At 63.4% G+C, this 55033-nt stretch carries 57 protein-coding genes and 2 pseudogenes (2 of these 59 cut by a window edge); 20 read left to right on the top strand and 39 right to left on the bottom strand.

Annotated elements, in window-relative coordinates; translation table 11 throughout:
- The 6 genes from K408_RS0103570 to K408_RS0103545 form a co-directional block, all read left to right on the top strand.
- Window positions 1-526 carry the 3' portion of a zinc-binding dehydrogenase gene (locus tag K408_RS0103570; RefSeq protein ID WP_024337188.1) on the top strand. Its footprint begins 518 nt before the window's first position, so the window shows 526 of its 1044 coding nt (coding positions 519-1044); the start codon falls outside the window, past its left edge; the stop codon is at window positions 524-526.
- 231 nt (window positions 527-757) lie between these two features.
- Window positions 758-2899 (top strand): GumC family protein, encoded by a 2142-nt coding sequence (locus K408_RS0103565; RefSeq protein WP_024337189.1) that lies wholly within the window; start codon window positions 758-760, stop codon window positions 2897-2899.
- A 2-nt stretch (window positions 2900-2901) separates the two neighbouring features.
- On the top strand, window positions 2902-4050 hold the full coding sequence (locus K408_RS0103560) for a glycoside hydrolase family 5 protein (RefSeq protein WP_024337190.1): 1149 nt from the start codon (window positions 2902-2904) through the stop codon (window positions 4048-4050).
- 56 nt (window positions 4051-4106) lie between these two features.
- Window positions 4107-5666, top strand: a complete 1560-nt coding sequence (locus K408_RS0103555) for a hypothetical protein (protein ID WP_024337191.1) — start codon at window positions 4107-4109, stop codon at window positions 5664-5666.
- An 88-nt stretch (window positions 5667-5754) separates the two neighbouring features.
- Window positions 5755-5973 carry a hypothetical protein gene (locus K408_RS0103550; RefSeq protein ID WP_024337192.1) on the top strand — a complete coding sequence of 73 codons (219 nt, stop codon included), beginning with the start codon at window positions 5755-5757 and terminating at the stop codon, window positions 5971-5973.
- An 11-nt stretch (window positions 5974-5984) separates the two neighbouring features.
- Window positions 5985-6443 (top strand): hypothetical protein, encoded by a 459-nt coding sequence (locus K408_RS0103545; RefSeq protein WP_024337193.1) that lies wholly within the window; start codon window positions 5985-5987, stop codon window positions 6441-6443.
- Window positions 6444-6497: 54 nt separating this feature from the next.
- Here the strand turns inward: K408_RS0103545 and K408_RS0103540 are convergent, their stop codons facing one another.
- From K408_RS0103540 to K408_RS0103505, 7 genes are all read right to left on the bottom strand, one after another.
- Entirely contained in the window at window positions 6498-6926 is a 429-nt protein-coding gene (locus tag K408_RS0103540) for a hypothetical protein (protein ID WP_024337194.1), read from the bottom strand.
- A 19-nt stretch (window positions 6927-6945) separates the two neighbouring features.
- Window positions 6946-7299: a hypothetical protein gene (locus K408_RS0103535; RefSeq protein ID WP_024337195.1), complete on the bottom strand. Its 354-nt coding sequence runs from the start codon at window positions 7297-7299 to the stop codon at window positions 6946-6948.
- Window positions 7300-7357: 58 nt separating this feature from the next.
- Window positions 7358-7891 (bottom strand): hypothetical protein, encoded by a 534-nt coding sequence (locus K408_RS0103530; protein ID WP_024337196.1) that lies wholly within the window; start codon window positions 7889-7891, stop codon window positions 7358-7360.
- A 42-nt stretch (window positions 7892-7933) separates the two neighbouring features.
- Entirely contained in the window at window positions 7934-8386 is a 453-nt protein-coding gene (locus K408_RS41885; protein ID WP_155248229.1) for a hypothetical protein, read from the bottom strand.
- On the bottom strand, window positions 8383-8727 hold the full coding sequence (locus K408_RS0103520; protein WP_024337197.1) for a DUF1236 domain-containing protein: 345 nt from the start codon (window positions 8725-8727) through the stop codon (window positions 8383-8385). The genes K408_RS41885 and K408_RS0103520 overlap by 4 nt, the downstream gene beginning before the upstream one ends.
- 333 nt (window positions 8728-9060) lie before the next feature.
- Window positions 9061-10083: an LLM class flavin-dependent oxidoreductase gene (locus tag K408_RS0103510; RefSeq protein ID WP_024337199.1), complete on the bottom strand. Its 1023-nt coding sequence runs from the start codon at window positions 10081-10083 to the stop codon at window positions 9061-9063.
- A 30-nt stretch (window positions 10084-10113) separates the two neighbouring features.
- Window positions 10114-11043 (bottom strand): LysR family transcriptional regulator, encoded by a 930-nt coding sequence (locus tag K408_RS0103505; RefSeq protein WP_024337200.1) that lies wholly within the window; start codon window positions 11041-11043, stop codon window positions 10114-10116.
- 119 nt (window positions 11044-11162) lie between these two features.
- Here K408_RS0103505 and styA point away from each other — a divergent pair, with 119 nt between their 5' ends.
- Together styA and styB are read left to right on the top strand one after the other, a co-directional pair.
- Window positions 11163-12413 carry a styrene monooxygenase subunit StyA gene (gene styA / locus K408_RS0103500; protein ID WP_024337201.1) on the top strand — a complete coding sequence of 417 codons (1251 nt, stop codon included), beginning with the start codon at window positions 11163-11165 and terminating at the stop codon, window positions 12411-12413.
- A gap of 24 nt (window positions 12414-12437) precedes the next feature.
- Complete coding sequence (gene styB / locus K408_RS0103495) at window positions 12438-12923, top strand: styrene monooxygenase NADH-dependent flavin reductase subunit StyB (protein ID WP_024337202.1); 486 nt, start codon at window positions 12438-12440, stop codon at window positions 12921-12923.
- 17 nt (window positions 12924-12940) lie between these two features.
- On the opposite strand, the gene K408_RS0103490 is transcribed toward styB, so the two are convergent.
- The gene (locus tag K408_RS0103490; protein WP_024337203.1) at window positions 12941-13399 is read right to left on the bottom strand and encodes a hypothetical protein; all 459 of its coding nucleotides are present in this window, start codon (window positions 13397-13399) and stop codon (window positions 12941-12943) included.
- 371 nt (window positions 13400-13770) lie between these two features.
- On the opposite strand from K408_RS0103490, the gene K408_RS40915 reads away from it, so the two are divergent.
- Entirely contained in the window at window positions 13771-14061 is a 291-nt protein-coding gene (locus tag K408_RS40915) for a DUF1330 domain-containing protein (RefSeq protein WP_080654830.1), read from the top strand.
- 45 nt (window positions 14062-14106) lie between these two features.
- On the opposite strand, the gene K408_RS0103480 is transcribed toward K408_RS40915, so the two are convergent.
- Window positions 14107-14769, bottom strand: a complete 663-nt coding sequence (locus K408_RS0103480; RefSeq protein ID WP_210163704.1) for a GrpB family protein — start codon at window positions 14767-14769, stop codon at window positions 14107-14109.
- Window positions 14770-14867: 98 nt separating this feature from the next.
- On the opposite strand from K408_RS0103480, the pseudogene K408_RS37555 reads away from it, so the two are divergent.
- Together K408_RS37555 and K408_RS0103470 are read left to right on the top strand one after the other, a co-directional pair.
- Window positions 14868-15153 (top strand): annotated as a pseudogene (locus tag K408_RS37555) (hypothetical protein); the annotation flags it as partial.
- A 137-nt stretch (window positions 15154-15290) separates the two neighbouring features.
- Window positions 15291-15878, top strand: a complete 588-nt coding sequence (locus K408_RS0103470; RefSeq protein WP_024337206.1) for a GNAT family N-acetyltransferase — start codon at window positions 15291-15293, stop codon at window positions 15876-15878.
- Between the two features lie 218 nt (window positions 15879-16096).
- Here the strand turns inward: K408_RS0103470 and K408_RS0103465 are convergent, their stop codons facing one another.
- From K408_RS0103465 to K408_RS0103455, 3 genes are all read right to left on the bottom strand, one after another.
- Entirely contained in the window at window positions 16097-16780 is a 684-nt protein-coding gene (locus K408_RS0103465) for a class I SAM-dependent methyltransferase (RefSeq protein WP_028145792.1), read from the bottom strand.
- 24 nt (window positions 16781-16804) lie between these two features.
- A complete protein-coding gene (locus tag K408_RS0103460) occupies window positions 16805-17263 on the bottom strand; it encodes an Rrf2 family transcriptional regulator (RefSeq protein WP_024337207.1) in 459 nt (152 codons plus the stop codon).
- A gap of 213 nt (window positions 17264-17476) precedes the next feature.
- Window positions 17477-18412, bottom strand: coding sequence for a LysR family transcriptional regulator (locus K408_RS0103455; protein WP_024337208.1), 936 nt, complete (start codon window positions 18410-18412; stop codon window positions 17477-17479).
- 107 nt (window positions 18413-18519) lie between these two features.
- Here K408_RS0103455 and K408_RS0103450 point away from each other — a divergent pair, with 107 nt between their 5' ends.
- Together K408_RS0103450 and K408_RS0103445 are read left to right on the top strand one after the other, a co-directional pair.
- Window positions 18520-18933 carry a hypothetical protein gene (locus tag K408_RS0103450; protein WP_024337209.1) on the top strand — a complete coding sequence of 138 codons (414 nt, stop codon included), beginning with the start codon at window positions 18520-18522 and terminating at the stop codon, window positions 18931-18933.
- A 520-nt stretch (window positions 18934-19453) separates the two neighbouring features.
- Complete coding sequence (locus tag K408_RS0103445) at window positions 19454-19747, top strand: hypothetical protein (protein WP_024337210.1); 294 nt, start codon at window positions 19454-19456, stop codon at window positions 19745-19747.
- Window positions 19748-19762: 15 nt separating this feature from the next.
- On the opposite strand, the gene K408_RS0103440 is transcribed toward K408_RS0103445, so the two are convergent.
- The 6 genes from K408_RS0103440 to K408_RS0103410 all read right to left on the bottom strand — a co-directional run bounded on the left by K408_RS0103440 (window position 19763) and on the right by K408_RS0103410 (window position 28718).
- Window positions 19763-21784, bottom strand: coding sequence for a YgiQ family radical SAM protein (locus tag K408_RS0103440; protein ID WP_024337211.1), 2022 nt, complete (start codon window positions 21782-21784; stop codon window positions 19763-19765).
- Window positions 21785-22253: 469 nt separating this feature from the next.
- Window positions 22254-23666 (bottom strand): FAD-binding oxidoreductase, encoded by a 1413-nt coding sequence (locus K408_RS0103430; RefSeq protein WP_024337212.1) that lies wholly within the window; start codon window positions 23664-23666, stop codon window positions 22254-22256.
- Window positions 23667-23831: 165 nt separating this feature from the next.
- The gene (locus K408_RS0103425) at window positions 23832-24893 is read right to left on the bottom strand and encodes an MBL fold metallo-hydrolase (protein ID WP_024337213.1); all 1062 of its coding nucleotides are present in this window, start codon (window positions 24891-24893) and stop codon (window positions 23832-23834) included.
- A gap of 235 nt (window positions 24894-25128) precedes the next feature.
- Window positions 25129-27285 carry a methyl-accepting chemotaxis protein gene (locus tag K408_RS0103420; protein ID WP_024337214.1) on the bottom strand — a complete coding sequence of 719 codons (2157 nt, stop codon included), beginning with the start codon at window positions 27283-27285 and terminating at the stop codon, window positions 25129-25131.
- 162 nt (window positions 27286-27447) lie between these two features.
- Complete coding sequence (locus K408_RS0103415) at window positions 27448-28173, bottom strand: outer membrane protein (protein ID WP_024337215.1); 726 nt, start codon at window positions 28171-28173, stop codon at window positions 27448-27450.
- 224 nt (window positions 28174-28397) lie between these two features.
- Window positions 28398-28718, bottom strand: a complete 321-nt coding sequence (locus K408_RS0103410; protein WP_024337216.1) for a helix-turn-helix domain-containing protein — start codon at window positions 28716-28718, stop codon at window positions 28398-28400.
- Between the two features lie 184 nt (window positions 28719-28902).
- Between K408_RS0103410 and K408_RS0103405 the strand changes: the two genes are divergently transcribed.
- Window positions 28903-29187 carry a hypothetical protein gene (locus K408_RS0103405; RefSeq protein WP_024337217.1) on the top strand — a complete coding sequence of 95 codons (285 nt, stop codon included), beginning with the start codon at window positions 28903-28905 and terminating at the stop codon, window positions 29185-29187.
- Window positions 29188-29352: 165 nt separating this feature from the next.
- Here the strand turns inward: K408_RS0103405 and K408_RS0103400 are convergent, their stop codons facing one another.
- From K408_RS0103400 to K408_RS0103380, 5 genes are all read right to left on the bottom strand, one after another.
- On the bottom strand, window positions 29353-30972 hold the full coding sequence (locus K408_RS0103400; protein ID WP_024337218.1) for an ABC transporter ATP-binding protein: 1620 nt from the start codon (window positions 30970-30972) through the stop codon (window positions 29353-29355).
- Window positions 30972-31811, bottom strand: coding sequence for an ABC transporter permease (locus K408_RS0103395; RefSeq protein WP_024337219.1), 840 nt, complete (start codon window positions 31809-31811; stop codon window positions 30972-30974). Before K408_RS0103395 ends, K408_RS0103400 begins: the two co-directional genes overlap by 1 nt.
- Entirely contained in the window at window positions 31808-32779 is a 972-nt protein-coding gene (locus K408_RS0103390; protein ID WP_024337220.1) for an ABC transporter permease, read from the bottom strand. Before K408_RS0103390 ends, K408_RS0103395 begins: the two co-directional genes overlap by 4 nt.
- A gap of 203 nt (window positions 32780-32982) precedes the next feature.
- A complete protein-coding gene (locus K408_RS0103385; protein WP_024337221.1) occupies window positions 32983-34533 on the bottom strand; it encodes an ABC transporter substrate-binding protein in 1551 nt (516 codons plus the stop codon).
- Between the two features lie 301 nt (window positions 34534-34834).
- Window positions 34835-35146 carry a hypothetical protein gene (locus K408_RS0103380; protein ID WP_024337222.1) on the bottom strand — a complete coding sequence of 104 codons (312 nt, stop codon included), beginning with the start codon at window positions 35144-35146 and terminating at the stop codon, window positions 34835-34837.
- 179 nt (window positions 35147-35325) lie between these two features.
- Here K408_RS0103380 and irr point away from each other — a divergent pair, with 179 nt between their 5' ends.
- Complete coding sequence (irr, locus tag K408_RS0103375; protein WP_024337223.1) at window positions 35326-35811, top strand: Fur family transcriptional regulator Irr; 486 nt, start codon at window positions 35326-35328, stop codon at window positions 35809-35811.
- A gap of 37 nt (window positions 35812-35848) precedes the next feature.
- Here irr and K408_RS0103370 read toward each other — a convergent pair whose 3' ends face one another.
- Entirely contained in the window at window positions 35849-37396 is a 1548-nt protein-coding gene (locus tag K408_RS0103370; RefSeq protein ID WP_024337224.1) for a winged helix-turn-helix domain-containing tetratricopeptide repeat protein, read from the bottom strand.
- 133 nt (window positions 37397-37529) lie between these two features.
- Between K408_RS0103370 and mddA the strand changes: the two genes are divergently transcribed.
- Both mddA and K408_RS0103360 read left to right on the top strand, forming a co-directional pair.
- Window positions 37530-38318: a methanethiol S-methyltransferase gene (gene mddA / locus K408_RS0103365; RefSeq protein WP_024337225.1), complete on the top strand. Its 789-nt coding sequence runs from the start codon at window positions 37530-37532 to the stop codon at window positions 38316-38318.
- A gap of 73 nt (window positions 38319-38391) precedes the next feature.
- Entirely contained in the window at window positions 38392-38814 is a 423-nt protein-coding gene (locus K408_RS0103360) for a GFA family protein (protein ID WP_024337226.1), read from the top strand.
- A gap of 151 nt (window positions 38815-38965) precedes the next feature.
- Here the strand turns inward: K408_RS0103360 and K408_RS0103355 are convergent, their stop codons facing one another.
- Window positions 38966-39190, bottom strand: a complete 225-nt coding sequence (locus K408_RS0103355; RefSeq protein ID WP_024337227.1) for a hypothetical protein — start codon at window positions 39188-39190, stop codon at window positions 38966-38968.
- Window positions 39191-39424: 234 nt separating this feature from the next.
- Between K408_RS0103355 and K408_RS0103350 the strand changes: the two genes are divergently transcribed.
- The gene (locus K408_RS0103350; RefSeq protein ID WP_024337228.1) at window positions 39425-39715 is read left to right on the top strand and encodes a hypothetical protein; all 291 of its coding nucleotides are present in this window, start codon (window positions 39425-39427) and stop codon (window positions 39713-39715) included.
- A 136-nt stretch (window positions 39716-39851) separates the two neighbouring features.
- Here the strand turns inward: K408_RS0103350 and K408_RS0103345 are convergent, their stop codons facing one another.
- From K408_RS0103345 to K408_RS0103330, 4 genes are all read right to left on the bottom strand, one after another.
- Entirely contained in the window at window positions 39852-41789 is a 1938-nt protein-coding gene (locus tag K408_RS0103345; RefSeq protein WP_024337229.1) for a sensor histidine kinase, read from the bottom strand.
- Window positions 41786-42469: a response regulator gene (locus K408_RS0103340; RefSeq protein ID WP_024337230.1), complete on the bottom strand. Its 684-nt coding sequence runs from the start codon at window positions 42467-42469 to the stop codon at window positions 41786-41788. The genes K408_RS0103345 and K408_RS0103340 overlap by 4 nt, the downstream gene beginning before the upstream one ends.
- A 168-nt stretch (window positions 42470-42637) precedes the next feature.
- Window positions 42638-42871 carry a hypothetical protein gene (locus K408_RS0103335; RefSeq protein ID WP_024337231.1) on the bottom strand — a complete coding sequence of 78 codons (234 nt, stop codon included), beginning with the start codon at window positions 42869-42871 and terminating at the stop codon, window positions 42638-42640.
- A gap of 234 nt (window positions 42872-43105) precedes the next feature.
- The gene (locus K408_RS0103330; protein WP_024337232.1) at window positions 43106-43957 is read right to left on the bottom strand and encodes an alpha/beta fold hydrolase; all 852 of its coding nucleotides are present in this window, start codon (window positions 43955-43957) and stop codon (window positions 43106-43108) included.
- On the opposite strand from K408_RS0103330, the gene K408_RS0103325 reads away from it, so the two are divergent.
- Together K408_RS0103325 and K408_RS0103320 are read left to right on the top strand one after the other, a co-directional pair.
- The gene (locus K408_RS0103325; RefSeq protein WP_024337233.1) at window positions 43956-44333 is read left to right on the top strand and encodes a VOC family protein; all 378 of its coding nucleotides are present in this window, start codon (window positions 43956-43958) and stop codon (window positions 44331-44333) included. The genes K408_RS0103330 and K408_RS0103325 overlap by 2 nt on opposite strands.
- 765 nt (window positions 44334-45098) lie before the next feature.
- Complete coding sequence (locus tag K408_RS0103320) at window positions 45099-45701, top strand: hypothetical protein (protein ID WP_006022661.1); 603 nt, start codon at window positions 45099-45101, stop codon at window positions 45699-45701.
- 50 nt (window positions 45702-45751) lie between these two features.
- Here K408_RS0103320 and K408_RS42620 read toward each other — a convergent pair whose 3' ends face one another.
- From K408_RS42620 to K408_RS0103270, 10 genes and pseudogenes are all read right to left on the bottom strand, one after another.
- Complete coding sequence (locus K408_RS42620; RefSeq protein WP_006022660.1) at window positions 45752-46585, bottom strand: DUF2971 domain-containing protein; 834 nt, start codon at window positions 46583-46585, stop codon at window positions 45752-45754.
- A 41-nt stretch (window positions 46586-46626) separates the two neighbouring features.
- A complete protein-coding gene (locus tag K408_RS43275; protein ID WP_237863170.1) occupies window positions 46627-46992 on the bottom strand; it encodes a hypothetical protein in 366 nt (121 codons plus the stop codon).
- Window positions 46993-47245: 253 nt separating this feature from the next.
- Window positions 47246-48520: a DUF4238 domain-containing protein gene (locus K408_RS0103300; RefSeq protein ID WP_006022658.1), complete on the bottom strand. Its 1275-nt coding sequence runs from the start codon at window positions 48518-48520 to the stop codon at window positions 47246-47248.
- 39 nt (window positions 48521-48559) lie between these two features.
- Window positions 48560-50425, bottom strand: coding sequence for a competence protein CoiA family protein (locus K408_RS0103295; protein ID WP_006022657.1), 1866 nt, complete (start codon window positions 50423-50425; stop codon window positions 48560-48562).
- 39 nt (window positions 50426-50464) lie between these two features.
- Window positions 50465-52255 carry an SIR2 family protein gene (locus tag K408_RS0103290; protein WP_006022656.1) on the bottom strand — a complete coding sequence of 597 codons (1791 nt, stop codon included), beginning with the start codon at window positions 52253-52255 and terminating at the stop codon, window positions 50465-50467.
- A gap of 56 nt (window positions 52256-52311) precedes the next feature.
- Window positions 52312-52582: pseudogene (locus tag K408_RS40905) on the bottom strand (ArdC-like ssDNA-binding domain-containing protein).
- A 316-nt stretch (window positions 52583-52898) separates the two neighbouring features.
- A complete protein-coding gene (locus K408_RS0103285; RefSeq protein ID WP_006022655.1) occupies window positions 52899-53402 on the bottom strand; it encodes a GIY-YIG nuclease family protein in 504 nt (167 codons plus the stop codon).
- An 18-nt stretch (window positions 53403-53420) separates the two neighbouring features.
- Window positions 53421-53678, bottom strand: coding sequence for a phage exclusion protein Lit family protein (locus tag K408_RS0103280; protein ID WP_006022654.1), 258 nt, complete (start codon window positions 53676-53678; stop codon window positions 53421-53423).
- The gene (locus K408_RS0103275) at window positions 53669-54388 is read right to left on the bottom strand and encodes a phage exclusion protein Lit family protein (protein ID WP_024337235.1); all 720 of its coding nucleotides are present in this window, start codon (window positions 54386-54388) and stop codon (window positions 53669-53671) included. The genes K408_RS0103280 and K408_RS0103275 overlap by 10 nt, the downstream gene beginning before the upstream one ends.
- A gap of 10 nt (window positions 54389-54398) precedes the next feature.
- Window positions 54399-55033, bottom strand: the final stretch of a protein-coding gene (locus K408_RS0103270) for a hypothetical protein (protein WP_006022652.1). The gene runs 760 nt beyond the window's last position; 635 of the gene's 1395 nt are visible here — the last part of the coding sequence; the start codon falls outside the window, past its right edge; its stop codon occupies window positions 54399-54401.

Genomic DNA, 55033 nt, shown 5'->3' with positions numbered 1-55033 from the left:
CGGCGTCGGCGGCGTCGGCTTGAACATCGTGCAATTCGCCGCGATGGTCGGCGCCCATCCGGTCATTGCGGTCGACCGCCTCGACAACAAGCTGGCGATGGCAAAGGATTTCGGCGCCACCCACACCATCAACTCCGAAGGGGCGAAGGATGTGGCCGCCGAGGTTCGGTCCATCACTGGTGCCGACGGACCCGACAAGGTCGTCGAGACCACCGGCGTCAAGAATCTGATCGAGCTCGCCTACGAGATCACGGCCAAGAAAGGCCGCTGCATCCTGGTCGGCGTTCCCCGCGAGAAGGCCGAAATCTACACCCTGCCATTGCACTTCGAGAAGGTGCTGAAGGGCTCCGAAGGCGGCCAGTGCCAGCCTGCACGCGATATCCCGCGCCTTGTTCGCCTGAGCGATGCCGGAAAGGTGAGCTACCGCGGCATCGTCACCCACGAGTTCGCGCTCGATGACATCAACGACGCGCTCGACTTGATGCGCAGCGGCACGTCGGGACGGATACTCCTGAACATCAGCTGAGTTGTCAGCTCTCCCTGCGGGAGAGGCTGGGTCGCACGCAAGATGCGATCCGCGCGAGGGCTTGCGCAAGCCGTCTCCTTCCGGTCCGCCGAACTGCCGCCGCCACCGGCATGGCCGGGCGGCGCTCCATGATAGCTTCCTGCTGCGGCCGTAACCGCCGGTTAACCATGGATATTTACGGTGTAACAAGCCTTTGAGCTATGACAGTCAGTTGATTTCGAGTCCAACCCCATGGCGTTCGGTAGCCGCGCATCTCCGCGAAGCATCGCCCCGACGGAGCAAGCGGCTTCGTGGGAAGCGCCGCGGGCTGTGACCCCGGCGCCGGGCGGCACCGGGCCGGCGCTGATCAAGGGATCGCTGACCGTCTCCGGCACACTCGTCTTTCTGCGCGAGAATGGCCGGCGCATTTTGACGCTGGCCGCGGCGCTGTTCGCCCTCGGCGTCGTCGTTCTGATGATTCTTCCGGTCCGCTACGCCGCGACGGCTCTGGTCGTGCTCGATCCCCGCGAGCTGCGCGTGACCTCGGATCAGGAGGTGCTGCCGGGCATCGGCCAGGATGCGGCGGCGCTTCAGAGCCAGATCGAGATCGCCAAATCCGACGGCTTCCTCCGCCCCCTGATCGAACGGCTCAAGATCGCTGACGATGAGGATATCGCGGGCGGTCATACCGACATGACGCGCCTGCTCGAAAGATTCCGCAACCGCCTCGAGATCACCCGGCGCGGGCTCACCTACGTCATTGCGATTTCCTTCACGTCGAATCGGCCGGACCGGGCCGCCTACTATGCCAACGCCATCGCCGAGGCGTTCGTTGCCAGCCAGGGCCGCGTTCGCACCGAGGCGACGGACGAGGCCGCCGACTGGCTGAAGGACCGGCTGAAGACGCTGAGCGAGCGCCTGCGGGCATCGGAAGATGCGGTCGCCGCCTTCCGGCTCGAGCACAACATCGTCAATGCCGGCAAGGAATCCACGACGCAGCAATTGCGCGTGACCGATCTGACCCAGCAGGTCTCGGCCGCTCGTGCGCGCACCGAGGAGGCCAAGGCGCGCTACGACCAGGTGCAACGCGACGTCAAGGCCAATGTCGAAGGGCCTGTGAAGCAGGATCTGCTCAGCATGCTGCGCGCGCAGCGCTCGGCCCTGAATGACCAGATCGCCCAGAAGAAGGCGGTGTATGGCGACCGCCATCCCGACCTCGCGATCTCCTACAGCCAGCTGGCGGACATCAACCGGCAGATCGAAATCGAGCGGAAGAAGAACATCGAGACGGCCAAGTCCGAATATGAGGCCCAGCGTGAGCAGCAGAACGCGCTGGAGAAGCAGCTCAAGGCGGTCGAGACCAAGATGCTGGTCGACGGCCAGGCGCTGGTGAAGCTGCAGGAGCTGCAGCGCGACGCCGATGCCAACAGGAACATCTACGAGCAGTTCCTGTCGCGCTTCAAGACCACCAACGAGCAGCGTCAGCTGCAGGCGTCCCAGACCAAGATCGCCTCGCCCGCCATTCCGCCGCTGCGTTCGACGCGCCCGCCGCTTGCCTTGTTGCTCGCAGCATTGGCGATCGGCTCGCTCCTGACGTCCACCGCTGCCGTTGCGGTGATGACGAGCGTGTCCGCCGACAAGCCCGCGACCGTGCAGGCTCCTGCTCCCGTGGAAGCGGAGGACGCAGGTCAGGAAGTTCATCCTCCGGCCGCAGCCGTGCGCCAGACCGAGGCGATGCCCAGCCTTCCGGTCTGGGTCCGGATTCCCGAGCTGGCGTCCGCAGCCGGGACCAACACGGTCTGGCAGCGACCTGTCGCCGCCGCGGGCGAGCCCGATCTCGCCCCGCATCTGCAGCCGCTGCTCGAACGCATCGACCGTTTGCCGGTACGCGGCTGCAAGGTCGCGCTGGTGCTGTCGGTTGGCAAGAGCGCCGGCGGCAATACCGTTGCCCGCTCTCTCAACCGCGCGGCGGTGAAGCGCGGCATGATGAGCGTGCTGATCCGGCTCCAGCCGGAATTCGCAGGCAGCCAGCCCCCGGTGACCGAATGGCACGACGGTTCGACCACGGCGGGACTTCAATCCATCGACGAGCTTCTGAGTGCCGGCCGAAAGCCGGATGCGGCGCCCGAGGACGACATCCGCTCGGAGTTCGACCTGATCGTCGTGCACGCCAGCGATCTCGCCTTGCAGCCCGACGCCATCGCCCTGGCCGCCCATGCGGACGTCATCGTCCTGGTCGCGCGCGCCGGCGAGCTCGGTTCGGCCGCGATGCGCAGGGTAACCGCGTCGCTGTCGAAATGTGCTGGCGTGCCGACCGGCATCGTCGTCAATCACGTCCCTGCGGGCTCAGCGGCGCCTCAGCCCGAGGGCGGCGCATTGGGTCTTGCGGTTTGACAATGACATCTTGCGGTCGCCTGCTGTTCGCGGCGGTGTTGCTGTCGATTTCATTGAGCCGGCCGGTCTCCGCCGACGATTGCGTGCCCTTGCCCTCGACGGTTGCGCCCGAGCGGCTTGCCGCGCTGTCTCGCGGCTTCAATGCCGACGGCTGGATCAACGGCGCGCCGCCCAGCCGCGCCTTGCTGCAGCAGCTGCGCAAGGCGGGAATGGGCCATGTCCGCTTGCCCGTGCCGGCCGAACGCGTGATGCCGCGTTTCGCGGCGAAGGCCGACCGCGACGAGACGCTGCGCGTGCTCGACAACGCGTTGAAGCAGCTCACATCGCTGGGCTATTCCACCTCCGTCGATCTTCATCCGGGAGAGCGCTTCAACCGCCTGCACAAGGATGATCCGGACGCGGCGGTGCACGAGCTGCAGGAGGCCTGGAGTGCTCTGGCGCAGGTCATCCGGTCTTTTCCGCCCGATCGCATCTTCGCCGAGCTGCTCAACGAGCCGGATATCGAGGCGGACAGGTGGCAAAGGGAGGTCGAGGCGCTTGCCGCGTTCGTCCGGCGATTGCTGCCGGCCACCACGCTCATCATCGGCCCGGTCAACTGGCAGCGTGCGGATTCGCTGCCCCGATTTCGTCCGCTGGCCGACCCGAACATCGTCTACGCCATCCATTTCTACGATCCGATGGTGTTCACCCATCAGGGCCATTGGGACGCGCACGATCCGCTGCACGACATCCGCGACCTGCCTTATCCGATCAGGGCCGACGATCCGGCCGTGCAGGCGCTTCGCCAGGACTTGCAGGACAGGAATGCGACCAAGGCGCTCGCCATGCTCGACACGGCGATTGCCGCCGCCAAGGACAAGCCGGGCGCCGATCGCTGGCTCGCGCCCGCCCTCGCCTGGCAGCAGCAATTCTCACGGCCGATCATCGTCAACGAGTTCGGCGTGTTGAAAGCCGGCGCGCCCAGGGAGAGCCGGCTTCGCTGGCTGGCGGAGGTCACAGCCTATGCCCGCGACCATTGCTGGGGCTGGGCGCATTGGGAGCTGGCGCAGGGCTTCGGCCTGGTCGACAGCCAAACGGGCAGGCCCGATCCCGACGTGATGCGGGCGCTGCTCGGCACGCCCCGCGCTCCCGCCGCACGGCGCTATCGTTAACGGATCCTTACGCTTCGCCCCGCTATCGTGCCCCGCGCGATGTCAAAGGATGATCGATGAGTGCCCGCAACTCACCGGATGGTCGGAGCGTGCAGGCCGCGACAGCGCCGCCGGCCTGGCGGGAGCTGGTTCCGACCTTCTGCATCGCCACGGCAACGATCGGCTTTGCTCCGGTTCTGCACCTGGCCAATCCGGCCCTCGCCATCACGGTCGAGGTCCTCGTCGGCATCGCGATTGTCGTCAGCGTGCCGACCTATGCGCCGGCCATCGCGATCTTCGTCCTGTTCTTCCAGAACATGTTCGTCTCGATCCTGTCGCCGCTGGTCCCGCTTCCGTCCGATCTCGACTTCATCAAGGGCTACAATTTTCTCGTCTGCTCCGTCATGTGGCTCGCCACGTTCGCCCTCTACCTGCTCGGCCAGAGGAATCAGTCGGCCGAAGTGAACCGGATCATGCGCTTCGGCGTCGTCACCCTGGCGGTGGTGTCGCTGTACTTCGCGATCGGCTTCGGCCAGACCGGACAGGCGGCCGCGGTCTATCTGCGCAACATCGTGCTTCCGCTGTTTCTGTTTCAATTGTCGCTCCTCACGGCTGCGACCTATGAGGTGCGGATCACGCCGTTCCTGGCGACGCTCGCCGTCATCCTCATGCTGTGCGGTTACGTGGAGCTCGCATTCCGCGATGTCTGGCTCGCCATCACCAATGGCTACACCTTCTGGGGCTTCGACGAGCTCAAGGCGACCCATTCGGGGGTTTGGGAAGCCCAGATGCGCGCCACCGGAAACGTGCCCGTCGACCTTAAGGACCGTTTCAGCTTCGACTTCCTGAACACGCCGCTGCTCGAAGGATTCGGCCTGTCGAAGATGCTGCGCATTCACGGCCCGAACATGCACCCGATCAGCTTCGCCTACGGGATCGGCTTTCTCGGCCTGTTCCTGTTCTCGGTGGGCCGGCCGCTCCTTGCCCTCGCTGCATTGCCCCTGCTGGTCTTCTGCAGCGTGAAGGGAGCGCTCATCGTCGTGGTCTTCGTAGTCGCGGGCTGGATATCGACCCGTCTGCTCGGCGCCGTGGTGACGCTGTTGCTCGGCCTCCTGGGCCTGATCGCATTCGCAGTCGTCGCGATCCGGATCGGCCTGCAGATCGGCGACTATCACGTCATCGGCCTGATGGGCGGCCTGAACGGATTCCTGGAGAATCCGCTCGGCCGGGGTCTCGGCGTCGGCGGCAATCTCTCGGAGAGCTATTTCTCGATCGACTGGAGTGCCGCGCAGGCGGCCGGGACGATCGATGGCGCGGTCGAGAGTGCGGTCGGCGTCCTGTTGTACCAGATGGGCATTGCCGCCTTCGTGCCGCTCGCGTTCTATTTCACGGTGGCCCTCAAGGCCTGGCGCCTCTACGCCTCGTCTGGATATCTGACGCAGGGGCTCGCCGGCTTCGGCGTCATGGTCGTTCTGCTCAACGGATTGTTTCAGGAAGAGGCCTTGTTTGCGCCGCTCGCGCTCGGGCTGATGCTCTCGCTCGCTGGCCTCGTCATCGGCAGCGATGTGAGGATGCGGACCGTTGCCGTCGAGGATGCCGCGCTTGCGCAGCTCACCGGCTACCAGCCCGTGACATAGCGTACCGGTGTGTCGCCGGGCCGCAGGAACGTCGAGTTTTTCCCGGCGTTGACCTTGCGGTCCCGCACAAGGCGACCGGTTTTGCGCGATGAAGAACTTTTCCAACGCCGAATTCTCTCCCGAGGTGATCGAGATCATGACGCGAGCCCTGGAAGCTGCCGTCGCGAGCCTGCCGGAACCCGTGCATTCGTCGCACGTCAACGCCCTCGCCGAATCCATCCTGCGCACCGCAAGTGCCGGCGAACGCAACGTCGCCGACCTGCAACGGATCGCCTTGATGGAGCTGCAACTGATGCCGCGCAACTGATGAGGCGGACCATGAAGACCACGGCTGCGGCGACCATCGTGCTGCTTGCCAGCCTGTCCGGAGCGCGGGCGGAAAGCTGGACAACCTACCGGATCGCCGAGACCGGAACATCGGTCGACATTCCCGCTTCGGTCTTCACCGACATCGTCGGCAAGCCCGACGGCTATGGCCTGCAGTTTCGCACGTCCGACGGCAGAGCCGATCTCACCGTACAGGCCATCTCCAACAGGTCCAGGCTTTCGCCGGCCACATTCCTCGCCGGCAAGAATCCGCCGTCCGGAATTATCTACAAGCGCATTACGCCGAGCTTCTTCGTGGTCTCCAGCGTCAAGCGCGACAAGATCTGGTACAACCGCTGCAACTTTTCTCGGGGCTATGTGCACTGCGTGCTGATCAATTATCCCGCGGCCGAGAAGCGGCGCTGGGACGCCGTCGTCACGCGGATCAGCCGCAGCCTGCGTGCCGACTAGAACGAATCGCGGAAAGGTGCTGCCCGAGCAGCTCGGGCAGCAGGTCGCGAGGTCCTAGCGCGCGGTCGTCGTCGTTCTCGACATGGTCGGCTTCGAGCCCGGTACGTGCGACATCGTCTTGGTGGTCGAGCCGACTTGTTCACCGGCCTTGACCTTGGTGCGCGTGTGCGAGCGGCTGAAGGTGCCGCCGTCATGAGCCTGTGCGCGGGCGTTGGAGTTGAGCACGGGGCCATTGCCCTTGTTCATGCTGACGCCGGTCTGGGTCTTGCCGCTCGCTGCAGCGGCGCTTCCGCCGGCCGCGATCGACGAGCCGGTACGGCCGGTGCCTGACGTGGACGTGCCGCCAGTACCAACCGTCGAGGCCGAAGTGCCGCCTGCTGCCGCCGATCCGCCGCTTCCGCCGGTGATGCTGGTCTGCGCCACCATGGGTGAAGCGGCAGCGAGCAGAACTGCGACCGCCGATGTCGTAAGCAGAGTTCTCATGTTTCAATCCTCTACGAAATTAAGGTGACGAGGTCGAGATCGTGCAGCCGTTGACGGTGATGGTGCTGGCGCTGGTGGAGCCAGGCCCGCCCGCCGTCGACGAGGAGCTCGATACGCTGCCGCCGCCGGCCTGCACATTCACCGACGATCCGCCGGCCGAGCTCGAGCTCGACAGCGAGCCGCTCGACGAGGTGGATCCGGTCGTGCCCGAACGCGACGAGCCGGCCGCGGTGATGCTGCCGTCGGCATGCTTCTCGACCGTGACCTTGCAGGTCTCGCCGGATGCCGTCTTGCCGGTCTTTTCCATGGTTTCTGCCGATGCGGCGCCGCTCATCAGAGCCAGCGCCGTGATCGCAACGATTGATCTGTTCATTGCGTCTCCTCCTCAACATGGACGAAGGGAGCGGCACGCAGCCGCTCCCGGGATCGGACTAGTTCTTGTCCTTCTTCCACTCGTCCTTGTTATGGCCCTTGCCCTTCTCCATGCCTTTGTCGCTGGCATGACCGGCAGAGGAGCCTGCGGCGCCGACTGTCGAGCCGCTCTTGCCGTCACCGGCTGACGAGCCGCCGGTACCAACCGTCGACGCGGAGTTCGACCCCGAGCCCGCCGCGGAGCCGCCGGTGCCGACGCTGGATGAGCTCTTGCCGCCGCCAGCCGAGGAGCCGCCGGTCCCGAGCGTCGAAGCCGAGCCGCTGCCCGAGCCGGTGCCCGCCGCCGAACCACCGGTACCGACCGTCGAGCTGCTGGTGCCGCCGCCGGCCGACGAGCCGCCGGTGCCGAGCGTCGAAGCAGAACCGGAGCCGCTGCCGCCGGCAGAGGAGCCGCCGGTGCCAACGGTCGAGTTGCTGGTGCCGCCGCCCGCGGACGAGCCGCCGGTGCCGACCGTCGAGCTCGATTGCGCAACGGCGAGCGCGGTGCCGGCCAACAGCGCGGCCGCAGCCGCAGATAGCTTCAGTATCCTCATATCCGTTCCTCCAGTGGGTTTCCAAAAAAACAAACGCGCCAATCAGGCTCGGGATAAAGTGGCAATCGAGTAATCGTTCCTCATGCCGGACGCGGTGACGCGTCGATATTGTCGAGACGCAGTTCCGCGAGGCGCGAACCGCACTGCTTCATTCATCCACGGTTCACCCGCAATGAATGAGCGTGCTGCGTTGCCGCGCAGCGGCACCGGCAGCTCGCGGATGTGCGCCCCATCATCTACGACAGGAGGCGCGAAGACGATCCTCTCAGGCAACGTCCGTGCGGAGTGGATGCGAATGCTGGTGCGATCGATCAACCGGCCGGCGGCATGACCGCCAAGCAACGGCAAGCAGCGATCCAGTGGGCACGGCAGCGCCACCGCGAAACTGCCTTCAAGCAGCACAATGTGAACGACGCGGAAATCGGCACGACCGTGACATGAAGCCGGGACGAATGCGCGGCGGGCTGCTCGAGGCCCGCCGCGCATTAGGATCATTCCACCTCCTGAACGACCATGCGGGTCTGGGGATCGACCAGCATCACGCGGCTGCCCGAGTAGACGTAGCGATACTTGGTGAGCGAGGGACCCCAATCGCTCGGAACGGCCGCGAGCTCGACGTCGCGCGGCACCGGCGAGCCGACCACGATCTTCTCGCGCGTCTCGACCGGGCGGATCTTGTGCTCGGTGACGTACGACCGGATCCGGGTGCGATACTCCGGCTCGATCTGCACGGTGGCGCCGTGTCCCGCGCCGGTCGTCGTCGTCACAGTGGTTTGTGCCATCGCGCTCGTCGACACGAGCAAAGCGGCGGCCGAAATCAGCATGAGCTTCTTCATCGCATTCTCCCTCGCCGCGGCATGCGGCGCTGCGATGAACTCGCCATCGGCTTCGCCGTTCCGAGCGAGAGGGGAACGTTTGCCATTTTTTCCCGTTTACTCGACGGGAGCTGCGCATTGGAGGAGAGGAAAATGCCCGTACTGATTCTTTGGGCCGTGCCGGCCGTCCTCGTCATCGGCGGTGGCATCTATCTCATCGGCCACATGCAATGATGTGAAGAGCCCCGGTTTCCCGACAACGTTGGAAACCGGGGCTCCGCTCAGCGGAAAGCACGCTTCGGTGAAGCCGTTTGACTGACGGTCATTTCTTGCAAGGACAGCGGCCGATCGCGGCTACCGCCATCCGAGCGCCGGCGCCACCTGCGTCAGGATCGCCTCGATCGCGTGCGCGCAGTAATCCACGCCGAGCTGGTTCGGTATCGTCAACAGCAGCGTGTCGGCCTCGGCGATCGCTTCGTCCTGCCGCAATTGCTCGATCAGCACGTCCGGCTCCGCCGCATAACTCCGGCCGAAGATCGCGCGTGTCCGCGGGTCGATGAAGCCGATCTGGTCCTCGCCTCCGCGCTCCGAGCCGAAATAGGCGCGGTCGCGATCGTCCATCAGCGCGAAGATGCTGCGGCTGACCGAGACGCGCGGCTCGCGGCTGTGTCCGGCTTCTTTCCACGCGGCACGATAGGCGCGGATCTGCGCGGCCTGCTGCACGTGAAAGGCCTCGCCGGTCTCGTCATTCTTCAACGTCGAGCTCTGCAGGTTCATGCCGAGCCTGGCCGCCCACACCGCGGTGGCGTTCGAGCCGGCGCCCCACCAGATGCGTTCGCGCAGGCCTTGCGAATGCGGCTCGAGTCGCAGCAGTCCCGGCGGATTCGGAAACATCGGCTGCGGATTGGGCTCCGCAAAGCCTTCGCCCCGCAAGAGGTCGAGGAAGACCTCCGCATGGCGCCGGCCCATGTCGGCATCGCTCTGGCCGTCGGCCGGCCGGTAGCCGAAATAGCGCCAGCCGTCGATCACCTGCTCGGGCGAGCCGCGGCTGATGCCGAGCTGCAGCCGTCCGCCGGCGATGAGGTCGGCGCTGCCTGCGTCCTCCACCATGTAGAGCGGGTTCTCGTAACGCATGTCGATCACGGCGGTGCCGATCTCGATCCTGCTGGTCCTGGCGCCGACCGCGGCGAGCAGCGGAAAGGGCGAGGCGAGCTGCCGCGCGAAATGATGCACCCGGAAATAGGCGCCGTCGGCGCCGAGCTGCTCGGCCGCGACTGCAAGCTCGATGGACTGCAGCAGCGTGTCGCTGGCAGAGCGGGTCTGCGATTGCGGCGAGGGCGTCCAGTGGCCGAAGGAGAGGAATCCGATTTTCTTCATTGGCGTCATTTAATGACGGCCAGGACGGCGTCAACCGCCGGAAACGGCGGCACGGCCATGATATGGAGCCGGCGTAAAATGTTCGGCGCGCTCGACCAGCAGGTCCAGGAAGCTTCGGGCCCGCAACGACATCCAGCTCGTCTCCGGATAGACTGCATGCAGGGGCAGTGCCGCGATCGTGTAGTCAGGAAGCACATGCTCGAGCTCGCCGCTGCGAAGGCCCTCTGCCGCATTCCAGTCGGGCAGGATGGCGATGCCGAGATGATGCATCGTCGCCGCCTGCATCGCATCGGCATCGTCGACATGGATGGGCCCGTTGATCGTCGCGACGTGACGGCCATGCTCGGATTCGAAGGCCCATTGCTGGGCCGGTGACAGCCGTGAATAGACGATGCATTGGTGCGAGCCGAGGTCATCCGGCGTCCGCGGCAGCGGGCGGCCGTGCAGATAGGTCGGCGTCGCGACCAGGTAGCGCTGCACGGTGCCGAGCCGGCGGGCGACCAGCGTGCTCGCCTCCAGCTTTCCAATCCGCAGCGCCAGTTCGATGCCTTCTTCCACCAGATTGACGAACCGCTCGCTGAAGCGGATGTCCACCCGCACTTCCGGATAGTGCCGCACATATTCGGCGATGACGGGCATCATGAAGCGGCGGCCGAACGAGGATGGCACGCCGATCCGGAGCGTGCCGCTGGGGCGAGGGGCTGCCGCTTCGACGCTCGACCGTGCCATGTCGAAATTGTCGAGGATCTGCCGCGCGAGATCGTAGATGCGATGTGCCTCGGCCGTCGGCTTGAGCGTGCGCGTGGTGCGCGAGAACAGCTGCGTACCGAACTCGCTCTCCAGCATCGCGATGCGCTTGCTGATGGCGGGTTGGCCGATGCCGAGCTCCTTCGCCGCGGCCGAGAAGCTGCCGGCCTCGAGGGTGCGAACGAAAGCGCGAAGGCAATCGATGCGGTCCATAACTCATTCCGATCTGGAATAAATCATATCCCATATATTCCGTAGTGCGCAACACGGGCGGCGAGTAGGCTTTTTCAAAACAAGCCGTCACAGGGCAAGGAAACAGGGGAGGAGACCACGTGGCACGTAACGTCGGAATCGTCGGCGCCGGGATCGCCGGCCTGCATCTCGCGCTTTACCTGCAAAAACATGGCGTGGACGCCACCATCATCACCGACCGGCCGCCCGAGGACTATCGCAACATCCGGCTGCTCAACACCGTCGCGCATCACCACGTGACGCTCGCGCGCGAGGATTATCTCGGCGTCAATCACTGGCCCGATCCGAAAGACCATTACTATTACCACGACCATGTCTTCAATTTTCCGCAGCCGTTGAGCTTTCGCGGCGATTTCTCGAAGCCGAGCCGTGCAGTCGACTATCGGATCTATCTTCCGGCCTTGATGCAGGACTTCACCAGTCGCGGCGGCAAGATCGAATATCGCCGCATCGAGGAGCGCGACATCCGTCCGCTGGTCGCCCGCTTCGACCTGCTGGTGGTCTCGACCGGCAAGGGCCCGCTGGGCCAGCTCTTCACCTACCGTCCGGAGCACACGCCCTATTCGCAGCCGCAGCGGCGGCTCTGCGTCGGGCTCTACACCGGCGTGCGGCAGCCCGACTCGATGAACGTCACGCTGTCGGTCTCTCCCGGCCACGGTGAAATGATCGTGATTCCGACCGTCACCTTCGGCGGCATTGCCAGCGCGCTGCTGATGGAGAACGTGCCGGGCGGCGACATGGAGGAGCTTGCGACGCTCAGCTACGACGACGACCCGAAGCACTTCCTGAAGGTGTTGCTGGGCAAGCTGGAGAAGCATCACCCGACGACCTATGACCGTATCGACACCGCCCGCTTCGATCTCGCGCAGCCGCAGGACCTCCTGCAAGGCGGCGTGGTCCCGACCGTGCGCAACACGGTGGTGGAATTCGACGGCGGCAAATGCGCGATCGCGCTCGGCGACGTCCATGCGGTCGTCGATCCCATGATGGGTCAGGGCGCCAATGTCGCCTCCTATGCGGCCTTCGTCCTCGGCGAGGAGATCGTCAATGCGGACGCGCTCGATGCGCGACTGTGCGAGAAGATCGATCTGAAGCGGCAGGACCGTGTGCTCGCGGCCTCGCGCTGGACCAACGTGATGCTGCAGCCGCCGAGCGAAGCGCTGGGCATGCTGATCGGCGCGATGAGCCAGAATCCGGCGCTGGCGAACGAGTTCACCGAGAATTTCAACTACCCCGACCGGCAGTGGGACCGCATCTCGACGCCGCAGCGCATCCAGGCCTGGATCGAACGCATGTCGGCGCCGCCGGAGCCGGTCAGGGCGATCGCGTGAGGATCGATGCGGGCGGAAACTGAGATGCAGCGCGCCAATCCTGCTTCGTTCCGCGAGGCCGCCTCGCGCTTTGCGACCGGCGTCGCGGTGCTGACCGCGCTGGACGAGCACGGCCGCATCTGCGGCATGACCGCCAACAGCTTCGTCACCGTCAGCCTGTCGCCGCCGACCGTGCTGGTCTCGGTCATGCCGGGGCGGATGCACCGGGCGATCTCGGCGACCGGGCGCTATTGCGTGAATGTTCTGCCCGACCATGGCCGCGACCTGTCGCGGCATTTCGCCAGCCAGCCGAACGCGGGCGCTGATCCCGACTACGAGATCGTGGATGGCCTGCCGCGCCTGTTCGGCTGCATCGCCTATTTCGCCTGCGAGGTCACACGCCACGTCGATGTCAGCGACCACACGCTGATCATCGCCGAAGTCTCGGCTTGCGATCATCGCGACACCACGCCGCTGGTGTTCTTTTCCAGCCGGTACCATCGCGGAGCGGGGGTGCCGGTGGATCGGTGAGGGCTTTCGCGGCGCCTTCAGATCTCACAGCCGTTCAAATTCAGTGCCTTGAGCAGGCCACCGAACGCCTTGAGTCGACAGGACTTGGTCTCGCTCGCAATCCTCGCACGCTGAGCGTTGGTGGTTCGCTTGACAACACTTGCCTTCGGTTTCGGCTTCGGACGCTCGTCGCTTGCGACCGGCTTCGGCTTACTTCTTTGACGCACGTTCGGCGCTGGCGGGAGTGAGCTGATAAGCACGTCCTGAGCAGCGGAATTCTCGACCGAAACGGCCTCTGTCGGCATCGCGCCGCTGACAGCGACCTCGAGACGATCGGCCTTCGGCAACGGACTATGGGAAGCCGGGATGGTCAGGCTCTGCTCGGCAGGCGGCTGAAGTATCGTGACCGCGCGACGCGGTGGAGCGGTCAGCTCCATGGCGGACAGCACGCCCACACTTAGCAGAATGACGAGGCCCAACAACGCCATTCTCAGCATCACGCGCCTCCACCAAATTAGCGCCGCCAGGAATTCTTCGCGCCAATGAGGCAACTTTGCCGGCGGCCGCCGGCCCGCCGGCAATCATTTGCCGGCAGGGTTAACGTCGGAGGGCGCTTCCTCGTGGATTCAAGACTGCTAGGGGCTCACGTTACGTCCGAGAGGAGATGTGATCAGGTCCGGCTCAGACGACCGTTGGCCCCCGATCTGCGAATGGAGTGAAGGCCATCGTCACGTCCACTGTTCGAGGGAAACCAGACATCGCCTGTCCAATGGGCCGACAGCTGCTTTTGACCCATTGCGGACCTGAGACGGCCAGCTAATTGATTGGGCATGACCAACTCAAGACGGGTGCTGCGGGAGCTTTACAGGTGAAGGCTTATTTCGTCCTCGACATCACTGTGCATAACTATGGGCGGTTCAAAACGTATATCGAGGAAATCCCTGCGGTCATCGCGAGACATCACGGTAAGTATATCGTTCAGGGCGTCGAGCCCACGCCGCTCGAAGGCGAATGGAGGCATGAGAGACTTGTAGTTATCGAGTTTCCTAGTCGCGCAGATGCCGAAGCGTTGTTGAACGATCCTGAGGCGCAGCAACTTTTCGCAATTCGTCATGCCTCGACGACCGGCCGTCTGCTTCTCGCTGATGGGTGCACCTAGTCGTGGCGTCCGCAAAGGCTTATCGCTGACATTCAGGATGAATACTTACCGCTCGCCATGCCTTGTTTCAACACGATACCAAGCCACAGCGGCTTGTTCTGTTTCGGCAATGAAAGATTCTTTAGCATCCATGTAATTATCCCAAGACGTGGCTTCACCGGAGGTGATGCTGGCCTTGAGGCTGGAATATGCGGCAGCTTTCTCTGGATTGCTCCGTAAGAAGTCCCGAAAAGCAAGGTGGCGTTCGACATGCGGCGAGCCTTGCGTGAATACGTGGAGGTGGTGTGTCCGACGACCAGTCGCGTCGAACTTTCGAAAGTAACGGCGTCCTTCGATACCAAATTTCCCCATAACCTCATACCCGAGGTCGCCCATGCTTGCCGAATGCAGATCCAGCTCCCCGACGTCATCCACGACGCCGAGTATATCGATGATAGGCTTAGCCAGAATTCCCGGAATAGCGGTGCTACCGATATGGTGCAAAACAATCCGCACGTCACTTAGGGCGCTGCCAATAGCCTTTGCCTCTCGCTCAAAGGCAATTTCCCAATCGGGATTGTACGGGATAACGATAACGCTCATGCCAACAGTATGACGGCGCAGCGAAAGGACGGCAATGTCAGCTATTGGCCCAAAGCGCGTGTCGGGAAACTGCTGCGATTCGGCGGCCATTGGAGGGTAAGCAGACATCCGGCGAATAAACTGCAAATGGCGCTCCTGCCCCATCTCGGGAGTAGGCCCTAGTCCAGCAGCGGCCCGATATGCTTTGATGCGTCGGACTAGACCTCAGACGCATGGGTGGACCGATGTACATGTTCATTCGAAAGTACACCAAGGTTCCTTCGGTTGCGGATGCTGCTCTCCGCGCTAAGAGCGGCGTCGGTCAGATCCTGAGGGAATCGCCTGGATTCAGATCCTTTGTGTCCTGGATGGGGCAACGGCGTCGGTGTCGCCGTGATGATATTTGAGGACCGCGAGAGCGCGAATGCGGCGAACGGCAAGGTGGTGGATTTCGTTCAGGCAAGCCTGCATGACCTTCATCTTGGCACCTCCGATATTATCGCCGGGGAAGCTTTGGTGGATATAGAAGCTGTAATTGTTCGTAGATGCTACTCATCCTCTATACGCGAGCCACGGCGTCGAGAGGCGGCCGTAGCGCCCGGCCACTATCCTGTGCTCCATCTTAGAATGAATGTGGCCGACACCATCGACGACTTGGAGACGATATCATGAGCGCAAACTCGGAAATCAAATCTGCGGGCGCCAACATTCAGGCAAGCACTATCAGCACCATTGTACTTGGCTTTGCAGCCGATCCGATGGCGCGTTGGGTTTGGCCCGATTCATCCGAATATCTCAGGATTATGCCTCAGTTCGTCAAGGCATTTGGCGGACGGGCATTCGAGCATGGCACAGCTTACATCACAGAAGGGGCTCGCGCGGCCGCCCTGTGGCTGCCGCCCGGCGTCGAGCCCGACGAAATGGCCATGGACGCACTCATGGCGCAATCCCTGCGTCCGGAGATCGCCGATGATATTGGACACATGCTCCAGGGAATGGCCGAACATCATCCCCGCGAGCCCCATTGGTATCTGCCCCTCATTGCCTCCGATCCGAACTGGATCGGCCAAGGTCTCGGCACATTGTTGATGAAGCACGCTCTTCGACGATGCGACGAGGAGGGCATCGCCGCCTACCTCGAAAGTTCGAATCCGCGAAACATCTCCCTTTATAAACGCCACGGCTTCAAGATCATCGGCGAGATACAACATGGTACTTCGCCGACGATGACGCCAATGTTGCGGACAGCTTCTTGAACGGAATCAAATCTGTCGAAGAGAAGGGCTCGCAGCCGCCAATGACTGTTGACTTCCGCTTGTGGCCCTTTGCCGGCATACAGCAGCGAGCCGACGATGTCCGGTTGTGAGGTCAGAACCGGTGCGCCTGGTGACGTGCGCTAACGAAACGATGCCTGCATGATCCGGCCCGTCCGGCTTTGCACGAATGGCCGGCCTTTCGGTCAAGCCCTGCCGCCTCAGGCGTAAGCCACCCAGCCGCGGAAGGCGAAGCCCGTATAGAACAGCGTCGGGTCGGAGAAACCGGCCTCGCGCAGGATCGCCTCGTCCTGCGCGGGCGCCAGGATCTGCAGATGGTTGCTGACGGCATCCTTCGCGGCCGCGGCCTGGTCCGGCTCGACGCCGGATGAGGCCAGGAATGCGGAGTACCGCGCCAGCCACAGCGGACGTTCCTTCTCTCCGTCGGGCGCGCTCAGATGGGCGATCACGAACGGTGCGCGCGGCTTGAGCCGGCGGCGGACTTCCGAGGCGATGCGACGTCGTTCGGCGACATCGACGAAGTGCAGGGTCAACAGGCAGGTGGCCCCGTCAAACGGTCCCGGCGGGGCATCGTCGATATAGCCTTGATGAAAGCGAGCGCGTGATGCAAGTCCTCCCAGGGTCTGCTCTGCGAGCGCCAGCATCGCCGCGGACGGGTCGACGCCGTCGAAGCTCCAACCGGGATGCGCCTGCGCAAAGGCCTTGAGCTCCAGGCCCCCGCCGGCGCCGAGGACGAGCACCCGCCCACCGCTGGGGACGCTTTCGGCCAGCAGAATCGCCGCCATGGACTGCATCGCTTCATAGCCGGGCACGAAGCGCCGCGGCCCTTCGGTGTAGCGAGCCACGAATTGCGGATCCGAGAATGCGGCTTGAATGTCGGTCATGATGTTGTCCCGTGATGGAGCCGTTCACGCGCGGTGCGCGCTGATGTCGTGGATCTTTCGAGACCCGAGCCGCTTGCGCAGGTCCTCGCCGAGCATCGCCAGCGTCACTTCGCCGAGGCGCGACAGCAGCAGCGCCTCCGCATCGTGAAAGGCCTGGTCGAGCGCGGCATTGACGGCCTGCTCGACGAGGCAGCCGGGCGACTCCGTCCGGTTGCCCATCGCCAGCAGCGAGGGACTGCCAAGCGCGGCATAGACGTCGCGCAGCGTCACCTTCGAGAGGTCGCACGCAAGCCGCCAGCCGCCGCCATGCCCCTTCTCGGAGCGCACGTAACCGAGCTCGCGCAGACCGGCCATGATGCGCCGGATCACCACGGGGTTGGTGTCCATCGCCTTGGCCAGGGTCTCGGACGTGAATGGCCCCGGCTGCTGCGCCATGTGCAGCAGCACGTGCAGCACGCCGGAGAGGCGGGAATCTCGTTTCATGTAACTTTGTATGTTACATGATGGGGCAAAGTCAACCGGGCCTGAGCTGTCGCTCGCCAGGATGGTGCGGTGGTCAAATGGCGCGGTGAAACTCTGCCCGATCGGCGGGCGCCGCCCGGACCTCGCATTCGGGCCAGGAGGGGTCTTCGCCTGCCAATCCCAGAACCTGGCGCCAAGCTTCTTGCCGCCTGAATTCTGGTGACGACCGATGCTTCACACCGCCTTTTCGGTGAACGCGGCGGGAAGCGTGGCGAGGAACGACATGACGCGCTGCGTGCGCGGGGGCGGGCGGCGGTTGGAGGTGCGCAGCATCCATAGGGGTTCGGCAGACCCGCGCCAGGGCGCGAGCACTTCGACCAGCCGGCCGGCGCGAAGGTCTTCGTTGACGAGCCACGCTGGCCCCCATCCGATCCCAAACCCATTCGCGATCAAAGCGAGCGAAGCGTGCGCATCGTCGCAAATGTGCTTTGGCTTGGGCGTGACTCGAATGGGGTCTTTGCCGCGCGGGTCGGCGAAGCGCCAGGTGAGGATCTGACCGCTCGCGGGATTCCGGAAGCCGACGTGGTCGTGAGCGGAAAGCTCGTATGGAGTCGCCGGCGCGCCGCGCGCGTTCAGATAGGCAGGCGACGCGCAAGCGATCCAGGAGAACGTGCAAAGCCGCCGCGCCTGATGGCCGGGCGCACGGTCGAGGGGCCCCGAGCGGATCGCGACGTCGACGCCTTCCGCCGCGAGATCGAGAATCTCGTTGCGGAATTTGACCTCGATCTCGATTTCCGGCCGTTCCCGCAGGAACGCGGGCAGTCGCGGCAGGATGCAGGCCCGCGCGAACGAGGCCGGAGCAGTCACACGCACCCGCCCGCCATCGTCGCGCGCGACTTCGCCGAGCACGGATTGGACACGGGCGAGACTTTCGACCAACGCACGTCCCGCCGCCATCAGCCTGTCGCCCTCTTCGGTCAGCGCCAACGAGTGGGTGGAGCGATGCAAGAGCCGCAACCCGCGAGACTTCTCGAAGCGGGCGACAGCCTTGGACATTGCCGAGGTGGTCGTCCCCGCCCGCCGCGCGGCCTCGGCGAACGAGCCTGCCTCGACGACGCGGACGAAGGCGAGGAGACGCGAGACGTCGGGAGGCAAGGTCGTTGTGGACATGCGGTCCACATAATCATGGCTGCACAGTCACTACAAGAGTCGGTCCCGAACGGCTAAACCGGGATCGTCAGCGCGCATACTGCGGCGCTGGAAACGCGGGAAGTCCCATGAACCTCGTCGAAATCACCCTGCAAGCCCTTGACGCTGCCGAGCGCGCGATCTCCCCGGGCCAGCCTGTCTATATGCTCAATCTGCTGCGCTACCGCGCGTATGCTCGATACGAGGAGGGATTTGACGCCGCGCCCTGCTCGGGCCGCGAAGCCTATCATGAACGCTATAGGCCGGCATTCCGGCGTCTCGCGGCCGGCAAGCCGCTCGTGCGGATGTTTTCCGGGCCGGTCCTCACGAGCCTCGTCGGCTCGCCGAGCGAACGCTGGGACGAAGCGGCGATCAATGAATACGGCGATTTCACCACCTTCCGCTCGATCGTCGACACCGAGACTTACCGGCGCGAAGCCGCCCCTCATCGGCATGCGGCGCTGGAGGATTTCCGGCTGTTCGCGCTCGCTAAGGCGATGTGAGCGCATTGCGGCGACGGGCCTCTGCATTCGCCTGATCTGGGCGCGGGACCGGCAAAGCAAACAGGCCGTGGCGAATCCCACCGCGCTGGTCTGGCGGACGAACGGGCGATCTGGCTCGCCATCTCCTGCAGCCCCAGAACTGGCGAGCAAACAACTTGCACCGGACGCGGTGTGGAGCGCGAGGGCTTACGGAAGAAGAGGCATGCCCTCTTCACGCGTCCTGCAACGATGGCATCATGCGCCTGTTTTGCCCGACGGAGCAACGCCATTTCTGCCCGACGGGCCGAACGTGTGAGCGATGGCGATAAGCCGTTGATTCCGCTAGAGCCGGCTACTGTGCATGGGGTTGTTTTCGAACTCCTGGCTTTTGCCGGCCCGAAAGACCTGCCTCGCCAAGCCGATTTGTCACGGTGACGTCGCCGCGCGCGGGGACGACAATCCGCCGGGGCGATCGGCGTGGACTTCTTGCCCCTGACCTCGCGCCACGCCCGTTTCATTCGTCCATTTTTCGGAGGCCACCATGCAGGTTTACAATGTGGTCAAGTTCAAGGTGAAGTCCGGCGCAGAAGCCACTTTCCTCGATGCGCACCGAGACGGGAAGGCGAAATGGCCGGGCCTGGAGCACGGCGTCATCATCAGGACCGGCGATCGAACCTTCTGTCTCGTCGGCACCTGGGCCAGTCAGGATGCGCTGGTCGCCGCCCGATCGGCGATGATCAGGACCCTGGACAGTTTCAGGTCGGTGCTCGAGGACCAGGGCAACGGACGCGGCGTGACTGATGCGGTGTCAGGCGAGGTCGTGCTCGCGCTGTAGCAGGCGCAGCGCCCGCTACTTCATCACCCGCAGACCCTTGGTGGTGAACTTCTGCGTCTTGCCGCCGGGGCGAATGGGACGCCTGGTGCCGGCGGCCTTGCCGGTGCCGGGCGGCTGATGCGCGGGGACGAGCTGGTGCGGCTGCGAGCCGATCAGATCGCGGCGGCCCATCTCGATCAAGGCCTCGCGCAGCACCGGCCAATTGTCGGGATCGTGATAGCGCAGGAAGGCCTTGTGCAGGCGGCGCTGGCGCAGGCCCTTGATCGCCGCGACCTTGTCGCTGCCGCCGTGGCGGACGCCGCGCAGCGGGTTGACGCCGGTGTGGTACATCGCCGTCGCGGTCGCCATCGGCGAGGGCAGGAAGGTCTGAACCTGGTCGGCGCGATAGCGGTTCTTCTTCAGCCACAGCGCGAGGTTCATCATGTCCTCGTCGGTCGTGCCCGGATGTGCCGCGATGAAATAGGGGATCAGGTAATACTTCTTGCCTGCCCGCTCGGCCGCTTCATCGAACATCCGCTTGAACTTGTTGTACGCGCCGATGCCCGGCTTCATCATCTTGTCGAGCGGACCGCGCTCGGTATGTTCGGGCGCGATCTTGAGGTAACCGCCGACGTGATGGGTGACGAGCTCCCTGATGTATTCGGGGCTCTCCACCGCGAGGTCGTAGCGCACGCCCGAGGCGACCATCACCTTCTTGATGCCCTTGGTCTCGCGCACCTTGCGATAGAGCCGGATCAGGTCGTCATGCGAGGTGTTGAGGTTCGGGCAGATCTCCGGGAAGACGCAGGACGGGCGCCGGCACGCCGCCTCGACCTTCGGATCCTTGCACGCCATCCGGTACATGTTGGCGGTGGGGCCGCCGATGTCGGAGATGACGCCGGTGAAGCCGGGCGTCTTGTCGCGGATCTTCTCGATCTCGCGCAGGATCGATCCTTCCGACCTGTTCTGGATGATGCGGCCCTCGTGCTCGGTGATCGAGCAGAAGGTGCAGCCGCCGAAGCAGCCGCGCATGATCGTCACCGAGAAGCGGATCATCTCCCAGGCGGGGATGCGTGCATCGCCGTAGGACGGATGCGGCCCGCGCGCGTACGGCAGATCGTAGACCGCATCCATCTCCTCGGTGGTGAGGGGGATCGGCGGCGGGTTGAGCCAGAGATCGCGGTCGCCATGGCGCTGCACCAGCGGCCGCGCATTGCCGGGATTGCTCTCCCGGTGCAGCACGCGTGACGCGCGCGCATAGGCCTCGCGGTCCTGCTCGACCTGCTCCAGTGACGGCAGGCGGATCACGGTCGGCCCGCGTTGGCGCGACGCGCCTTCGTCGGCGGAATCGAGATCGTCGGCGTGCAGCTCGGTGTAATCGGGCGGGACCTTGCGGAACAGCGCGACACCCCTGATGTCGTCGAGTTCGCGCGGTGCCTCGCCGGCAGCGAGCCGCTGCGCCACTTCGACGACGGCGCGCTCGGCATTGCCGTAGAGCAGGAGGTCCGCCTTGGCGTCGGCCAGCACCGAGCGGCGCACCTTGTCGGACCAGTAATCGTAATGCGCGATCCGGCGCAGCGAGGCCTCGATGCCGCCCAGCACGATCGGCACGTCCTTGAACGCCTCGCGGCAGCGCTGCGCGTAGACGATGGTGCAGCGGTCCGGCCGCTTGCCGCCTTCGCCGCCGGCCGTGTAGGCATCGTCGCTGCGGATGCGGCGGTCCGCCGTGTAGCGGTTCACCATCGAGTCCATGTTGCCGCCGGTGACGCCGAAGAACACTCTTGGCTTGCCGAGCGCCCTGAACGGCTCGGCCGAGTGCCAGTCCGGTTGCGCGATGATGCCGACCCGGAACCCCTGCGCTTCCAGCAGCCGGCCGATGATCGCCATGCCGAAGCTTGGATGATCGACATAGGCATCCCCGGTCACCAGCACGATGTCGCAAGCGTCCCAGCCGAGCGCATCCATCTCGGCGCGGCTCATGGGGAGGAACGGTGCCGGCTTGGGCGGGCGCGCGTGAGCCATCAGCGGCTTTGCGGCGGTGATCATCTGGGTGTCCATGACGCTACGCATAGGACTCCGGGCGGCCGAATTCAACCGATCGGTGTGCCGGCGTCGATTTCGGGGTTCCGTCCGCGCACCGGCGCAGATCGATATCGGCCACAGGAACCAACCGCGTCCGCGAACATTCTGGTCGAGGGTTCGAGGCGGGCCCGGGTTGCGCGCGCCTCCGTTTCGGCGTCCGTGATGTCGCCTCTGGCGATGGGGGGAGCTGTGAGCACGGTCATAGAGAACTTGCTGTTACGGAAGCAGAAGCTCGTGGAACAGCTCGAAAAGGCGCCATCGGTCGAGGATCGCGACAAGATCGAGCGCCAGCTCGAGCAGATCAACACCGCGCTGGACTTTCTGGACGGACCGGGAGCGAAGGATGAGCGGTGACGGCGCTCAATCCATCTTCAGCGCTCTCGCATAGACCACGCCTGAACCAGCGACTTCGGCGGATCGAGCCTGAGCGAGGGCATGTGCTTTCCTAGATCACCTTGCCTGGATTGAGCAGGTGGTCGGGATCGAGCGCCGCCTTCAGCGTCCGCATCAGCGCGATCTCGGCCTCGCTCCTGGCGTGGCCCAGCCACTGCTTCTTCAAGGTGCCGATGCCGTGCTCGGCGGAGACGCTGCCGCCCATGTCGCGGACGAGACCGTAGATGATCGCGTCCATCTCCTCCTTCGGCTGCTGCGCGACCGAGAGGCCGCCGACCCAGGAGACGAGATGCAGATTGCCGTCGCCGATGTGACCGTAATAGACGCTCTCGCAACCCTTGATGCCGGAGGCAAGCGCCGCCTTGCAGCGCGTGACGAACTCGTCCATGCGCGCCACTGCAAGGCCGATGTCGTAGGCGATGTGCGGCCCCAGCACCTGGCCAAATTCGGCGCAGATGTCGCGCACGCGCCAGAAGGCCTGCGTTTGCGCCAGCGATTGCGCGACGGCGGCATCCGCCAGCAGCCCGCGCTCCATCAGCTCTTCGAGCCAGGCCTGGAAGCGCGGCGCATCGACGCTCTCATCGGTGCCTTGCGCCTCGACCAGCACGTAGAGGCCGTGGCCCGCCGCGACCGGCGGCTTCACCCCCGCGCGATTCGTGATCACGTCCCAATAGTCCGGCCACATCACCTCGAAAGCCGAGAGCAGCGGGCCGAGCCCGCTGCGCGCGGCGTCGAGCAGCGCGATTACCGCCGCATAGTCCGTCAGTGCACAGAGCGCGGCCATGGTCGAGCGTGGCTTCGGAAACAGCCTGAGCACCACGCGGGTGATGATGCCGAGCGTGCCTTCCGAGCCGATGAACAGATGTTTCAGGTCATAGCCGGCATTGTTCTTCATCAGCTTGTTGAGGCCAGTGATGATGGTGCCGTCCGGCAGCACCACTTCGAGACCGAGCACCAGCTCGCGCGTCATGCCGTAGCGGATCACGCGGTTGCCGCCGGCATTGGTGGAGAGATTGCCGCCGATCGCGCAGGAGCCGCGCGAGCCCAGGTCGAGCGGAAAGAAGAAGCCGGCCTCGTCGGCAGCCTTCTGGATCGTCTCCAGCGGCGTGCCTGCCTTCACCGTCATCGTCATCGACGCGCGATCGATCTCCTCGATGCCGGTCATGCGCTCCAGCGAGATCGCAACCCAGCCCGCCTCGGGGGAAGCGCCGCGGCACAGCCCGGTCAGTCCGCCCTGGGGCACGAAGGGAAGGCGCGCCTGCCGGCAGGCCGCGATCGCATCCGCCACACCTTGCGCATCGAGCGGGCGGATCACCGCCAGCGGCGTCTGCGGCAGGCTCGCGCTCCAATCGTTGCAATTGCGGGCGGGCACTTCACTGCCCATCAGTACCGCGGCCGCACCAAGTCTGTCGCGCAGGGCGCCGAGCAATTGGTCGGCCTGCCCGGCCGGCGTCACCATGTCCATGCGAGACCTCCGTCAAGATCCGGCTGCGCTCGTCGCGCGAGGATTTGTACCGGGCTGTGTGTAAGGTACAAGAGAGAGTAAAGCAGACGGAGGGTCTCGCTCAAGGCGGAAGACCCTTAGCGGCTCAGGCCAGGCCGGCCCTCGGGTTGAACGGCGAAAGCAAGCTCACGTCGTCCGAAACCGCAGCACGCCGTCTTGCATCTCGGCCGTCAGCCGGCCCTCGACGATCATGTAGTTGACGTGGGCGACGAGCTCGCCGGCAGCAAAGCCCATCTGGTGCTCGTCCAGCACGTGCTTGTTGAACACCACAGGCACCAGCGCGCGCGAGGTCTGCGGCATCTCGCGGCAGGCTTCGGCGATCAGCCGGCAGCGCTCCTCGTGATGGTCGGCGAGCTGCTTGATGCGGGTCTTCAAGCCGTAGAACGGCACGCCGTGGCCGGGCAGCACCAGCACGTCGTAGGGAAGCGTCGTCGTGAGGCTGGCGAGCGAGGCCAGATACTCGCCGAGCGAGTTCTGCTCGGGCTCCACCGCCCAGACGCTGACATTCGGCGAGATCTTGCTCAGCACCTGGTCGGCAGAGAGGAACAGCTTGTCGTCGGCGCAATACAGCATCACCTGGTCGAGCGCGTGGCCGCCGCCGGTGATTACCCTGAAGCGGCGCGTGCCGATCACGACATCCTCGCCGTGGGAGATGCGTCGGTAGGATGGCGGCAGCACGGAGACCCGCTTGAGATAGTCCTGGCCGCGACCGAGCAGTTTTTCGGTGAGCGACTCGTCCATGCCATGGCGGCGGAAGAACAGCCGCTGGGCCTCGCGCCGCTCGTCGGTGCCGCGGTTCTGGTGATAGACCGACTGCAGATATTCGACCTGCGACATCACCAGCGGGCAGTTGAAACGCTCGACGATCCATCCCGCGAGGCCGACGTGGTCGGGGTGGGAGTGGGTGACAATCAACCGCGTGATGTCGACGCCCTTCAACGGACCATCGAACAGCTTCGTCCAGGCTTCGATCGTTTCCTCGTTGCCGAAGCCGGCGTCGATCATCGCATAGCCGTCGCCGTCGGCGAGCAGGTATATGTTCACGTGGTTGAGGCGGAACGGCAGCTTCAGCCGCGCCCACAACACGCCGGGCCTGATCTCCACGATCTGTTCGGGGCCGGGGTGCTGTTCCCAGGGGTAGCGCAGGGCCTCGGCCGAGGATTGTGCGGTGTCGGTTTTTGAACTCATCCTATTCGCTTAAACCCAGCGCGAGCGGGGCGCCAGCCGAAAAAGGATGGCTGGCGGGCGCCGCATGGCCGTCATACCGGCAGTGTTTTTCCGCGTCTCGGTTGAAGCGCCAAAAAGGCAGTCATTCCGGGACGCTCCAAAGCGCGAACCATGGTGGGCGGTTGCGCACCCGAGAATCCCGGGATTGTGGTCCGAGACTCCGGGTTCGCCTCTTCGAGGCGCCCCCGAATGACGATCAGGCCGCCCGGATGTCGTTGAGGAACGCGTCGATCTCCCCGCGCAGCATATCGGCCTCGCGCCGGAGCGCGTCCGAGGCGCTCAGCACTTCGCCAGCCGCGGCGCCCGCCTCGGCGGAGGCGGTGGATACGCCGACGATGTTGCTGGAGACCTCGCTGGTGCCGCCGGCCGCATGCTGGATGTTGCGGGCGATCTCGCGCGTGGCGGCGCCCTGCTCCTCGACCGCGGCCGCGATCGTCGTGGTGACGTCGTTGATCTCGCCGATGATCCGGCCGATACCCTGGATGGCGCCGACCGCGGAGGTGGTGACCTCCTGCATGCTGGCGATCTGCGTGCGGATCTCGTCCGTCGCCTTCGCAGTCTGGCTCGCCAGGCTCTTCACTTCGGAGGCGACCACGGCGAAGCCGCGGCCGGCCTCGCCTGCGCGCGCCGCCTCGATCGTAGCGTTGAGCGCCAGCAGGTTCGTCTGTGAGGCGATGGTCTGGATCAGGTCGACGACGACGCTGATGCGGCTCGCGCTGTCCGCGAGGCTCTGCACCGTGGCGTCGGTCGCTCCCGCTTCATCGACGGCCTTCTTGGCGATCTCGGCGGAGGTCACGACCTGGCGGCTGATCTCCTGGATCGAGGAGGACAGCTGCTCGGTGCCGGCCGACACGGTCTGCACGTTGACCGACGTTTCCTCCGCAGCGGAGGCGACCGCGTTGACCAGCGCATTGGACTGGTCGGCGGTGCTCGACATGCTCTGTGCGGTCGATTGCATCGAATTGGCCGACTGCGCCAGATTGTCGAGGGCGGAGCGCACCGTGCTTTCGAATTCCGCGATCTTCGCTTCCATGCGCGCGGCCCGCTCGGCCTTGGCGATCCGGTCCTTGTCCTGCTCGCTCGTCAGTGCACGAGCCTCGATCATGCTCTCCCGGAACACTTGCAGCGTGTTCGCCATCGCCGAGATTTCGTCATTGTGGTTCTTCGAGCTGTAGATCTCGGTTTCGAGATCGCCGTTCGCGAGCAGCTGCATCGAGTGCTGCAATGCGCCGATCCGGCGCAGGATGTTGCGGCCGACATAGAGCCAGACGAACAGCGCCGAGCCGACCAGCATCAGCGCGCCCAGCGCCAGCATGACTGACGTCGCGAGCGAGATCTCCTGCCGCGCCTGTGAGGTCGAGGTGTTGGTCTCCTTCTGCACGCCGTCGACGAGCTGCTGCACGCTGATGCCGAGGCCGACATTGAGCTTGCGCGTCTCGTCCAGGATGGTCTGGCCATAGTCGATGGAGTCGAGTTCCTTCTCGCGCAGATTGAACACGCCGGTCTTCCCGGTGCCGAGCGCGAGCAGCTTTTCCGCCGTCTCGCGCAGCATCTTGTTGCCCTGATTGTCGGGCAGCAGATCGAGGTTGGAGCGCAGGCGTCCCTGTGCCGTCTTGAATTCCTTCTGGATGTCGTCGAGCTTGTCGCTCGTGCTCGCCGACAGCGCGGCGCTCATGTTCGCGGCGGCAAGGTTGCCGCTGGCGACGACGTTGCCGAGCTGACCGACCGTCTGCGCGGCATCGGTTGCGTCGGCGGCGGACAGGTCCGCAGAGCCGAGAATGGCGTTGACCCGAGTCTGCGCGTCCAGCATCGCCGGGTTTGCCGCGCCGACGAACGCGCCCTGCGCGGAGCGAAGCGCGTCATATTGCTTCTCATGGAGGGCGGCGATGTCGAGGCGCTCGCGAGCGGCCTTCGCCAGGCTCTGGGCCGCATCGTTGATGCTCTTCATCGTTTCGCTGAGCCCGGAAACAACGCTCTTGTCTCCGCCGAGCTCGATGATCTCGTTGAGCTTCTGTTGCGTCTGCTCCTGCAATTCCCTGAGTTTCTTGGTGCGTTCATTCAGGGCCTCGTCGTTCTGCGCAGCAAGCAGCGCCGGTCCCTGCGCCGCAAGGCTCGCGCTCAGTGCCGACAATTGCAGGCTGGCGGCAAGACGCGGAATGTCCCGCCCGCTAAGTTCCGTCATGCGTCCGCCGAGATTCTGCAGCGCCAGGCCGGCGCCGGCTGCGATCACGAGACCCATGCCCGCGATTACCGCGAACGCCGCGAACAGGCTGCCACGCACGCCCCATCTCGGCATTTTGAAACGAGTACGGAAACGGCCAAGGAAGCGGCCAAGGCCCAGACGGATCGCCATCGAAAATTCCCCCAATGTTCTTCTGGTTGTGGCGGCAGTATCAGTACGACCGGTTAAAGAATCGGAATTGGCGCAACTGGCTGCCTTGTGTTCCGCATGGCGAAAAAAAGAAGGGCCGGCAACGGCGCCGGCCCTTCATCGCGGTAAGATCTTGGTAACCGATCAGTAGCGCGCGACCGCCGGGCTTGCCCAATTGAAGCGGTAGTTGACGCCCGCCTTGAAGGTATGGTCGTCGGTGGTGAAGCTGCCGGTGCCCGCGAGCGGACCGCCGGTGAAGCTCGCGTCGCCGAAATTGTAGTACTGGTACTCGGCCTTGGCCGACCAGTTCTGGGCGAACATGTATTCGAGGCCGGCGCCGACGGTATAGCCGTTGCGGTGATCGCCCGTGATGACGAAGGCGGTGGGCACGCCGCCGACGGTCACCTTCTCGTTGTTGTCCGAATAGGCGTAGCCGCCCTTCACGTAGAGCAGGCCCGGACCCCATGTGTAGCCGACGCGGCCGGTGATCGAGCCGAGGCCGCGCTGGTCGTTGGTATAGGCGACGCCGCCGGGGAACACTGCGCCGACGCTGCCGGACAGCCAGGAATACTGGCCTTCGAGGCCGACCACGAAGTACGGGTTGAGCTGCCAGTCCGCGCCCACCTGCACGCCGCCGAGGAAGCGGCCGTTGGCGTTGTTTCCAGTGGAGAGGCCGTTGAAATTGTTGTCGCTGGAGAACGCGCCGCCGAGATGCGCACCGATGTAGAAACCCGTCCAATTGTAGATCGGCGCAGCGTAGGCCGGCGCGGGCGTCTTGTAGTAGTTGCGGTTGCCGAGATCGGCGCCGACGGCAGGCGCAGCCGCGCCCACCGCGAGCAGCGCTACGGTCGCAAACAGAATCTTCTTCATGGTCTTGAACTCCAACACGTCAGGTCCCGGCAGGCGCGCTTTCCGCGCCGTCACTGGTTTTGCAGATAGCTCGCTTTTGACGAAAATGCTGTCACATGCGTGGCACAGCGGCACCCAACCTAACTTATTGGGCTGTAAATGAGTTTCGTGCTTAACGTCACCCTAAGAAGCGGTGAAGGAAGGCTTAACCTCGCGCACCTCAGGTAACTTGTGCGCGACTCTTGTTAACCAAGCCGCCGCCGCGCCTCATCGCGCATCTGCTCGCGGAACGCGGCGCGCTTCGCCGGCCGGTCTTCCTCGCGCACGTCATGACGATCGAAGACGTCGAACTTCTCCAGGATCGGATAGCGCTCGCTCGCCATCGCGAGGACGCGCAATATCTTTGTCGCCTCGGGTGTTGGGCCGCTGACCTCCCAGCGTCGGATCGTGTCGGCGCCGCCTCTCTCAGGCAATCCGCAAAGCTTGGCCATGTCGGCCGCAGTGAGCTTTCGCTCCAGGGCGTCGGAGAGATCGTTGCGAAGCTGCTTCAGTTCGGCGCCGGTCATGTTGCTTACGTCCAGGAGGTCACTGAACGCAATCCACTAGCGCTGATTCGGGTCCATCCGAAGGCGGCCGGCTATCCATGGGCACCTTCGTCCGGACACGGAGTTATGAATGGAGGCCTATGGAAATTTCCCCGTACCTAAACAGTTGTGATTGACGGATGCCAGCCGGGCGAAAGGATCAACAATGAAAGCCATCAACCTCGCCATTGCGGCGCTCGTTACGTCCGGGCTGCTTGTCGCGCCGTTCGCGGCTGAAGCGAAGAAGGCCCGGCCGAGCCGGACTTACACCACTGGCGTGGGGGCGCCGACCTATAGCGGTGCCGGAGCGCCGGTCGCGCAGCCGAGGTCGTCCTACGGGTCGTCCGGACAGACGGTCGGCACAGTCACGGCGCCCTCGATCGGATCATACAATTGGCCATCGGTCGGCGTGACCAACTCGGTCCCCACATGGAGCAACACCACGCGATAGTCCGGTGTCCTCCGTTCAGACGCCTCGGACGGTCTATTGACCGATCATGCAGCGCCATCCGGCCGGTCGTTCGGCCTCGCGCGCTGGGCTGCAAAGCTGCTCACCACCTCATGTCCGTAGCAGGCGTAACGCGGATGTGTTTGCTCCTTAGATGGCGAGCCGGGCTCAGGCGGCGGACGCTTGCTTCCGACCCGGTACCGCCGCAAGCAGCTCGCGCGTGTAGGCGTGCTCGGGCGCGGCGAACAACTGCGCGGTCGGCTTCAGCTCGACGATGGCGCCGCGTTGCATCACCGCGATGCGGTCGCAGATCTGGGCTGCGACGCGCAGATCGTGGGTGATGAACAGCATCGAGAGGCCGAGGCGCGCCTTGAGATCTTCGAGCAGCTTCAATACCTGCGCCTGCACTGACACGTCGAGCGCGGAGACGGCTTCGTCGGCCACGATGACCTCGGGTTCGAGTGCGAGTGCGCGCGCAATGCCGATTCGCTGGCGCTGGCCGCCGGAGAATTCATGCGGGTAGCGCTCGAGCGCACCGGCGTCCAAGCCGACCATCCTGAGGAGATCGCGGGCGCGCTCGAACGCGACCTTCGGATCCGTTCCGGCCGCGATCGGGCCGGCGGCGATGATGTGGCCTATCTTGCGGCGCGGATTGAGCGAGGCGAACGGGTCCTGGAAGATCATCTGGATGCGATGGCGCTCGGCCCGGAGCGCCTTGCCGGAGAGAGAGGTGAGATCGGTGTCGCCGATCCGCACCGTGCCGCGGTCGGCCTCGATAAGCCGCATCACGAGGCGCGCCACCGACGACTTGCCGGAGCCGGATTCGCCGACCAGGCCGAGCGTCTCGCCCTTGAGAATGTTGAAATTGACAGCGCGCGCGGCATCGACGCGGCGGTCTTCCCGAAACCAGCCGCCCGAGGTGACATAGGTCTTGTCCAGCCCGATCACTTCAACGGCCTTGGCCATTTCGTCCAGGGGGCTGCGAACGGGCGGATCTATCGACGGGACGGCGGCGAGCAGCGCCTTGGTGTAGTCATGCTGCGGCTCCTCGAAGACGGCAGAGGCGGGACCTTCCTCGACGACCTTGCCGTGGCGGAGCACCACGACCTGGTCGGCGATGTCGGCGACCACGCCGAAATCGTGTGTGATGAACATCACCGCCATGTTGCGATTGCGCTGGAGATTTCGAATCAGCTTGAGAATCTGAGCCTGTGTGGTGACGTCGAGCGCGGTGGTCGGCTCGTCCGCGACCAGCACCGCGGGCTCCAGCGCGAGCGCCATCGCGATCATGGCGCGCTGGCGCTGGCCGCCCGAGAGCTGGTGCGGATAGGCGCGCACGATTCTCTCAGGATCGGGCAGGCCGACCTCGCGCGCCAGCGACAGGGCCTTGGCTCGCCTTTCCCTGGGTGTCAGCAGGCCATGCGCCTCGAACATCTCCGCCATCTGGTCGCCGATGCGCATCAACGGATTGAGCGCAGTCATCGGCTCCTGGAAAATCATCGCCAGGCGGCGGCCGCGCAGGTCGCGCCAGCCGTCATCGTCGAGCTTGAGCAGGTCGCGGCCTTCAAAATGGATCTCGCCGGAGGTGACCGACACCGTGTCCGGCAACAGGCCCATCAGCGCATGCGCGCACATCGACTTGCCGGATCCGGACTCGCCGACCACACAGACGATCTTGCCTGGCCGGAGATCCAGCGAGACACCGTCGACGGCGAAGGGGCGCTCGGCGCCTTTGGGCAGCGCGATCCGCAGGTTCTTGATGGAGACGGCGGGTGGGGCGGTCGTCATCAGCGGCCCTCCCGGGACAGGCGGGGATTCAGCGCATCGTTGAGGCCTTCACCGATCAGATTGAGCCCGAGCACCGAGATCAGGATGGCGACGCCGGGAAACACCGTGATCCACCAGGCCTGACGGATCACGGTGCGGCCGGCGCCGACCATGTAACCCCAGGAAATCAAGTTGGGATCGCCGAGGCCGAGGAACGACAGGGAGGATTCCAGGAGGATCGCGGTCGCCACCATCAGCGAAGCCAGCACGATCACGGGCGACAACGCGTTCGGCAGGATTTCGCGGAGGATGATCCAGCTGTTGCTCTGGCCGGTCACCACAGCGGCCTGGACATATTCGCGGGTGCGCAGCGACAGCACCTCGCCCCTGACGAGCCGGGCGACCGGCGGCCAGCTCACCAGGGCGATCGAGGCAACGATCGAGTAGATCGAGGGCTGCAGGATCGCGACGAGCACGATCGCGAGCGCGAAGCTCGGAATGGTCTGGAAGAATTCGGTGAAGCGCATCAAGGCGTCATCGACCTTGCCGCCGAAATAGCCGGCCATGGCGCCGATCGGCACGCCGACGACCAGTGCGACCAGCGTCGAGACGAGCCCGACCAGCAGCGATACCCGTGCGCCGAAGATCATGCCCGCGAACACGTCACGGCCGAGCGCGTCGGTGCCGAGCGGCACCGTCGAGAGCGTGAACGGCGGCAGGAAGGGCCGCTGCACCATGCGCCAGGGCGAGTTCGGGAACAACATCGGCCCGAACACCGCGACCGAGATCGCCAACAGCAGGATGACGAGCCCGATGACGCCACTCGGACTCTTCAGTATCGATTTCCAGAACTGTTTCATGAGGCGAATTCGATGCGTGGATCGACCAGTCGATAGACCAGGTCGGTGATGAGGTTGAAGATCAGGACCATGGCGGAGCAGATCACGAAGACTCCGAGCAGCAGGTTGTAGTCGCGCTGCAGCAGGGCGTCGTACATCAGCCGCCCGATGCCCGGCCAGGCGAATACGGTCTCGGTGATAACCGCGCCTCCGATCAGCGTGCCGGAATGCACGCCGGCGAGCGTCACGACGGGAAGCAGCGCGTTCCGCAGCACGTGGCGGCGCTGGATCACGGAGTCGGCGAGACCCTTGGCACGCGCCGTCTTGACGAAGTCGAGGCGTTTCACCTCCAGCATCGAGGCGCGCGTCATGCGGGTGTAGGTCGCCATGAAGAACAGGCCCAGCGTCATGCCCGGCATGACCAGGTGTCTTGCGACGTCGACCACATGGGCAAGACCCGTATAATTCCCGCCGACCGTGTCGTAGCCGAAGCTCGGCAGCCAATCGAACGTGACCGAGAACAACAGGATGCCCATCAGCGCCACCCAGAAGATCGGCATGGCGTAGAAGATCAGGGCGAACACGGTGATGGCCGTGTCGAGGAAGGTCCCGGCAAAGCGTGCGGCGAAAGTGCCGAACAGGATGCCGAGCATGAGCGAAATCGCGAATGCGGTCAGCGTCAGCAGCAGCGTCGCGGGCAGCCGTTCGCCGATCAGCTTTGCAACCGGTGCCTGCTGGCGGAAGGAGAAGCCGAGGTCCAGGGACACGACGCCCTTGACGTAGATGAAGAGCTGCTCGGGCAGCGGCTTGTCGAGGCCGAACTTCTCCCTGAGCTGTTTGACGAAGACCTGATCGCTGGCGCCGGCCTCGCCCGCCATCACGACCGCGGGATCGCCGGGCGCCAGCCGGATCAGGAAAAAATTGAGAACGACGATCGCGAGCAGGACGATCACGCCCTTGACGACACGCTGAGCAACGAAGGTAAGCATTTAGGTTCGCAAGCTAGTCGGTTGAGGCGGCCGTGCCGCACGCCATACCTCTCCCCAACGGGGAGAGGTCGCGCCGAAGGCGCGGTTGAGGGGGATCAGGTTCCACGAGAGAGCGTAAACCCTCGCCCGTATCGCATCTGGCGATGAGAACGGCCGCCGATAGCGGCCGACGCCTCTCCTTGCGGGAGAGGTGGGCACCGCCCTCACTTGTCGAGCCATGCGTCCTTGAAGCCGTCATTGACTCCAATTCCCGTGGTGATCAGGTTCTTGACCTTGCACCGCGTAATCGTGGGGAATTGCAGCTCGAGCATCCAGGCCACCGGCACGTCCTCGACCAGGATCTTCTGCGCCTTCTCGTAGATCTCCTTGCGCTTCGAATCCGGGGTGGCGACGGCGCCCTCGGCGAACAGCTTGTCGATCTCCGGGTTGGAGTAGCCCTCGACATTATTGAAGACCTGGCCCTTGGCGATGTTGCTGGAAATGTAGTTGCGGCCAACGCCGAGCGCGGGATCGCCGTACTGGTAGAGATAGGTGAAGGCGATGTCGTAATCCCAGTCGCCGATCTTCTGGTTGCCGCCCGCAACGTCGGTGGCGATCGTCTCGATGTTCATGCCGACGTCCTGGAGGTTCTGCTTCACCGCTTCACCCCAGCGCTGCCAGGTTTCGCCATAGGCGAGCGGCATGAGGCGGATCTTCTCGCCCTTGTAGCCGGCTTCCTTCAGCAGCGCCTTGGCCTTGGCTGGATCGTAGGGATACTTCTTCACGTCGTCGGTGTAGTACTTGATGGTCGAGGCGGACGGGCCGGTCGCGACCTTGCCGAGCCCGTTCCAGATCACGTCCTTGGCGAAGTCGCGGTCGATCGCGTACATGATCGCCTGGCGGACCCGCTTGTCCGCGAGCGGACCCTGGCGGTTGTTCAGCCACAGCCAGGCCAACGGCGAGAAGAATTCCCAGCCGGCCCCGGTGACGCAGGTGTCCTTCAGCTTGGACAGCCGCGGCACGTCGAAATTCTCGACCGACCCGCCGGGCAGCACGTCCACCTTGCCCGTTTCGAACGCCACCGAGCGCGCCGCGGCGTCGGGAATGATCTGCCAATAGATCTCGTCGAGATAGGGTTTGCCCTTCTCGTGGTAGTTCGGGTTCTTGACGAGGCGTATGAACGAGCCCTTCTGCCACTCCTTGAACATGAACGGACCGGTGCCGACGGGCGCATTGTTGTATGCGTTGGTCTTGAAGTCGGTGCCCTCATAGAGATGCTTGGGCACGATCGGCATCGAGCCGACCTCGAAGATGCCGAGGAAGGGGCCGAACGGCTGCTTCAGCGTGAACACGACGGTGTAGTCATCAGGCGCCTCGACCCTGTCGACCTGCGCGAGGTTGGTGCGGGCCCGCGCATGCGTCTGCTTCAGCATCTCCATCGAAAACAATACGTCGGCGGCGGTGAAGGGCTTGCCGTCATGCCAGGTCACGCCCTTCTTGAGCTTGAAGGTGTAGGTCTTGGCGTCCTCGCTGACGCTCCAGCTTTCCGCGAGCTCCGGCTGCGGCTCGAGCTTGGGACTGTAGCGCAGCAGCCCCTCGAAAATGTTGCCCGACACCATCTGGGTCGGACCGTTCTGGATCATCGCAAGCATCAGGCCAGGCGGTTCGGGCTGGATCACGGCATTGATGACGCCCCCCGCTTTGGGCTCCTGCGCCAGTGTCGGGGCCGTGAGGCCGCAAGCCAGGAGAAGACCAAGCAACACTCTTTTCGGCATGTCGTATCTTTCTCAAGCGAGGCCAACCTCGAACGCTCCCGCAGGCGTTCTCGCGCGCGAAAGCTACGGCCGGCCCATCCCAGTCCCCATCCGGGATTGAGGCTCCCACAGTCTCGTTCGGCGCCGCAAGATGAAAGTCTCGACAGCATCAGCACAAAAAATGTACAGCGCGTCCTGTTTACCCGTGCGCACTCGGCCACGTCGGATCGGCCCATTTCGAGCGATCGGACAGGTTCAGTCGCGTTGAGAGCAAGGCGAGGCGGTGCACAAGCCTGCGCCTGCGACCAAAAGCATCAGGTCGCTAATTGGTGCCGAGCGCCCGCCGCAGCTCATCGAGCGCCTCGGCCAGCTGCTCGCGGTGCGCGATGTCGTCCTTGGGTATGCCAGCGACGCTGCCTGCGAGGTCACGCAGGATGCCGGCGAGCAGGCCGAAATTGATGTGGAGATGCACCGATTTGCGTTCGTCCGTCGCGCCCGGATGCTGAAGCACCACTGTGACGCCGCTGCCGTCGAGCCGTGCCTCGAAGCGGGACGAATGCTCGAAGGTGCCGACATAGAACTTGTCAGGGTATTCGAGCGCGATCTCTGCCTTGTCGGGAATCGGCTTGGACATGTGAGCCTCATTGATATCGGACCCTTCTGGCCGGGAATGGGACGGATCGCCTTGCGCTAGGTCAGAGACGGCTCCCCTCCCGATTTGATCCGGATCAAAGCCCAGCCACTGCTTTTGCGATCGAATGGCAACTGGTGCGCGCTGCTGCGCGCGCCCTTCCTTGAGCCGCGAGACGATCGATGGACATTCAGGCCACGACTATCCCAGCCGATGACGATCACGGACCTGATATCGCTGGCCTCGATGTGACGGCAAAGGCGGGCCTGCAACACTGCCTGCAATTGCTGGGCAATGCCGGTCTGCGCCCGACGCGCCAGCGCCTGGCGCTCGGCCAGTTGCTGTTCCTGGGCGGCCATCGCCACGTCACGGCCGAGAGTCTCTACGAGGAGGCGATGGCGGCGAATACGTACCTGTCGCTCGCCACTGTCTATAACACGCTGAACCAGTTTACCGAAGCCGGCCTGCTCCGCCGCATCGCGGCCGACGGTCTCAAGTCGTTCTTCGACACCGACACGTCCGTCCATCCGCACTTCTATCTCGAAGGCGAGGATGTGCTGGTCGACGTTGCCGACGGCCTCGCCTTCACCAAGCTGCCCGAGGCGCTTCCCGGCCACGAGATCGCGCGGCTCGACGTTATTGTCCATTTGCGCCGGAAGCGTACATAGCGCCGGTCCTCCGGGGGAGGTAAGAGCACTGCGGCGCTCACCGCAATCCGGCCCGGCGAAATCCCTCCAGATAGTGCTCGCGATCCGCGTCGTTGGCCCACGGCAGCTGTGTAGAGATCCAGTGCAGCGAGATACCGGGCTGAGTACGGCGGAGCTCGCCCAGTGCCATCTCCGCAAGCGCTCCGTCACTCGTCATTCCCGCGCAGACAGCGAGCACGCGGTAGGCGCCGGTGAGATCGCCGCGGTGGCGGATCGCCTCGCGGGCCAGCGCGATGGCCTCCTCATAGCGACGTTCGGTGAAACGCGCATAGGCGGCGATGCCGTGATAGACCGCCAAGGACGGATCGCGCGGCGACAGCCGGATCGCCCGTTGCGCGGCCTCGAACGAATCCTTCGGTCGTCCAGCATAGCACAGCGCCAGCGCGTAGTAGCCCTCCGCCAGCGAGAAGTTCGGATTGAGCGCCAGCGCCTGCTCGAACTCCGACAGCGCATCCGCAAGCCTGCGGGTCGAGAAGCAGACGCTGCCGAGCGCGGCATGCGCCCAGGAATCCTCATGATCGCAGCGCAGCGCCGCGAGCGCGGCAGCTTCCGCGGCCGGGGCGACCACGGCCAGCTCAACCCAGCCGAGATGCACGCCGAACATGTCGTTAACGGCGAGCAGCGACAGCGCCTGGCCATAGTTCGGATCGATCGTCAGCGCGCGCTCGAGCAGTGCCCGTGCGGCGTCGTGATCTTGCCGGGTCACGCGCCAGTAATGCGACAATGCGCGCATCAAGAGGTCCCAGGCGTCCAAACTCAAAGGCGGCTTGCGACGGCTCCGAACATTCTCCGCCGCGTGGATCTGCGGCTCGATGGCCGCGGCGATCGCATTGGTGATCTCGTCCTGCACGGCGAATACATCGACGAGCTCGCGGTCGTAGCGCTCGGCCCAGAGATGGCGTCCCGATACGGCGTCGTTGAGTTGCGCTGTGATGCGCACCCGATTGTCCGCCTTGCGTACGCTGCCTTCGACGACGTAGCGGACGCCGAGTTCCTCGGCGATCTGCCTGATGTCGACCGCGCGCCCCTTGTAGGTGAAGGACGAGTTCCGGGCGATCACCGTGAACCAGCGCTGTTTCGACAGCGCGGTGAGGATGTCCTCGCTGATCCCGTCACCGAAATAGTCCTGCGCGGGATCGCCGCTCAGGTTCTCGAAGGCGAGTACCGCGACGGCCGGGCGGTCGACCACGCGCGGGGGCGTTCCCTCGGCTTCCGCCTGCGCACAGGACGCCGCCGCTTCTTCCCGGACTTCGCCGACGAACCGGAAGCCCTTGCGCGCAATGGTCTTGATCAGCCGCTGGGTCGAGCCGTCGTCGCCCAGCGCCTTTCGCGCTGCGTTGATCCGGCTATTCAGCGCCGAATCCGAGACGATGCGGTCGCTCCAGATCCGACCAATTAGGTCATCCTTGCTGACGACGCGGTCGCGCTCCGTGATGAGGTAGAGCAGCAGATCGAACACCTGCGGCTGCAGCGGCACGGCTGCTCCATCGCGGGTGAGCTCCCGCAGATCGCCGTCAAGAACGTTGTTTTCAAAGTGAAATCGCACGTTTCAGTCGTCTCAAGCAAAAATCAAAGTCGTCTCAGGCGAAAATAAACCGTCTGCGAAAGTCTGGGGACGGACGATCGGGCATGGTGCGAAGACCAAATCGTGTCGATGTCTCGGCACAACGGAGCGTTTCATGACCCAAATTGATCACCAGGTTCATTCCATCGGCCCGGATGTTGCGGGCTCTCGCATTTTCAAGTTCCTCGCCTTTCTGTACGGAATTGCGGCCTATCTCGTGTTTTTCGTCACCATTCTCTACGCCATCGGCTTCGTCATGGGGGTGATGGTGCCCAAGACGATCGACAGCGGAGCCGAAGCGCCTGTCGTTCGCGCGGTCATCGTCAACCTGCTGCTGATGTCGCTGTTCGCGGTTCAACATAGCCTGATGGCGCGCCAGCAGTTCAAGGCTTGGTGGACGCAGTTCGTCCCCAAGCCGGTCGAGCGAAGCACGTACGTGCTGTTCGCGAGCCTGTCACTGCTCCTCCTGTTCTGGCAGTGGCGCCCGCTGCCGTCCGTCGTATGGAACGTCGAAGATCCGGATCTTGCCGTGACACTGGTCACGCTGTCCCTCGGCGGCTGGGTGCTGGTGTTCACCTCGACCTTCATGATCAACCACTTTGAACTGTTCGGCTTGCATCAGGTGACCAACCAACTCGTCGGCAAGGAGACGGCACCGCCGCGTTTCAAGACGCCGCTGCTCTACAAGTTCGTCCGCCATCCGATCTATCTCGGCTTTATCGTTGCGTTCTGGGCGGCGCCGACCATGACCGCGGGGCATCTGCTGTTCGCGGCCGTGACCACGCTCTACATTTTCGTCGGCATCGCGCTGGAGGAGAATGATCTCGTCGCTCTCTTCGGTGACGAGTACCGGCAGTACAGGCAGCGGGTCTCCATGCTTATTCCGTGGCGCCGGTCAGTATAGCCTCGCCTCGTTCTGCGCGTCCGCCGAAAGGAGGACGCGCGACAACTTTCGTTCGAGAGACGGAGACGGCCCGATGAAACATGTCGGAAACTGCTTCTGCGGCGCGGTCACGGTCGAAGTCGCGGGCGCGCCGGAGGCGATGGGCTATTGCCACTGCCGTTCCTGCCGCTCCTGGTCGGGCGGCCCGGTCAACGCCTTCAGCCTCTGGAAGCCGGAGGCGGTGCGCATCACCGAGGGTGCTCAGAATGTCGAGACCTTCGTCAAGACGCCGCTCAGCCAACGCAAATATTGCAGGAAGTGCGGCGGCCATCTCATGACCAACCATCCGCCGCTCGGTCTGGTCGACGTCTTCGCCGCAACCATCCCGACGCTCGCATTCACGCCCGGCGTCCACGTCAACTATTCCGAGACCGTGCTGCCGATGCACGACGGCCTGCCGAAGCTGAAGGATTTCCCAGCCGAATTCGGCGGCAGCGGCGAGATGGTGCAGGAATAGCGGCGGAGCATGAGGTGGCCCTCACCGCCGATCCAACAAGCAGTCTGCGGGGCCCATCCCGTAGCCCAGGCCGAAGCTCGGGCCTGGGCTTGCTCTCGCGAGGGCGGCGGGGCGCCGCCCTCGCCGCCTTCTCCAACGGTGTGATGAAGGACTAGCCTCCGCGCGCTTCAACGACCTTGCGGCAGGAATCCGAGAGCTTCGACTTGTTCTCGCGGAGGCAGGCGTTCATCTGCGGCGGCTTGCCGATGTGCTCGGCGCAGAATTTGCTGGCGTCACCGCGGCAGGCCATTTGCTCCTGGGCCGATGGACCGGATTGCGCAGCAGCGGGCAGGGCGGTGGCAGTGAGCAGCAGCGCGGCAAGAACCGAAATCTTCATGAAGCACCTCTTTGGAATCGTCGTTGGTCCCGACCGGGATCAATCGGGCCGGACCATCTCGCGAAGCTCCGGCGCGGGTCCATGCCATGTTCATGGCGTCGGCTCGGCCTCCCGGCCGCGGCACCCCCATCTTCATGGCATGTATCCTCGCGCCGTCTTTTGCCATTCAGGCTATACCTCGGCTGCGAGACCCGGTGATTGCACCGGGACGCCGAACGGGAGCAGGAGAGCTGAATGTCGAAGAGAGCTGGAGCGCTGAGCGCCGGGCTGACGATCATGGCCCTGGCGGGCGCGGCGATGGTCTCGCTGGGCACGAGCCCGGCGCAGGCGGTGGTTTATTGCAAGACCGTTGGGGTGCCCAAGGGCTGCGTGGTGCGGCCGACTGCGGCGGTGGTGGTCGCGCCGGGAGCTCCGGTTGCGCGGGCTGCGGTCGCGACCCCCGGCGTCGGTGCGCCCGGCGTCGGCGTGCGCGCAGGTACGCCGATGAATCGCGGCGGCCCGGTCAATCGCGTCGGCCGGCGCTGATATCTTCATTCGATCGATTTGATTGCATTGTTTCGGGCCAACGGGACCTGCGGCCGAACACCCCTGTCCTCCGCAGGCAAATCACCCGGCCCGTCCCCTCTCTCCGTGCGCCCCACACGTTCGGGGAGGGGGCTTTTCAGCCCGCAGCCATGTCGCTGTCGGGAAAGCGCTGCGGCAATTGCAGTTGCACGCGCGTGCCTGAGGCATCCGAGCTCAGATCGAGCATTGCGCCGCAGCGCGCCGCGCGGCTTCTCATGTTGCGCAGGCCGCGCGCGGTCTGGCCGGTGCCCGCGGCCGTGCTATTGCCGGCCAGCGCGAAGCCGCGGCCGTCGTCCGCCACGCTGATCACGCCATAAGGTCTGTCGCTGCCGTCACGTGTCTCGATGGTGACCGCGACGTGGCGGGCCTGCGCGTGCTTGACCGCGTTGGTCACAGCCTCGTCGAGGATACGGATGATCTGGATGACATGCCACGGCCTGAGTTCGGGATGCAGCGGCAGGCCCTGCGGCGTCGCCACGCGCCAGTCTAGCGCGATGTCGTGCGGTCGCAACTGGGCTGTCGCGCGCTCGCGCCAGGAGCCGAGCGCGAGCATCAGGTCGCCGCCAATGTCGTCCATGGAATCGATGACGAGGCGCAGGTCCTTCAGTGCCGCGCGGGCGGCGTCCGCGATGGTCGCGCCCTCATTGCCGCGCTCGGACAGCGCGACGATGCTCACCAGCTGGCCGCCGAGGCCGTCGTGCAGGTCTCGCATCAGACGGGTGCGCTCGTTGGCGAGCGCCGCAGCGCGGGCGCGCTCCTCCTCGCGGGCAAAGCTCGCCTTCAGCCGCTCCTCGGCTTCGCGCACGCGTGTCACGAGCTGGCCGGCAAAGCTGTCGACCTGGTTCAACGCGCGGGCAAAGCGCCAGGTCAGCCCCGCGCCGATCGCGACCAGCATCGCCGAATAGGACAAACGCGAGACGAAGATGCGATCGTTGGTCGCGATCTCAAGCACCGTGAGTATGTCCTGGATCCAGCAGACCAGCACGATGGTCACGGCGCAGCCGATCGTGAAGCTCGCAGCATCCTGCCGCCGCACCACCGCGGTTGCCGTGATGCAGGCCATCAGGAACAGGCAGAGCCCGACCGTGGGAATCCCGAGCACCAGGAAGAGAATGCGCGGCAGCGGCGGGCCCCCCAGCAGCCCGACCGCGAACACCAGGATGCCGGGCACGAACAGCAGCGTGCCGTAGCGCGGCCAGCGCCAGCCGAAGAACAGCACGGCGAACATGACGATCAGCGCACTCTCGATCGGTGCCGACGCCAGCAGCACCGCGGCCAGCCGGGAGACGGTGACGGGCGGCACCGGCGGCGGCGCGAACGCCTGCACCACGCCAAGCACCATCGCTGCAGCCAGCACGCCATAGACCGGCTCGTGGCGCCGCATCAGCCACATGATCGCGAGGATGACGGCCAGGATCGCCTGCCAGGCGGAGAATACCACCGGGAGCGTGACGAACAGCAGCGTGCGGGTCTCGAAGGCCGGGCGCAAAGCGGCGTCCGGGCCGACATAGACAGTGTCGAGAAAGCCCTTCAGCGGTCCCCACACGAACAGCCGCACCGTGATCTCGTTTGCGCCTTCGTGCAGCAGCGAAGCCGGGATCGCTGCGATCTGCGGCGTGTTGCGGTCGGGCCGGTTGGCGTTGGCGTCGCGCCGGGAGTCGAGCACGACGACGCCGTTGACGGCGACCTCCACCGCGTTGCTGAAGCGCGGCAGGTACACCGACCAGCCCGCAGCCGCATCGGCGCTTCGGTAGGTAAAGGTGCTGGCGTAGAATGGCGGGTCCGCCACGGAATAGCGCGAGGATGTGAAATGCGGCAGCGTCACGGGGCGGATCAAGCCGTCCTCCCTCAGCGAGAATCCGCTGAGCGCAGAATCCTCGGGGTCGCTCGGCTGCAGCAGGCGCAAGCCCATAACGGTGGCGACCACGATCAGCGCCTGGAACAGCAGATAGGGCACGAGTCGCGAGGCCAAAAGCCGGCGCCGTGCGGACTTGGCCGGTGCCTTCATGGGTGCCTTGGCGGCGAGCTCGCTCACAGCTTGATCAGGCCCTGCTGCACCGCCTCGAACACCGCTTCGCTGCGCGTGTGCACCTCGAGCTTGCGATAGATGTTCTTGATGTGGCCGGGCACGGTCTGCTTGGACAGGCCGAGATGGCTCGCGATCTCGGCATAGCTGAAGCCCTTCGCGATGCCCCACAGGATGTCGATCTCGCGCGGGGTCAGCCTCGCCGTGTTGAGCGCAGGTCCGGGCGGTTGCTCTGCCGAGTTCTGTGCGGCGCCCTGTGTTCTCCGCACGATGAACCGGGCGATCGAAGCCGAGATCGGCGAATGTCCCGCGACCAGGTCGCGCACGGTAGTGGCGATGTCGGTAGGAAAGGCATCCTTGAGCAGATAGCCGGTGGCGCCGACCGTGATCGCGGAAATCACGCTCTCCTCGTCGCCCAGCGCGGAGATCACCATGATCTCGCTGTCGGGAAAGCGCTGCCTCATCTCGCGGATCAGTTCGATGCCGTGGCCGTCGGGCAGCCGCAGGTCGGTCAGCAGCACGCGCGGTGCGCCGCCGCCCAAGGCCTGCCGCGCCTCCGCGAGCGTGCCGGCGCTCCGCACCTCGTAACCGGCCTTGACCAGCGCATCCTGGAGCCGCCAGCAGGTCGGCGCATCGTCCTCGACGAGGAGGATGGTGATGGCCTCACCCGTCTCGCCCTGTTCGGTCATGATCATCGTCCCGCGACCCGCGTGTCCCCCGCGGCGCGAGGCAAGTCTATCCGCAGCGTGGATGCGGTGACACCCATAATCATGGGGGCGGGGATGACATGGGACTGCCATGTCCCGGGCTGATGTTGCGGGGAGACTCGACGGGTGGTCGAGCCGCCGCCGATTCTGCTAGGGAAGATCGACACGTGGCGGCGGATATCGCCGGGCAAGCATCGACAATGACAGCTGTCGTTCGTCCGCCGGCAGCTCCAGATAGGCGAGCACGAGGGGCCGCTTCCAGTCGCCGACGCCCAAATCCATCGCCATCCATTTCTGCGGCTCAGGGCCCTCGAGGCCGCGGACCCAGACGAAATAGCGCGGCAGGTCGTCGGCGTCCGTATCTGTCGTGCGTCTCCTGGCCATCGAAGCTGTCCGCTGCATCACCGATCATTGCCCACGATATAGGGAAGATCTTGGCGAAGTCGAACGCCCCGGGGTGACTGGGGGAGCTCGCCTCGGTGCCGGCGCCGGGCGCACTCGCCGTCACTGTTAGAGCCCGCTCTTCGCCATGCGGCTTTGGAGAAGGACGAGGAAATTCACTCCGATGTGGGTTGGAAGCGGACAGGCAGCTTTGGGGACAAAGGCAGATAGCTGTCGCTACCAGTCAGGTTGAATCCGCTCGAGGAACGACCTCATCAACGAGACAACTTCATCGAGGTTGGTTTCCAGCAGCCAATGCCCCCCGTCCAGGAGATGCAATTCGGCATCAGGCAGGTCGCGCAAATAGGCGCGGCCGGACTCTTCGGGCATGTAATGATCTTGCGGCCCCCACAGGATCAATGTGGGCGGCTTGTGCTGTTGGAGATAACGGCGATGCTCGGGAAACCATTGACGGTTCGCCTTGAGGTCAAACAGAAGGTCTGAGATCGCGTCTTTCCTCCGTTCGGTCACCAACGACCAGTGCAATTGCCAAAGATCCGGCGGGATGAGTCCCGCCAATTCTGCACGCACATCATTCAGGAACTCGTCGCGAAAGTTTCCTTCGGTAACAGCCTCCCTCATCGCCGCACGCAACTCTTGATCGGGCAGCGACCAGGATTTCTCGATGTCCGCGTATTTCGGACCAAGCGCATCTTCGTAAGGTATGTCACCGTTCTGGATGATCTGGGCCACCACCCTCTCAGGCCGCATGATCGCCAGCCTGGCCCCGATCGGTGAGCCGAAATCATGAAGGTAGATCACGAATCGCTCGAGCTTCAGCTGCGTCACGAACTGGTCCAGCCACGCCGCATAGCCGTCGAAGCTGTAATCGAGGTCATCAGGTGTCCCGCTATAACCGAACCCGGGATAGTCGGGAGCAATCAGCCGCAATTTATCCGCCAGCCGCGGCATCAGATTGCGGAATTCATGGGATGAACAGGGATAGCCGTGCGGCAGCGAAGGGAGGCCCTGACGGAACAACGACTGGAGACCTACTGTTACGAAGCAGCATCGAACGGAGGTCCTTATGATCCACCATGTCTCAGTAGGGACGAACGATGTTCAGCGCGCCAAGCGCTTCTACGATGCCGTATTGCCCATCGTTGGCATCATGCCGATGGCGGAGGATCAGGGTGGGCTGGGCTATGGGAGCGGCACGTTTCACTTCAGCGTGCAGGTTCCGATCGATGGACGACCCGCGACCGTGGGCAACGGCACTCATATCGCCTTTGCCGTCGAGAACCGCTCGATGGTCGATCGCTTTTACGCAACAGCATTGAAGCACGGTGGCAGCGACGATGGCGCTCCCGGGCTGCGGCCGAATTACGACCCGAACTATTATGGGGCGTTTGTCCGAGATCCGGATGGTCACAAGATCGAGGCAGTGACCTACTCGGCAAAATAGTCGCGAGGGGAAGCATTCATGCCGACCATCCCGTGCGCATGCGGGCGACTTCTGGTCAGGAGAAGCAAAGCCTTGGGCGGCATGCGTCGTGAGACTGTAACGGCGTGTCTCGCTATTTGAGTTTTGCGCAGACAGTCCGGCTGCGCCAAGAGGCTTCGCCGGAGGGACATGCTTTGCCGGTCGGTTTGGCATGGCCGCGCCACGCGAAATCCGAAGGGCGAAGCGTGGTGCCCCTGGCCGGCAGTCACCTATTTCCTTAACTATCCGAATTTATGGCGATTTTAGTCACGGATTGCTGCCGATACCAGCAGAAATACCAGCAAGCTGAGACGCGCGGTACTCGCTGGCAAAAAATAAGCCAGCAGGCTCCCCGGCAGCAGGCGCGCCCCATGCCGTTCTGGTCTCCACAAGCGCCACGACCGGAATCGAACCCGGCTCCGACTCGAATCCCGATAGGATCGCCCAAACTTGATATCGCGAGGTCAAGGGAGCGCCTTGTCATGCGTAGTCTTTACACTTTGCCCCACGATGCCGAGCGAGATACGTACCTCGTGTTGAACGACTTCGGGGCGAGTCGGTTGCGCCTGGCCAGACCAACACTGAAAGCGCCGGCAGCGACCACTACGCCCGCGGCTTCCGCTCGATCGCCTCGACCCTGCTTAACGATGAGGGCACGTCGGCAACCGGAAAGCAGAAAGCCGCCGTGCGCCTCCGTTTGGCGTTTGCGTGATAGTGGTAATGAAATCATGACCGCAGGATCATGCCATGGCTGATGTGCCGAAGCTCGTCGAGGAATTGTGGAGCTTAACGCTGCTCGAAGCTATAGAACTCGCCGAGATTCTGAAGAAGAAGTGGCGACCGCCGGAGGTATCTCTAGCCGATATAAAGCGCTATCTTCCGCATTGGCCCGATGCAGTCATTGAACTGTGGCTGTTCTACCTCGCAAACCGCAGCGCTGGCGATACGGGTTGGCCGCCGCCGGAGCCGCTCGGCAATCACGCATGGGCAGCCATCCTTGGATACAGGCCCCTTTCATGGTGGCGAGAGGTTAGCTGGAAGCGCGAAACGACTGACTGTGGCTTTGCAAATCTCTGCCAGGGTACGAAGGTCATTGTGGCGCAGATATTGATGGAGAAAGCAAGCGGCACCATTGATGAGGAGACCGGGAGGCGATTCAAGAGGGGGGCCGATTACCTGATGAAGAATGGCGTCTTCGAAAAGCCGCTAGTTGCGATAAGGCTTCCCGATGGCTTGAGCATCCTCGACGGTAATCACCGGATAAGCGCATTCTGTGGCCTGCAAGAAACCCCCGCCGAATTACTGGAGCCGCGCGGTTTAAAGAAGCCGGCGCCCGAACAAGACCTATAGATTGGGACGCACAGCGGCGGCGAAGTGCCGCTGGATTATCTGCCTAGCCTTTAGGCCGCGCCGTCTACCGCTTTGATGCCGAGCTTGCCGAGTTCATCGCGGAGGAAATCGAGGTCGCAGCCGGGGCCGGGAAAAACCTCCGTGATCGTGCCATCTGTCATGGCCTTTCGATAATCAAAGCCGAGTTCGAGTCCGGGGGCAAATTCCATTTTCGTGCCATCGGCCAAGACAAAATGTCCCATGCCAATCGCCGAAAGCGAAATACGCAACTCGCGCTCATCAGCATAGCTCTTGTCCTTGACGTAGGTGTAGCGGATCGGATTGGGCATCCGATCGATATTTTCCCGCACCTCTTCCCACGACAAATAATCGACGATTCCGTAGTTTACGGAGAATATCTGCTTGCAGGCGTTTCCCCGGTACAGCAGTCCATTCCTGACGCTCATGATCTCATTGATGACGGCACGCAGCTTCGCGAAATCGAAAGCGATGCCGACTTTACCATGTGCGCTGCCGTTCCCGTACTCGTGCCAGATGTAGTCGGAGTTCTCCAGCGAGAAGCAGCACGCATAGGTCCGGTTTCGGCAGCGGTCATAATAGTCCGCCCCAGAGAAATCGGGTGCCCTTTCGAACTTGGCGGCCTCATTGGCGGCGCGATCTTGTTGCAACTGCTCACCGTCATGCCCGTCGGCATTCCGGAAGTCCTTGTAGCTATCGACCCGGTTGAAATAGAGGTATCCGCCGCTCACCGACCGGAGCAGGTTCTCAATCGTCATGATTTTGTAAAGCTGTTGCCCGTCCGGCGGTGCGGTCAGCGTTCCGGCGTGCGGTTCGATGGCCCCCAGCGCGGGGTCGAACGGAGCATTATCGGTGTTTTCGGTCATGGCAGCAGTGTGAGGACTTAGCGGCTGCGCAGATCGGCGGCCTAGCTTGCTCTCGTTTCGACCCTCGGCAGCGAAGCATGATATTCATCTATGCTGTTGAGATCAATCATGGTCTTGCCCCCCATCTTGTAGGCCCTGATCCTCTCGTGGGCGATCAGCTCATAAGCTTTAGTTCTTCCAAATTTGCCATAGCGGCAACCATCCTTGAACTCGACGAGCCGGCGCCGCTTGTTGTTATCACTCTCAACCATGAGTCCCTGCAAGCGCTTCGATGATCCCCCGATAAGATCAAAACCGCGCTGAGTGAGATGCGCATATCCATGGCGCGACGCTGTCGGTGCGGGCTCGCCAGAAGACCTACCGTTGTGGTGGCTGACGAGATTCCTGCTGACCCGTTTCGGCGCCATCTACGCGTAACCCAATTGCCATGCATCGATCTAAATTGTCTACGATGCCAAACAAAGGGTCCCCTGATGCCGCCCCCAAGTCCAGAGTGCTGTAGCGTGCAAATCGGATGGACGAGGAAGCGCGGCTCGCGGACGCTTGTATTGTCACCTAGTGCTTTTGACGTGAGAGGTTGCGCTGCATGCTGTGGAACAGGCCTGTGCTGCCAACTGCTCGAAGTTTGATATCGGGGACCTGCTCGCCGGAAATGGAAGGCTACAAGCGGTTGCGATCGAGACGCTTGCCTAACTCTCTCAAACTGGCATCGCGGTGAACTACGCGGAACCAGCCATCGGCTGTGTTTCCAAGAGGCTCCACCATGGCAGCGCCCAAGGTGCGCATGGGGCGTCCATCGACGTAGAGTTCGACACGGAGCATGCCCTGATCCGATGCCATTTGGGCTAACAATGTGATCTGGCCGGTCCGAGCGGTGATCCCTTCTCCGGAAGGATCGATTTCCTCGATTGTGAGGATCCCGTGATCGGCAGGACCGCGTACTACGAGGTGTATTCCCGATTGCATCTCTGAATGTCGTTTAGACGGCCGTCCCATTTCGCCGAACGTAAGGTGTGTCGTGACGGACCGAAGGTGAGGTTGCTGTTCCAACGCTTCACGCGCGCGATCGAATGTGTCGGTGGCCGCGTAGAGGTACCGCGCACTATGAACCGTTTGCTGATGATTGAGGAACAGGACCGCATCTTCATCAATATCGATCGGATTGCCGGACCTGAGGCCGTCTCTGTATCGGAACACTCGCTCCTTTTGATCTGCCTCGAGACTCGCTTGTTCAGCGAACTCATAGCGCTTCACAATTGTCGGGCAGTGCAAGGCAATCATAATCTCTGGTGAGATCGGCAGGACGACTAGTATGCCGTGCGAAGTAAGTCCGAGTTCCCCATAGGGAAAAGCATTCATCACTGCGGTGGGATGATCAGAGATTATGAACCGATGGTCCCCGTTTGCTCGGTATAAGGCGGGATACAGGCGCAGAAGCGCGACGACCTGCTCGCTGCGATCAAGGAATGTCCGTACTGCGCCGAGGCGCAGTGCTGCATCGGGGGGCGTCGCCATGGTCGGATTCTGATCCGGATCGTAGCCGAGCTGCCGTGTGATCTCCCGAAGACGATCAGCGAGGTGCGCCCGCGTGGTTCGACTGAAATGCGTGCGAAGCATCTGGGTGGCGAACAAGTCGGCCAAAGCAAGCCGATCATCCTCGGATAGCCAGGCTAGCGATTTGCGCGAGAGGATCTCCGCAATAAGCAAAGCCGACCGGGTGTCGACTTCCTGGAACAGATCTTCGAAGTTCCACTTGCTGGCGCCGAGACTGATGGTGTTGAAGTCGTTCTCTGAGCCAGCGTTGAGGATCGAAGTTCGGAATGATCGATCCGTTTGTTTGTCGAGCACATAGAGAAAACGGCGCTCCGCGTCCGCAGAGAAATTTCGAAGCTGCGCCTGTGGTACGAAGTGGTGCTTTTTAGAAGGCCGGTTCATTGTCTCTATGCGGTGTATTGACACAGAACATCCGAGTTCCTATCGACGCGAACGTTTCGTAGGTAGCAGCTCACTACACCGCTGCCGGGTAGCATCATCAACCGTGAACTCCTCCGGCGATTTACCACCTAATTCCCGCCTCCTGCCTCGCATCCATAAATTAGCTCGCTCGTCGTCGTAATACCGGGATTGGGCGAGCGCGGCGAGCTCCGCCACGGCTTTTGCCTTCCGCTCGCTTGCTCGATGCTGAACCTCAATCTCTCTTGCTCGGTAATGGAGCGCGCGGACCGCATCCTCGTGACCAGCTTCGCTATCCAAAGCGACCTCGATGGGAGGGCGTCCCCCAGTGTTAGAGTTTGTCGTCACGAGCCAGAGTTCCGCTTCTCTCCCGATCTGTCGAAGCGCGCGATGCTGCAGATCGGCGACGCGGGCAGCTTTATCTGCCTCGATTTTCGCTTGATTGGCGCGTTGACGTTCGGCTTCTTCTGCATGCTTGCGCTCAAGTGCGCGCGCCAGGGCGCCGTGGTAGGGAAGCCCAAAAAGGTCTAAGCGTTCTCGCGGCGAGAACCGGATTTGCGTCGCGATATTATCCAGGTCGTTCGTGAGCGATCGCCACTTCGTTTCATCGAAGTCGATCGCATCACGAGGTGAATGGCCGCGTTCCGGGAGCATTGAACTCCACCATTGTTCAAATACGAAAGCAGCGGTCTCATCCGCTGGAAGAGTGGCAATCAGCTCCTCAACTAATTGACGGAGCTCGCGCGTACGCTTGACCGGTCGCGCGCGGAGCTCGCGCGCCTTATCGATCCGTGCCTGTAGCGTATGTGAGGGCCGCCAAATCTCAGTCGGATCCGAATGAACGAAGCCAAGGCGCTCGAGTTGCGTTAGATATGCTTCGACGGCCTGGAAGGGGGAGTTGAACGGAATCCCGGCCGCTCGCACCCCACATACGATTTCGTCCGAAATGTCAGCAAACGATGAGTCGAGCCATCGTCTGCTTCGGAGTGCCGCGAGCCCATTTCGAGTTCGGAAAGGCGTTTTCGTTGGAGCGAGCAATGCTTCCAGAATAGCCGCTTGCCATTCCGCAACGGCCACTGTGAAGCAACCAGCCCCATATACCGGCAGATTGATGAGGTCGGCGAGGCCGTTTTTCCGGGCCGAAGATTCGCATGCCCCGCTTCCCGGGGATTCTGACGGTGAACGATGGCGATAGGAGCCGCGGTAATTTTCGATTTGCGTCCGCCTCTCCTCTGCTCGCTGTAGCGCTCTCACTTCGAGGCGTGCGCGCGCTTCACGTTCCCGCGGATTGTGCAGCCATGTTCGCGGCGCGTCGTAAAGTATCCGGTCTCCGATCTCGCTGAGCTTGTGGTCGCGGTACTGGGAGAGGTCGATCTCGATTGCGCCGACATCCATCGCTTGGATCCGGGCGATTTTTATTGAGTCGCACGGATGAGTGACCTTGAATTCTACGATGAGCCTGCGATCGCGTAAGAGCAGCACGACGTCGGGAACGATCTGCCCATCTTTGGTTTCTAGGATCGCTCGATCGAAAGTACGCTTCGCCGCCCGGACAACAACTTCGCGATCCTTCTGCTCCTCCACGACCTGCGCTGGCAAAGTAATTTCCAGGCGCTCATCCAAAATGAGTTTCGCAAACTTATGCAGGGCCGTCTCGCCGGCGGACGCGCATGACCGGCCATCTTGCTGAGCATTGTGCGCAAAATGGTGGGCCTGCACATCTCCCTTTTTCGCAACCATCCGCCTTCCGCAGCCGGGACAGACGCAGTTGCAGGCGAGCCCGGAGGGCACCTCGCCAATATGCAGGAGTCGACCATCGGCAGATTCGGCGACGAAAGCGCCGCCTTGCTCCGTACAGGCAAACAGTTCTCTCAGGCGTATAGACATCGTCCGGCTGCTCCCTGGCCGGTATCGCCAGGTGGAGTGTCAGCGCCACTCCATCCATCGTGCTACCCGTGATAGGTTTTCCAAGAATAGATCGAGGTATGCTTCACTGCCCAATGCGAACCCTGCTTTAAGCAGTTGTTGCCTGGTAGGAGTTGATTTCAGCTCGTGTTCTATTGAGCGTCGCCCCTCGCTTCGCCAGCCGATGCGACCGACAGACATCCTAGCCTTCCTGTCGCCGTTCTCCAGTTGATCCTTCAGTGCCCTTTCACTGTTCTCTTCAAGGTGGACCAACGCCCCCAGCGCCTCAAAACGATCGAACAGCAGAGCATTGTCTGTGGGGACGCCCAAAAACGCCGTGCCCCACTCGAAGGATACGTCGAATAGATGGTCGCTGAGTGGTGTTTTTCGGCGGTTGTTGCCTGTCGTGAAACCTTCAACGTTATTCCAGAGATTGTCGTCTGACCCCCTCCAGTCCCACAGGAAGAGCGAATTCACGAGACGTTTTGGGTCCCGCTCGTCCCTAGGCATCGAGAGAGAAAACAGGTCATGCAAGGTCTTCCAACGCTCTGCTCTCGCAAGTCCGAGCCCATATGCAGTCATGAGCAGAACGGCCGGATACGTCCTTAGATCAAGCCATATATTCAGGCCGCTGCCCACCTTGTTCGCCCTGGCAACGACGCCGCGGATCGTATCGGCAATGAGTGCAAGCTCGGCGTCATCCCCCCATCGTCCGAGAACACCAAAGGCTTTCGCGAGCGGCTCGGTAGTGGCCTCATAGAGTTTAAGGCGTCGGCGGAATTCCTCAACGGACCACACACCCTGCGGAGAGAGCTCCTTCGCGTCGAGGCGGTCGAAAAGCTTGTTAACTTCCTGTGTGATGACTTCATCGAGTCGAATGCGAAATTCCGGCCTCGCAACGTACCGCTTGATAGAGCCGACGAGGATATCAATCGTCAGCGGACTCTGCTTCCGAGTCTCGGCGAGTGTTTTCACCAGCTCGGCCAACTTCAGAAAAAAGCTATCGGCGTCGGCAACCGGAATGGTCACAGCCTTACGCTGACTGATGATGGGCTCTGCGCCGCTCCCAACTTTCCCCCGTATGCTCCAGAAAGTAGGGTAACGCCTGTTAGGAGCGCGCAACAATGCTGCCCGTAGCGCGTCATCCCACTCGCCTGACCAACCGCAAACTATAAGACCGTGCTCATCCAAAATGCGGTCGAGCAGCGCATCGTATTGCGGCGGATACACGCCTAACTCTTCGTCGGTATTCAGGATGCGTGCATCCTTGTAGTCACCATGAAGCTTCAGCACGTAGCACGGGCTATGTGTGAGCGGCTCGGCTCCTGACAAGCTGTCGACGGAGGTGACGACAGTTGGCTCAACGCCAACTTCTCGCAGTGCATTTTCTAATAGCCGATCGAAATTGGTCGTTAGTATCACTCGGACATACCCGTCGCGAACCAGGCCCGCGATTGCATGGTGCGCGGCTGTCGGAAGTTTCTTACCCTCTGCACGATCGTCTTCGTCAGGCTCGATGTACGAATGTAAGATGGATCGCCGTTCGGCAGGCGAGGCCGCCAGTCCTGCTAGAATCGCTGAATAATCGGGTTCCGCACCATACGTTTTGCGATACCACGTCGCCCAATCGGACTGATTCTTGACGCCTTGCGCGAGCGCGACTCGTCGAACTAGGTCCAAAGTGATTTCCCATCCAGTTGGAATCCCGGCTGCACGAGAGAGACCAGAGCCGAGAAGCAAAGCATAGACACCCTTGCTCTCGAACATCGAGAATGCGAGCTGAGTAATCGGATCGCTTGATAAAATGCTCATGGCAGGCGCGAATCACTAGGAGGGAAGGGTCCGAGCATAGCAAGATTGCGCAGCAATCAATCGCCGCTCGCGCCTGCTCGGGCGCGCCGCTTCTCGTCGTCGGGTACGAATCGGTCGGCGTACACGACGGACGTGCCGCGCTCGCCGTTGCGGACATTGCCGCCGAGCGCGAGCGCCTGGCGGAAGGTGGGCCCGCTCTGGCCCGAAAAGCCGTGCCGCGGCGCTCCAAAGGATCAGCACGTTGATCCCGGAATAATTCCGCCCGGTCGCGGCGTTTGGCAAGTGGCGCCTTCGCAGCCGCCGTCCTCCAAGGTTGGACCCAGGCACGCGCCCGGCCTCAAGTTCTGCGATGATATTGTCGGTAAGTTCATCGTATAGCTCGCCCGGTCCTGGCCAGCCCGAGCTTGTCAGGTCTTTCTGGACATCACCGATCTCCGCGACCGGCGCCGGGGCCCCTCTTTCAGCCCTCAACCCGTCACGGCGAAGCCGGTCCGCACTCTCACTCTGAAGGGGGCGTTGCGGGGGCTCCCCGCAAAAGGGGGCGGCTGAGACGAAGGCCGGCCGCAGGGGATGGCGTTCCCCTCAGAAGCGCAAAGCCGGGTTTCAGCTTCTCAGGATTGGCATCTTTCCGCCTTTCAGGACATCACTCGTCCGGCGGATACTCACGCGGATCGAGCTCGGAAAAGTCGGTCAGCGTGTCGCATCGGATGCAATAGTACATCTGCGAGGCTTCCTGAAAATGCATGCCGCATAGACATCCGCAGAACGGGCAGCATTCGTCGATTTCCAGATCGGCCCATTCCCACACGCCGAGGTATTCGGGAATGGCGTCGCGATCATAACCGACGATCTGGAAAGCATCGGCGTTCTTGGCGACAAATCCAGCGCGGCCGGCGCGCTTGAGAATGGCCAGGATGTCACCCGGCTCGATGTCGAACCATTCTCCACGCACATGGGTCGATCCAAAATGCTTGTGCAGCTCTCGTTCAAGCTGGAAGGCGTCGGTCGCTTCGATCCACCCGAGCAGTCGCAGCTCCAAAGGATTCCCCGTGTGGAGGTTGCGCTGGCGCGCCTCGATGTTCTTCGCCACGCCGATCTTGATCGGGGAGCATCCGTTTTCATCTTCGCCAATGAAATAGACCGGCACGTCGCGCTCCCCGCAGCGTCAACGGAGCCGGTCGAGCAGGGCCTCGACCATTTCCTGATTTGAGTACGCGATGATGTCGAGCGGCCGGCCCTCCTGCCTCATCAGCGTGATCAAAAGGCAGGCCGTGAAGGGCCAGAAGGACGAGCCGGGCGGCAGATTGTAGCCTCCGATCATCGCCGTCAGCCGCTCGGCGATCGGTGGATACTGCCGATTGCCCCAATGCGCGTGGGTCGGCGTCATCGCATGGATGATCACGGCGGCGAGCGCTATTCCCATCGCGCGCTTCTGCTGGACTTGAGCGTAGTTGTCCTATGCTCCTTCGCATAGGCGGCGAGGCCGCTGGTCATGAACTCGCGGGCCCAGTTATCGCAGCCGATTTCCTCCTCGGGCAGTGTCGACGGTGCGCTCTTGTCGGCGCAATACATGACGTGCCGGAATTCGTGCAGCAGCGCGAAGGCCAGGGCAAACGCGACGAGGTCGAACATCGTCTTGTGCTGGACATCTCCCAAGCTGTCGCGGTCAGCGGTCGGCTCGGGGATGTCCGCAGGCCAGGAAATCTGTGCGGTCTGTTCGGCCGCGATGAGCGATTGAGCGGTGCTGACGCGCTGCTTGTAATCGAATTCGTATTGCCCCCGTTCGGCATCGATCTTGAGGGCCTGATCAAGCGGCATTCCGGTCCATGTCGCCACCAGCAGGGCCGGCGAATACACCTCGATGGCACGCCATGCGCTGAAGCCGAGCAGCCAGAAAAAGTCGATCGTCTTGGTGTCGAACTGGATGCGCTTGTCATCGGCCTTCATCGTCACGCCCTTGGTGCTCGGCGCGACTTCCACACCATGACCATACTGGCTCCATAGGCCGCTGATCTCGTCGGCGCGCTCGGGTACAGCCCCGCGCAGGAGATGGAGGACGATGGTCCGGTCGGATGGTTCCGTTTCCATGTTCAACGATGCTCCTTTGATGGGCGAGGACGGCGACGCATGCATGGCGGGCAGATCATGGCCGCTCGCTTTCGCCTTGCGCGCCGGCCATGCGCAGATGAGTGATCGATGAAATGACCGAGTTCGCCCACATGGTGTTGCACTCGACGTCGCCGCCGCGCTCGAACCAATGGGTCGCGCCGGGTATGAGATCGAAGGGAATGGGGTGCGTCGCCTGTGGGTTGTGAAAGACCTCCAGTTCCTGACACCAGGCTTCGCCCCAAGGCCAGAGCGCTTGGTATTCGGCGCTGTCGACCGACAGATCGAAATCAATGGGCTCCAGCGCGCCCGGCGTTCGGTCGAAGAGAATGCCGCGGCGGGTCATCGTGAGGCCCGGCGGCCGCCATCCAGCGAGAAAGCCCATGCGGTTGAATTTGGCGAGCGTCGCCGCGTTGCTGAAGATGACGGCAGAGAGGTGAGCGAAGTCGGGATCGCGGAATAGCCCGGCCGGAATGCCGTGCCTGCCCGTAAGATTGTTGATCGGCGTGCCGATCGCACGTCGCCCGGCGCCTTCGCCTTCGACATCTGCCCGCAGGCCGTAGAGATAGGTCGGCAAAGCCTCGCGGCTCCAAACCATCGAGCCGGATTCATAGAAGTCAGCGATCGCCAGAGCGAAGGGTATCCCCTTTACATGATCCAGCTCATGATAGT

This window comes from Bradyrhizobium sp. in8p8 (assembly GCF_000426845.1).
Lineage (GTDB): Bacteria > Pseudomonadota > Alphaproteobacteria > Rhizobiales > Xanthobacteraceae > Bradyrhizobium > Bradyrhizobium japonicum_C.
This window is presented reverse-complemented; position numbering and strand designations above follow the sequence as displayed.

Excerpts from the sequence above, each read along its gene's own strand:
- K408_RS0103565 (WP_024337189.1), top strand. The coding sequence starts at position 758 with ATGGCGTTCGGTAGCCGCGCATCTCCGCGAAGCATCGCCCCGACGGAG.
- K408_RS0103560 (WP_024337190.1), top strand. The coding sequence starts at position 2,902 with ATGACATCTTGCGGTCGCCTGCTGTTCGCGGCGGTGTTGCTGTCGATT.
- K408_RS0103555 (WP_024337191.1), top strand. The coding sequence starts at position 4,107 with ATGAGTGCCCGCAACTCACCGGATGGTCGGAGCGTGCAGGCCGCGACA.
- K408_RS0103550 (WP_024337192.1), top strand. The coding sequence starts at position 5,755 with ATGAAGAACTTTTCCAACGCCGAATTCTCTCCCGAGGTGATCGAGATC.
- K408_RS0103545 (WP_024337193.1), top strand. The coding sequence starts at position 5,985 with ATGAAGACCACGGCTGCGGCGACCATCGTGCTGCTTGCCAGCCTGTCC.
- K408_RS0103540 (WP_024337194.1), bottom strand. The coding sequence starts at position 6,926 with ATGAGAACTCTGCTTACGACATCGGCGGTCGCAGTTCTGCTCGCTGCC.
- K408_RS0103535 (WP_024337195.1), bottom strand. The coding sequence starts at position 7,299 with ATGAACAGATCAATCGTTGCGATCACGGCGCTGGCTCTGATGAGCGGC.
- K408_RS0103530 (WP_024337196.1), bottom strand. The coding sequence starts at position 7,891 with ATGAGGATACTGAAGCTATCTGCGGCTGCGGCCGCGCTGTTGGCCGGC.
- K408_RS41885 (WP_155248229.1), bottom strand. The coding sequence starts at position 8,386 with ATGATCCTAATGCGCGGCGGGCCTCGAGCAGCCCGCCGCGCATTCGTC.
- K408_RS0103520 (WP_024337197.1), bottom strand. The coding sequence starts at position 8,727 with ATGAAGAAGCTCATGCTGATTTCGGCCGCCGCTTTGCTCGTGTCGACG.
- K408_RS0103510 (WP_024337199.1), bottom strand. The coding sequence starts at position 10,083 with ATGAAGAAAATCGGATTCCTCTCCTTCGGCCACTGGACGCCCTCGCCG.
- K408_RS0103505 (WP_024337200.1), bottom strand. The coding sequence starts at position 11,043 with ATGGACCGCATCGATTGCCTTCGCGCTTTCGTTCGCACCCTCGAGGCC.
- styB (WP_024337202.1), top strand. The coding sequence starts at position 12,438 with ATGCAGCGCGCCAATCCTGCTTCGTTCCGCGAGGCCGCCTCGCGCTTT.
- K408_RS0103490 (WP_024337203.1), bottom strand. The coding sequence starts at position 13,399 with ATGCTGAGAATGGCGTTGTTGGGCCTCGTCATTCTGCTAAGTGTGGGC.
- K408_RS0103470 (WP_024337206.1), top strand. The coding sequence starts at position 15,291 with ATGAGCGCAAACTCGGAAATCAAATCTGCGGGCGCCAACATTCAGGCA.
- K408_RS0103465 (WP_028145792.1), bottom strand. The coding sequence starts at position 16,780 with ATGACCGACATTCAAGCCGCATTCTCGGATCCGCAATTCGTGGCTCGC.
- K408_RS0103460 (WP_024337207.1), bottom strand. The coding sequence starts at position 17,263 with ATGAAACGAGATTCCCGCCTCTCCGGCGTGCTGCACGTGCTGCTGCAC.
- K408_RS0103455 (WP_024337208.1), bottom strand. The coding sequence starts at position 18,412 with ATGTCCACAACGACCTTGCCTCCCGACGTCTCGCGTCTCCTCGCCTTC.
- K408_RS0103450 (WP_024337209.1), top strand. The coding sequence starts at position 18,520 with ATGAACCTCGTCGAAATCACCCTGCAAGCCCTTGACGCTGCCGAGCGC.
- K408_RS0103445 (WP_024337210.1), top strand. The coding sequence starts at position 19,454 with ATGCAGGTTTACAATGTGGTCAAGTTCAAGGTGAAGTCCGGCGCAGAA.
- K408_RS0103440 (WP_024337211.1), bottom strand. The coding sequence starts at position 21,784 with ATGGACACCCAGATGATCACCGCCGCAAAGCCGCTGATGGCTCACGCG.
- K408_RS0103430 (WP_024337212.1), bottom strand. The coding sequence starts at position 23,666 with ATGGACATGGTGACGCCGGCCGGGCAGGCCGACCAATTGCTCGGCGCC.
- K408_RS0103425 (WP_024337213.1), bottom strand. The coding sequence starts at position 24,893 with ATGAGTTCAAAAACCGACACCGCACAATCCTCGGCCGAGGCCCTGCGC.
- K408_RS0103420 (WP_024337214.1), bottom strand. The coding sequence starts at position 27,285 with ATGGCGATCCGTCTGGGCCTTGGCCGCTTCCTTGGCCGTTTCCGTACT.
- K408_RS0103415 (WP_024337215.1), bottom strand. The coding sequence starts at position 28,173 with ATGAAGAAGATTCTGTTTGCGACCGTAGCGCTGCTCGCGGTGGGCGCG.
- K408_RS0103410 (WP_024337216.1), bottom strand. The coding sequence starts at position 28,718 with ATGACCGGCGCCGAACTGAAGCAGCTTCGCAACGATCTCTCCGACGCC.
- K408_RS0103405 (WP_024337217.1), top strand. The coding sequence starts at position 28,903 with ATGAAAGCCATCAACCTCGCCATTGCGGCGCTCGTTACGTCCGGGCTG.
- K408_RS0103400 (WP_024337218.1), bottom strand. The coding sequence starts at position 30,972 with ATGACGACCGCCCCACCCGCCGTCTCCATCAAGAACCTGCGGATCGCG.
- K408_RS0103395 (WP_024337219.1), bottom strand. The coding sequence starts at position 31,811 with ATGAAACAGTTCTGGAAATCGATACTGAAGAGTCCGAGTGGCGTCATC.
- K408_RS0103390 (WP_024337220.1), bottom strand. The coding sequence starts at position 32,779 with ATGCTTACCTTCGTTGCTCAGCGTGTCGTCAAGGGCGTGATCGTCCTG.
- K408_RS0103385 (WP_024337221.1), bottom strand. The coding sequence starts at position 34,533 with ATGCCGAAAAGAGTGTTGCTTGGTCTTCTCCTGGCTTGCGGCCTCACG.
- K408_RS0103380 (WP_024337222.1), bottom strand. The coding sequence starts at position 35,146 with ATGTCCAAGCCGATTCCCGACAAGGCAGAGATCGCGCTCGAATACCCT.
- irr (WP_024337223.1), top strand. The coding sequence starts at position 35,326 with ATGGACATTCAGGCCACGACTATCCCAGCCGATGACGATCACGGACCT.
- mddA (WP_024337225.1), top strand. The coding sequence starts at position 37,530 with ATGACCCAAATTGATCACCAGGTTCATTCCATCGGCCCGGATGTTGCG.
- K408_RS0103360 (WP_024337226.1), top strand. The coding sequence starts at position 38,392 with ATGAAACATGTCGGAAACTGCTTCTGCGGCGCGGTCACGGTCGAAGTC.
- K408_RS0103355 (WP_024337227.1), bottom strand. The coding sequence starts at position 39,190 with ATGAAGATTTCGGTTCTTGCCGCGCTGCTGCTCACTGCCACCGCCCTG.
- K408_RS0103350 (WP_024337228.1), top strand. The coding sequence starts at position 39,425 with ATGTCGAAGAGAGCTGGAGCGCTGAGCGCCGGGCTGACGATCATGGCC.
- K408_RS0103340 (WP_024337230.1), bottom strand. The coding sequence starts at position 42,469 with ATGACCGAACAGGGCGAGACGGGTGAGGCCATCACCATCCTCCTCGTC.
- K408_RS0103335 (WP_024337231.1), bottom strand. The coding sequence starts at position 42,871 with ATGGCCAGGAGACGCACGACAGATACGGACGCCGACGACCTGCCGCGC.
- K408_RS0103325 (WP_024337233.1), top strand. The coding sequence starts at position 43,956 with ATGATCCACCATGTCTCAGTAGGGACGAACGATGTTCAGCGCGCCAAG.
- K408_RS0103320 (WP_006022661.1), top strand. The coding sequence starts at position 45,099 with ATGGCTGATGTGCCGAAGCTCGTCGAGGAATTGTGGAGCTTAACGCTG.
- K408_RS42620 (WP_006022660.1), bottom strand. The coding sequence starts at position 46,585 with ATGACCGAAAACACCGATAATGCTCCGTTCGACCCCGCGCTGGGGGCC.
- K408_RS43275 (WP_237863170.1), bottom strand. The coding sequence starts at position 46,992 with ATGGCGCCGAAACGGGTCAGCAGGAATCTCGTCAGCCACCACAACGGT.
- K408_RS0103300 (WP_006022658.1), bottom strand. The coding sequence starts at position 48,520 with ATGAACCGGCCTTCTAAAAAGCACCACTTCGTACCACAGGCGCAGCTT.
- K408_RS0103295 (WP_006022657.1), bottom strand. The coding sequence starts at position 50,425 with ATGTCTATACGCCTGAGAGAACTGTTTGCCTGTACGGAGCAAGGCGGC.
- K408_RS0103290 (WP_006022656.1), bottom strand. The coding sequence starts at position 52,255 with ATGAGCATTTTATCAAGCGATCCGATTACTCAGCTCGCATTCTCGATG.
- K408_RS0103280 (WP_006022654.1), bottom strand. The coding sequence starts at position 53,678 with ATGGGAATAGCGCTCGCCGCCGTGATCATCCATGCGATGACGCCGACC.
- K408_RS0103275 (WP_024337235.1), bottom strand. The coding sequence starts at position 54,388 with ATGCATGCGTCGCCGTCCTCGCCCATCAAAGGAGCATCGTTGAACATG.